We start from the raw sequence: 41,836 nt of genomic DNA, 5'->3' as shown, positions 1-41,836 counted from the left end.
CGCAGCCAATGGCATCGCCATTGGCAAGCGATGCAACGCCGCGATGGCGCCCGTGCTACTCGCTGAGCGTCACCTCATTTACCAAGCGGCCCACTAGGCACGAGGCTGGGTCTCCCCGAGGTGGCTGGCTGGCGATAGCTTCGAGCTGAGCGCCGATAAGCGAGCGCGCATGTACATGAGTCGGCGCTTGGCGGCGACGGGCTGTGCCCCCCGCTTCACGCTCCCGCAGCTCAGCGGTGCACCGTTGGGACGCTTGTGGTCGGGTACGCTTGCCCTGAATCGGGTGGACCTCCCGCCTGGTGCGCCGCCCGTGCGCTACAGCGCCACCCGCGGTGCCCGCTTCGTGGAGTGGACGTTGTAGCCCGATGAGTCGGTGATGGTGGACCTGCGCTACTTTGCGGGCATGGAGTCTACGGTCACCCTGTCGACGCTGTTCAGCCCGTGCTTCGGTACCCTACTGCTCGGGGGCTTCGCCCTCCCCCAGGTAAGGGGGCCAGGTCGCGTCGTGTCCTTGCCGACGGTCGGGTAGAGAAGGTGCTGCCCGCGGATGAGCACGCGAGCGTGCCGCCGGACCGCATCATCGCCATGCTGAGCTCCACGCGCTTCTCCATCGACAGCTACAGCAACTTCGCCGACATCTACCCGAGTCAGGCCTACGTCAAGCCCGAGGGCGGCGGTGCGATGCTCGTCAACGTGGATCAGCAAACCTCGGCCCGTGCGGGGCTCGCGCGTCTTCGCAGTTCGTTTTCTGTGGCCGTTCTAGGCATCAGCGGCCGCCGGTTCGCACCTTTGGCGCGCCTTAGGTGGCGAATTCTTGCAGTTGATCGCCTGAGTGGGCTGTCGGTGAATTGGCGCTTCGCGCTGGGTCGCGAATCGAGCGTGAGCCACGTGCCCGCCTGTTGTGGGCCTACAGTTCCGGCGTTTGCACGGTGCCTGCTTCGCAGCTAGCTTGCTCGCCGAGTCGGGCGTTGAGATTGCGACACAGCTGAGCGGCTTGGGCGCGATCGCCGCCGGCCTCCAGCAGTCGCGCCAGATGGCGAGTCGCCTCCGGGTCTAGGGGGTACTTCTCCAGCACGCGCCGATACCAAAGCTCCGCTTCCTCCCGGTGACCGAGCGAATCCTGTAGCTTACCGACGGCAACCCCTACTGCGCCTTGCCACGGTCCGACGCGTTGGGGTGCTTCGGCATAGTCACGCTCCATGGCCTCGAAGGCCTCCCCGAAGGTGACTGCCGCGGCCGCCGGTTCGCCGCGGATCAGAGAGACCTCCCCAAGGTTGATCATGCTCTCCCAGGCGTTGGGGTCCTGCGTGATCGCCCGACGGTAGGTGGCGGCCGCACCGTCTAGGTCGCCCTGAATGGCGTAGGTCAGGCCGAGGGCCTTCAGCACATCGGCATCGTTGGGGCTCAGGCGTGCGGCTCGTTCGGCCATCGCGGTTGCGCGGCGCAGGGTCTCCTGCGCTCGAGGCGTCTCGTGTAGCCCACGCGCTAGAGCTTCCTGCAGGGTGGATGCCTGCGCATCGGGAGAGCGCGAGGTAGCTGGCCAACGGATGACGCGTTGCACGAGGGCATTGGCCAATCCCGCATGGGCCGGGCCGTAGGTGGCATCGGCCGCCAGCGCACGTTCGTAGAGCACGATGGCCGCTTCGTTGTCCGCACGGGTGAAGCGCATGTAGCGATCGTCCGCGCGTGCGGTCAAAAGCGAGGTTTGGGATGGTGAGATTGGCGTCGGCCGGCGTCCGTGCTCGCGCCACGCCTGGCCGCCGGCGATCACCAGTAGCGCCAGGCCGAGTCCAGCGATCACCGTGGCCAAGCGCCGGGCGCTTGGCCACGCCGTCCTGTAGGGGTTCGTGCTGGCAGGGGATGTGACCGGCGCGATCAGGCGGTAGCCACGTTTAGGTAGCGTATCGATGAATTTGGGGGCCTTGGCAGAGTCGCCCAGGGCCCGACGCAGCTTGGAGACGGTCCGTGCCACCGTGTCCTCGCCGACCACCGCCTGGCCCCAGAGGTCCTGCTCGATCTGCGTACGCGACACTACCTCGCCCGCCTGCTCGACGAGCAGTAGCAACAGTTCCATGACGCGAGGTTCCAGGGTGATAGGGGCGTCGCTACCGTCGCGACGCAGTTGGCCCAGGGTTGGCTCGACCTGCCAGTGGCCGAGGCGAAAGGGCACTCGGGCTGAGCGCTGCATCCTAGTGAACCCCCCCGGTCAGGTTTTCGGGAGGAAAAAAGGCGCCGTAGAACATGGTCTTGGCCAGGCCTTCGGGGAGAATCAGCCGCCTGTTCAACGCACCTGGAGGCCTCTGCATGCACTCTTCTATCGCTCGCGTCTCGTCCCTACTCATTGCCAGCATGTCCCTCCTGGGTGGGTTCTGTTGGGGGCAGAAGGCTGAGGAGGACGCCACCTGGCAACGGCGCCTCGACGCGCAGTCCCTGCGCGAGGACTTCGAGCGGTTGTATCACGGCTTGCGTGGCGCCCATGCGGACCTGTACGTGCATCGGACAAAGGCCGAGTACGATGCGCGCTACGCGCAGATTCGCGACAGCCTTACCGAGCCCAAAACCCTGTTCGATGCCCAAGTGTTGTTCCAGCAGTTCGCTGCCTATGGCAACGTGGCGCACGCGCGCATCGAGTTTCCGAGCGAAGCCTACCAGGCATTCCTCGACAAGGGCGGTCGTCAGTTTCCTCTCTACCTGCGGATCCACGAGGGACGGGCCTACGTGGGTGAGAATCTCTCTGGCGTCGAAGGTATTCGCCTCGGTGATGAGGTGATGGCCCTGAACGGGGCGCCGATTGCGCGCTGGCTGCAGCGCACGGCGACGCACGTCTCAGCAGACACTCCGTACATCGCTCACTCGTTCCTCGAGTTCACCTTTGCGCGCTACCTGTGGTTGGAGCTCGGCCAACAGCAGCAGTTCTTCCTCACCCTGCGCGCAAAGCCAGGTGAGTCCTACACGGTACGGGTGCCGGCGCGCACGCGGGAGGCTATGCGCCAGGCGAGCCGCGAGCAGCCCGAGCGTTTCGCCCTGCAGAGCAACGAGCGCACGGCGCGCATGCTCGGCGACGGCGTGGCCTATCTGCGCCCGGGCCCCTTCTACAACGCGGAGAATCCGAACGCGATGTGGGACAACGGCGCCTACCTGGCGTTCATCGACGGTGCCTTCGAGCAATTCCTCGCTGCTGACGCTGAGCGCCTCATCATCGACCTGCGCGACAACCCCGGCGGCGATAGCTCTTTCAGCGATCCCATGCTCGCCTGGATTGCCGATCGCCCCTTTCGCTTCTGCTCGGCGTTTCTGATTCGCTCGAGTGACGAAGCTGCGGCGTCCAACCAGGCTCGCCTCGATGCCAGCCCGGATGCCACCGCCGGCGTCTCCGCTAGGTTTGCCCGGGACTACGCCAAGACGCCGCGCGGTGAGCGCTTCGCCTTTGAGATTCCTTGGGCGAATCCGCGCGAGGGCGCGCGTTTCGAGGGTGAGGTTGTGGTGCTGATCAACCGCCATTCCTACTCCAACGCGGTCAATGTGGCGGCGACGGTGCAGGACTATGGCTTTGCCGTGATCGCCGGTGAGAAGACCTCCGACATGGCGACCACCTACGGGGCGATGGAGCAGTTCACTCTGCCGCATACGGGACTGACCGTGGGCTTTCCTAAGGCCCACATCATTCGCCCGTCGGGAGACACCCGTGTCGACGGTGTCACGCCGGACTGGGAGATTCCTACGCCCATCGCGCCCACGGCCAGCGACGTCGTGCTGGAGCAGCTGCTCTCGAGGATGCGGCGCTAGTCGCTCAGCGTCTCGCGGCCTCGATTATCATTGGGGGATGAACGCATCCACTCCAATCGAGTTCGCGCCCATCGGCGTCATTCACTCTCCATTCCGCGAGAGGTTCGGGGTGCCGCGTCAGGCCGGGCTCGCCCCGGCCGCCCACGCGCGCTTGGAGCTGCATCCACCGTACGATGAGGAGGCGACGGTGGCCGGGCTCGAGGCCTTCTCCCACCTCTGGCTGATCTTCCACTTTCACCAGAGCGCGGACCGGGGCTGGCGCCCGACCGTACGCCCGCCGCGCCTAGGAGGGAACGAGCGGGTTGGGGTGTTCGCCAGTCGCTCGCCGCTGCGACCGAACGCGGTGGGCCTGTCCGCCGTAGCGTTGCTCGGCATCGAACGCGAAGGCGGGCGCCTAGGTCTACGTATCGGTGGTATCGATCTCGTCGACGGCACGCCAGTGTTCGATATCAAGCCCTACCTGACCTATGCGGACAGCTTGCCCCAGGCCTTTTCGGGCTTCGCCGACGAGGCGCCGTCGGCCAAGTTCACGATACGCTTTCGCGAGGAGGCGAAGGCGGCCCTCGCCGCTCGGCGCGAATCCTTCCCTCAGCTGCAGCAGTTGATCGAGCAGGTCTTGCAGGCGGATCCTCGACCGGCCTATCGCGGGGCCGCGCCGCAGGCGCGCCGCTACGGCATGCGCCTGCTGGACTTCGATCTGCATTGGCGGGTCGAAGGGGAGGTCGTGGTGGTGGATGCGCTGGTGGAGGGAGATACTGCGCAGTCATCATAATCTATCGTTGCCTGGAGAATATGTAAGGCTAAGGTAAGTGTTGGTAGAGTGCGAGACCTACGGCTGGAGACCGCACCATGCACATTTTGATCGGACTGCTCAGTAGCCTTGTGACCATTCTCTGGTTGCTCGACCGCCTAGGGATCGATCTCGGTGGACTGAACCCCTGGGCTTGGCGCCGCCGCCGCAACTGGTGCAAGAAGTACACGGCCAGCCCCGTGTTCGCGATCGACAGTCCGATGCAAACCACCGCACTTACTCGTGGTCGCCACTGCGAAGACCGACGGCGAAGTGAGCGCGGAGGAGAAGCGGGCGATTCAGGCGATTCAGGCGATGTTCGAGTCCACCTTCCAACTCTCGCCGAAGGACGCGTCGGGCGTGTTTCTGGCCAGTACGCACCTGCTTGGCACTGGTGAGCAAGTGCGCGCGCAGCTCAAACGGGTGGTCGAACCCAGCCGCGAGAAGTTCACCGAGGAGCAGGCGCGCTCGGCCGTGGAGTTGCTTGAGCAGATCGCGGCCCTGGGTGGCGATGCGAGCGAGCTGCAGCGCGAGTTCGTCGGCGAAGCGGCAGCGCTGCTGGTGCAGGAGGCCCAGGCGCCCGGCGCATGGCAGTGAGGTGCGTCTAGGGGGCGAATCGCTACGGGTAGCGATGGCGCAGTCTGGTCCGCGCTGCGGCCCCGCTTCCTGCGTTAGCGCAGCGAAGGGCGCAACTTCGGCTATCCTTCCCCGCGTAGCGTTGTTCTGCAGCCTTTCGCTGGCAGGAGCAGCTGGCGGCTGGCCCCCCGAAGGCGCCTTCGTCCCGGCGTGCGCTAAAGCCAGGCCCGGAACGGCCGACTGAGATGCTTACCATGCGAATTCAACACCTTATGGGCAGCGCCAGCGTGCTGGCTATGTTCGCGATCACGGCGGCTTGCAGCCCGGGCGCGGACCACGCGCCGGCGCCCAGCGCTGCCGAGGGAGCCGATGCTATGACGGGCGAAGTCGCCGACAACCCCTTCTACACCCCCAGTCCGCTCTACCTGCTGTACCCGCCGTTCGATGCGATTCGTAACGAGCACTACATGCCGGCCTTCAAGCGCGGCATGGCGGAGCACCTGGAGGAGATCGCCGCCATTACCTCCCAGGAGGCGCCGGCCACCTTCGACAATACGATCGTGCCCCTAGAGCGTGCCGGGCAATTGCTCGATCGCGTGAGTACCGTGTTCTTCTCCCTCAATTCCGCGCACACCAATGACGGCATGCGGGAGATCGAAGAGCAGGTGGCGCCGCTGTTGTCCGAGCATTCGGATGAGATTCTCCTGAACGGCGAGCTCTTCGACCGCGTGCGCGCGGTGTACGCGCAGCGCGAGGCTGAGGATCTACCGCCCGAGGCGTTGCGCCTGGTGGAGGAAAGCTACCGCGACTTCGTGCGCGCGGGCGCGCCCCTCGACGACGGGCAGAAGGCGCGTCTACGCGAGATCAACACGCAGATCGCCGAGACCCAGACGGCCTTCCGCCAGAATGTCATGGAGGAGGTGAACGCGCTAGCCTTGGTGGTCGACAGTGCCGACGAACTCGCTGGCCTCACGGATGCCCAGGTGCAAGCGGCGGCCGGTGACGCGGCCAAGCGCGGCCTCGAGGGCAAGTACGTCATCCCGCTGCTGAATACGACGCAGCAGCCCACGGTGGCAGAACTTGACAATCGAGATCTGCGCGAGCGCATGACCAAGATTTCCATGTCGCGCGGCCATCGCGGAACTGAGTTTGACAACACCGAAGAGTTGGCCAAGGTGGCGCGACTTCGCGCCGAGCGCGCCCAGCTCCTTGGCTACGACTCGCACGCGGCCTACGTGCTCGATGATCAGACCGCCAAGACCGTCGAAGCCGTCAATCAGCGCCTCGCCCAGCTCATCGCGCCGGCCGTGGTGAACGCGCGTGCTGAGGCCGCGGACCTGCAGGCCATGATCGACGCGCAGGGCGGTGACTTCGAACTGTCCGCGTGGGACTGGGATTACTACGCTGATAAGGTGCGCGCCGAGCGCTACGCCTTCGACGCCTCCCAGCTGCGTCCCTACTTGGAGCTCGACAGCGTGCTTCGAAACGGCGTGTTCTTCGCCGCGGAGAAAGTCTTCGGCCTCACCTTCGAAGAGCGCACAGATCTTCCCGTCTACCACGAGACCGTACGCGTCTTCGAGGTGTTCGAAGAGGACGGTAACACCCTCGGCCTGTTCATCTTCGATCCCTACGCCCGCGCCAGCAAGCGCGGCGGCGCGTGGATGAACGCCTACGTTTCTCAAAGTCACATGCTCGGTACGCTCGCCGTCGTCGCCAATCACCTGAACGTGACGCGTCCGCCCGAGGATCAGCCGACGCTGCTCACCTTCGATGAGGTTGTCACCGCGTTCCACGAGTTCGGTCACGCCCTGCACGGCCTTTTCTCGAGCGTGACCTTCCCGAGCTTCTCCGGCACCGCCGTGCCGCGGGACTTCGTGGAGTACCCCTCACAGGTGAACGAGATGTGGGCCACCTGGCCCGAGGTGCTGAGCAATTACGCACGCCACTACGAGACCGGGGAGCCGATGCCCACCGAACTGCTGGATAAGGTGCTTGCGGCGTCGACCTTCAACCAAGGCTACGCGACCACCGAGTATCTGGCCGCCTCGCTCATCGATCAGGCCCTGCACCAACTCACCCCAGAGCAGGTACCCGCACCGCAAGACCTGATGGCTTTCGAAGCCAAGGCCCTGACGGATGCTGGCGCGGACTTCGAGCCCGTGCCCCCGCGGTATCGTTACCCGTACTTCTCCCACATCATCGGCGGGTACTCCGCTGGCTACTACTCCTACATTTGGGCCGAGGTGCTCGATGCGGACACGGTGGAGTGGTTCAAGGAGAACGGCGGCATGAACCGTGAGAACGGTGATCTTTTCCGCAAGGCGGTGCTCTCGCGCGGTGGGTCTAGGGAAGCGATGGCCCTGTTCCGCGATTTCCGCGGCCGCGATCCCGACACACAGCCGCTGCTCGAGCGCCGGGGCCTAGCCAGCAGCGGTCACTGATGACTTAAGTTGACCCGAGCGCCGCCTAGCGAGCTCGGGTGGTAAGGTAACGGAACTACTCCTCAAGGATGAGAGCTATGAGTACTCTGGGCAAGGCGATGATCTCCCAGCGCCGTGCGAACCTTGGTGCGCTCGCCCTCGGCGGCGCACTCGCCGTCGGGGTCGCGCCCGCCAACGCGATGGCGCTGGACGAGGTCGTGAGCCTGTCAGCTCGGGTCATCGGCATCGACTCGCGCACGGTGGCGTGCCGCAACGTGGATACGAGGCAAACGGTGAGCGGCTCCCTGCCCGACGTGGCCCTGGACGAGTCCTTCGACTGCGCGACGCTCGGCCTGGCCTTTGAGGCGGGGAACTTGGTTTTCCTTCAGGCAGAGGGCGTAGACTTCGGCAGCGATGCGCTGAATGGCGAAGCGACGGGCTTGCAAGACGGTGCCTTCGTCACGTGCACGAATCTCGCGACGGCGGCGGAGGCGACCGTGCGGGTCATCGACGGCGTCTGGGACTGTCAGAATGCAGGGCTCCCCCTGGAGCCGACCGATCCCGTGCTGGTGCGCATCCAGGGGCTCGTGGCGCAGGTCGATGATCCGCCGCCCGTGGATTCACTCACGCTTACCGTAGCGGGCATGGACACGCGTACGGTGGTGTGCCGCAACAACACGGACCCGCAGGTGATTACCGGGTCGTTGCCGGACGTCGTGATCGGCGAGACCCTAGACTGCCTGGCCCTTGGGCTCACCGTGAGCTCAGGCGATGAGGTGGCGATGCAGAGCAATGGCCGCAACTTCGGCGTCAACCTACGCGGTGACTTCACCGGCGTTGCTACGGGCATCGCGATCAGGTGTGAGAATCGAACTACGGCGGCTTCGATTTCCTTCGCTCTGCCCGCCGGCGCGACGAGCTTCGACTGTGTTGCCGAGGGTCTCGTGATCGACAACGCCGGCGACGTCACGGTGACCCTGCGGGGCAACGCGCCCTGAGGTATCCCGGGGTCCGCTCGGCGACGTGCGGACCCGCGGGCACGGCGAGGGCGCAGCCGTGCCACCCTGCTCGAGTGAGCCCTTTGGGCGGATCTCGCCGGGCCCAGCCGCGCCTGTGCCCGGGCGGCGCGCAGCCTAGGCCCTTCAGCGCTCGAGCCCCGCGTTCGGTGCTAGTCTCCCTGGCATGGTGCGTTAGGAACAGGCATGAATCCCGCGGCAGCTACGTCGATCACCCCCGAACTCCTCGCCAAAGCCCTCTCCTTGGGCCGCGCCGCCGCGCGCGACGGTCGCCCCGCCAGCTACATCCCCGAGCTAGCGTGCGCGGACCCTGCCGCAGTCGGCATCGCCACCTGTGATGCGAACGGCGAGGTGCTCACCGCCGGCGATGCGCACGTATCGTTTACGCTGCAGAGCGTGTCGAAGGTCTTCGCGTTGGCGTGCGTTCTACGTTCCCACGACGCGGAGCTTTGGCAGCACGTCTCGATGGAACCCAGCGGCGATGCCTTCCATTCCATTGTGCGCTTGGAGGAGGAGCATGGTCGCCCTCGCAACCCGCTCATCAACGCGGGCGCCATCGTGGTCAGCGATCGCCTGCACGGCGAGGATCCCCAGGGCCGTATCGCTGGCTTTCGCCAGTTCCTGTGCGCCGCCTCTGGCCAAGCGTGTACCGAGGAGCGTTTCGCCCTGAACGAACGCGTGTATCGCTCTGAGTGCCGCACGGGGTTCCGCAACCGAGCGTTGGCGAACTACATGCGCCACTTCGCGGTCGTCTCCGACCCGGAGACGGCCATCGACACCTACTTTCGCCAATGCTCCCTAGAGGTCACGGCCGCAGAGCTCGCGAGGGTGGGTTTATTGTTTGCGGCGGGTGGCACTGACCCGGCCACGGGGCGTCGACTGTTGGCTTGCTCGGCGAGCCGTAAGGTGGTGGCGCTGATGGCCACCTGCGGGCTCTACGATGAGGTCGGTCGCTTCGCCGTTGAGGTGGGATTGCCGGCCAAGAGCGGGGTGAGTGGGGCGATCCTCGCCATCGTGCCGGGGCGCTACAGCATCGCCTGTTACGGCCCGGCCCTGGGCGAGCGCGGGAACAGTCTGGCAGGCATGGCGATGTTAAAGGCCTTGTCAGGCGATTTGGGTCTGTCGGTGTTTGGAGAGTGACCGAATCGATCCGCACTACCTCGCGCCTTAGGGATGCGCTGGTTGGTTCGGTGCAGCCAGGCCCAGCGCGATCTGATTTGCCAAAGGGCTTCGGTGGAAGGGCGCAACGCCAGGCCGGGGAGGCCGAGTGAATCGGCTGCTCGCACTCGTGCGTGCCGGGCTCGACTACCTCTCGGGCCGCGCTGGGCGGCTTCGCGAGTACCGGGCGAATTGGGCAAGACCTCGCACGGAGCGCTACCGTGACTTCGAGGCCATCGCGGCCTACCATCGCCTTACGGTCGACGCGTCGGCAGGCGTGGACGACAAGACCTGGCACGACCTCGACATGGACGCGCTCTTCTCTCGGATGGAGAACAGCGTGACCCCGATCGGTCGCCAGTACCTCTACAAGCGACTTCGTACGACGAGCATCGACGTGGACACGTTGGACCATCAGCATCGCGCCGCGCTGGCCCTGCTTGATGATGAGGGCCTGCGCGAGGACGTGCAGTACCATCTCCTAGCCCTGACGCGCCCAACTGCCGACTCGGTAACGACGCTACTGTTCGATCGCCAGCCCACCCCGTCGGTAGCAAGGCCGCTCGTCTTTACGCTGTCTGCACTCTCGCTCGCTACCCTGGCGCTGACGGTCGCGCAGCCGGCGCTGTTCCCCCTGCTCCTAACGCTGCTGACCCTCAACTTCCTGATCACCGAGAAGTACTCCCACGGCCTTTACGCCTATTCGCAGGGACTTTCCAACCTAGTTACTCTGTTGAGTGTGGGTTTGCGCATAGGGTGCATCCGCCAGGCCGATGAGCTCGCGCCAGCGCAAGCCCTGCGCTCGCAGCGCGCGACGATCCGAAGGCTGCGCGGTAAGTTCCGCCTCCTGGCCTTCGTGCGGGCGGGTACCAACAGTCTCGTCAACACCCTGTCGTTCTACCTGAACCTGCTGTGCCTGCTCGATCTCGTGGTGTTCTTAGGATCGATCCGCAACCTAACTCGACACCGAGACGCGCTCGTCGTGGTGTTCGAGCATGTGGCCTCACTCGATGCCGCGCTTTCGGTCGCCTCCTACCTGCAGAGCGTCGGCACCTACTGCCGCCCTCAGTTCACCACCGACGCGACGCTCGAGTTGCAGGATGCCCACCACCCGCTGATCGACGATCCGAAGGTGAACAGCCTTCGCCTGCACCGCGAGTCCATGCTGATCACGGGCACGAACATGGCGGGCAAGACGACCTTCATCAAAACCGTCGGCCTCAACGTGCTCTTGGGTCAGACGATCGGGATTTGCCACGCGAGCGCGGCCCGCTTCGAGCGCCATTCCGTGCACGCATCCATCCGCCGCCAGGACTCGCTCGCCCAGGGCAAGAGCTACTACCGGGCCGAGATCGAAGAGATACTCGCGTTCCTCACGCGGCCTGACTCGCGGCCACGGCCGCTGTTGCTCATCGACGAGATCTTTCGGGGCACCAATACGATCGAGCGAATCGCCGCCTCCGCCACCGTGCTCAATGCCCTCGTCGCAACGAACACGGTGCTCGTGACGTCTCACGACGTAGAGCTGCAGTCGCTGCTGAGGGACTACCGCTTGTGCCACTTTCGCGAGAATCCCGATCTGGAGCAGATGTTCGACTATCAGCTGCGAGAAGGGCCTTGCGATACGCGCAACGCCATCAAGCTGCTGGGGTTGCTAGGCTACCCTGCCGAGATCGTGGATTCGGCCGACGCGCTTGCGCGTGATCTGGATGCGCGCAAGCTCGGTGGGGGCGAGTGAATGCTCGTGGCGTTTGCTTGGGGGCAGGGCCCAGGGAGAGCGACTAGTGAGAGGACTGAGCGTTTGGTACCTGCTGGCCGTTGCTTCGGCCGCCTCGGCTAGCGAGGTGTCCTGTTTGCGCGGGGTCTATCAGGCCAATGAGGCGCGCACGGCAGCCTATCTGGGTGGGCTGGTGCAGGGAGGTGTGTATCTGCCCGGCGTTTATGAACAGCTGCGGAGCACGTGGCAGCAGTACGGCCTTACCATCCACTGGTGGCGGTGCGATCGTCTTGCCTTCGGCTTCTCGAAGGTGCCTATGCCGGAGGGCGCCAAGGCCTCGGAGCTATCCTACAACCTCGTTGCGCCTGTTGCCCATGATGCTGAGGTCTACAGCTATCGGCTAGAGGAGGTCGGTGAGGTGCAGGCGATCCACTTCGAGGGAGAGTGCTACTACGTGCCGATGCAGGCCGGCGTTCGAGAGTACTTTTGCCCGCTCGACGCGCTGCCCGACACGTGGTCGGTCGAGATAGACGATGAAGACTAGTCGGTGTGCTAGGTACATGTCGCTTAGGCAGCTGGTGACCGTTGCCTTCGTCTCAGCCCTGCTGCTCGCGGCGAACGTCCGTGCTGCAGACGTTTATCCCGAGCAGGCCGCTGAGCGTACTGCGCAGGCGGAAGCGGCGATGATCCGGCGTCTGTCCCGCACGCACTTGAAGCAGCGCTGGCGACCGGATCGACCCAAACGGCCCAGCACCTTGAGACGCGTGCGCGAGGAGAACATCAGCGACCAGGAGGTGCGCGAAATCAGGGCGGTGATGCTGCAGTACTATCCGGGCACCATCGTGAACATCGGCGCCGTGACCGAGGGCTGCCACTGCGCGGACGGCCCCGCCTGCAACAATCAGGTGTGGGTGGTGGCGGACCGTGATCAGGTGTCGAACGGCCTGCGTCTGTCACGCATTGGGGGCGCGTGGATGATCGGTCCTGTGCAGGAGTGGTGGTTGGAGTACGAGGCGTACCAGCGGCGTCTTCTCGAGGCGCGCAAGATCCCTGACCGTGAGGAGCGCGGGCGACGCTACCAAGCGCTGACGGAAGAGCAGACGCAGCTGCTCATGTGGGCGCCCCAGTGCGATGACCCGCGCCAGGCGCAACGTGACTCTTGGCGTTACTGAGCCTTGACGAGCGCGTGCTGGGTGCGTGGCATCGGAAGCGCCGTCTACGCCGGTGAACGGTTCGGATCGCATACGCCCTTGCGCGGGGAGACCCGGCGACCCGGCAATCCATCGACACGGCGGCTACACGCGACCCTTTCGCTAGGCAACGCGTCCTAGTCTTTTCACCCCATCCCCACAACCCCAACGATTGACCTCAGAGCGCTCTAGCGCTGGAGGCCAGTCCCCATCGAGCGCACAATAGCGCCCACGATCTCAACCTAACGGGTGCCGCGTGCCGTACTGGCTGCAACGATTCCTTGCCTTCGGATTGATCTTCGGCATCATCGCCGGCGCCGTCGTCGGGGCCGGGGCGATGCGTGCCATGCGACCCGAGGTGGAGCAGAAGCCTCGTGAGGAGGCCGCGCCCCTCGTCAACATCCTCGATCTGCGGCCAACCTCTGCAGCCTTCGGCGTCGTCAGTCAGGGCGTAGCCCAGCCCGTCACCGAGACGCGCCTCAGCGCAGAGGTGGCCGGAACGGTAGTGGGCGTGGCGGACAGCTTCGTCGCCGGTGCCGCTTTCCGCGCCGGTGAGACGCTCATGCGTATCGATCCCACCAACTACGAGGTGGCAGTGGCTCGGACCGCAGCGGCGGTAAGCCAGCGCCAGGTCGAGTACGACGCGGCCAAGAAGCTGCGCGAGCAGGGCTATCGGGCGGAAGCGGAGCTGCTCTCGGCGAAGGCAGCCCTCGAATCGGCCAAGGCTGACCTGGTGCGCGCGGAACGCGACCTGGAGCGCACGTCCGTCCGGGTGCCCTACGACGGCATCGTGCGTGAGCGAACGGCGCAGCTCGGTGACTACGTGGCGCCGGGGTCAGCGCTCGGCACTACCTTCGCCACTGATCGCTTCGAGGTGCGCCTGCCCTTGCCCGATCGGGAGCTAGCTTTCGTGGAGCTGCCGCGCGTCGCCGGTGACACTCCGCCGCCTGGCGCCACCCTGACTGGGCAGTATCGCGGTCAGGCGGCCTCCTGGAGCGCGCGCGTGGTGCGCACGGAGGGCGTGGTGGACGAACGCACGCGCATGGTGTTCGCGGTGGCAGAGGTTACCGATCCCTACCTGCGTGATGCGGATACGGGCGCGGCGACCCCTCTGCCGGCGGGCACCTTCGTCGAGGCGGCCGTCGAAGGCATCGTGGTCGACGGCGTGGTCAAGATCCCGCGCACGCTGATCCGCGGTAACGACCAGGTGATCTTCGTTGATGCGGACAACAAGCTGCGCCTGCGCAACCTAGAGATCCTGCGTACGGACAGCGAGTATGCGTACGTACTCGCCGATCAGTTGCAGGAGAATCGCGTGCTGCTGACCACCCTGGAAGCGCCGTTGAACGGCATGCTGGTGCGCCCGAACGAGGACGTGCCTCCCGCGCCGGACGAAAACGCGTTCACGGGGCAGCCGGCGGCTCGCGTCATTGACGGAGATCGCTGATGGCGAGTAATGATCCCCAACGCGGCCTGATCGCTTGGTTTGCGAACAACCCTGTCGCAGCCAACCTGCTGATGGCGATCATCCTGTTCTCGGGAATCCTGGTCGCCCAATCGATCCGTAAGCAGACCACGCCGGAGTTCGAACTCGACCTACTCACGGTGACTGTGCCATACCCGGGGGCGGCGCCGCAGGAAGTGGAGGAGGGCATCCTCACCCGCATTGAAGATGCGCTCGCCAACCTGCCCGGCATCGACAACGTGGAGAGTACGGCGCGCGAAGGCTCCGGCGTCGTGCAGATTCAGCTGGAGCCCGACGCGGATCTGGATTCGGTACAGAATCAGGTCAAGACCCGAGTCGACGCCATTCCGACCTTGCCGGAGCTGGCGGAGAAGCCGGTCATCGAGCGCGTGGAAGTGCCCGTGCCGGTGATCTTCATCTCCATCTACGGCGATATGGACGACTACGCGCGCAAGGAGATCGCCGCCGACGTGCGGGACGGCCTGCTGGCCCTGCCGGGAATCAACGACGTGCAGCTGCTCGGCGACCGCGACTACGAGATCAGCATCGAAGTCTCACGCGCCACCCTCGAGCGCTACCAGCTGACGATGACGGAGATCGCGGCGGCCGTACGGGCGAATGCCAGTGATATCCCTGGCGGCACCATCGAGACGGACCGCGGCGACATCCTCTTGCGCACGCAAGGGCAGGTCTACACGGGCCAGGAGTTCGCGCAGATTGCTGTGCGTACCTACGAGGACGGCTCGCGCCTTCTGCTCTCAGACATCGCCACCATCGACGACGGCTTCGTCGAGGGCGATGACTTCGGCCTCTTCAATCGCGAAGCGGTGGCGACCATGCGCGTGCTGGCGGGCGGCCAGCAGAACGAGTTGCGCACGGCCGCGGTGGTCAAGGAGTTCGTGACCGAGTTCACCAAGACCTTGCCGGATACGGTGAAGGTCACCACCTGGGTCGATCGCGCCAACTACCTCCAGCAGCGCTTGGACATGATGCTGAAGAACATGTGGCAGGGGGCAGCGCTCGTCTTCATCGTGCTCAGCCTGTTTCTGCGCCTGAAGTTTGCCATGTGGGTGATCATCGGCATCCCGGTGACCTTCCTTGGCGCCTTGGCCTTTATGCCGTACAACCCTTGGCCCGTTACTATCAACGTCATTAGCCTGTTCGGATTCATTCTCGTGCTCGGGATCGTGGTGGATGACGCGATCATCATCGGGGAGAGCATCTACACAAAGACGCGGGCGGATGGACACACGGTCGACAACGTCGTCGCCGGCGCAAATCGCGTGGCCGTTGCGGCCACCTTCGGCGTGCTAACCACCATCGCGGCCTTCGCGCCCATGCTGTTCGTGGGCGGGCTGGCCGGCTCATTCCTCGAAGCGGTAGCGGTGGTGGTGACCCTGTGCCTGCTGTTCTCCCTTGTCGAGTCGAAGCTGATCCTACCGGCCCACCTCGCGCACACCAAGATCGAGCCGATCGATGAGGATGTAATCTTCGCGCCCTTCAGCACCTCACGGAATCCGCTGAAGTGGATCAGCAAGGCCTTTCAGCGCATGCAGCGCTATACCCAGCACGGTCTGCATTGGGTGATAGACAGGGTTTACGACCCCCTGCTGCGGCGGGCGATCAAGGCCCGTGGCGTCACCTTCTCCATCTTCATCGCTATGATCATTCTCGCCAGCGGCCTGTTCGCCGGGGGCTTCCTGCGCTTTGTCATCTTCCCGGAGCTCCCCGGCGACTACCTCTTCGCCAGCGTGAGCATGCAGACGGGCACGCCGAGCCAGGACCGCAACGCAGCTCTCATGCACCTGCAGAAATCGGCCTATCAGGTGCGGGACAGCTACCTCAGCGACACGCCGGGCGGAAAGGACCCGCTGCAGCACGTGGCGACCTTCACGGAGACGTCCACGCGGGGCAGCGTGATCGTGGAGATGCCGCCCGTTGAGACGCAGACCATGAACGGCGACGAGCTCGCTGCGCGCTGGCGCGAGGAGGCGGGCGACATCCCCGGCGTGCGCTCCCTGCAGTTCACGAACGGCAACGTCATCGGTGGCGGTCCGCCCCTCAGCTTCAAACTCGCCGGGGATAACATCGACTTGATCGAGGCCGCCGCCGCGGAGCTTACGGACGCCCTGCGCAACTACGCTGGCGTCTTCGACATCCGCAACTCCGCGAGCGCCGCCGGCAACGAGATGGAGCTGGCCGTGAAGCCAGGCGCAGAGGCCCTTGGCATCACGCTCAATGTGCTCGGCACGCAGGTGCGCCAGGCCTTCTACGGCGAGGAAGTGCAGCGCATCCAGCGCGGCAAGGACGAGCTCAAGGTGATGCTGCGCTACCCGCAGGCGGATCGTCGGTCCATCGACGATCTCGAGTCGATGCTGGTGGCGACGCCGACCGGTGATCGCGTGCCCTTTCCCGAAGTTGCCGAAGTGCGCTACGGCAACGCTTACGCGTCGATCACGCGCCAGGACGGCCGCCGAACGGTCACCGTGTCGGCGGATATCGATACGGTGGTGGCGCAACCGAGGCAGGTGATCGAAGACGTTGGCAAGAACGTGATTCCTGATATCCTTGCGCGCTATCCGGGCGTCGAGTACGCGCTCGAGGGTGCCAGCCTCGAGGAGCAGGAGTTTCTCGGCAACCTGATCTACGCGTCCATCGCCGCGATGTTCCTGATATACGCGCTCATCGCCATCCCGCTCAAGTCCTACGTGCAGCCGTTCATCATCATGGCTGTGATCCCCTTCGGCTTTATCGGCGCCATCATAGGCCATCTTGTCCTGGGGATGGAGATCAGCATGTTCTCCCTATTCGGACTGATCGCCTTGGCCGGTGTGGTGGTCAACGATAGCCTGATCATGATCGACTTCGTGAACAAGGCGCGAGCGGAAGGCGTGCCTCTGTACGACGCCGTGGTCGATTCCGGAAAGGCGCGCTTCCGCGCCATCATTCTCACCTCGATCACCACCGCTATCGGTTTGGTGCCGATCATGCTGGAGACCAACGCCCAGGCCCAGTTCGTGATCCCGATGGCGGTGAGCATGAGCTTTGGGATTCTCTTTGCCACTATGATCACGCTCATTCTGGTGCCCACCCTGTACCTGCTGCAGGAGGACTTCCTGCGTACGACAGGGAACACCTGGCGGTGGTTGATCGGGCGCTCGCCGCGGCACCAGTCTGCCTAGTGGGCCGCTTGGTAAATAAGGCAGCGCTCATTCTGCGTAGGGGCAGCGTCAGCAAGGCGCGTCGCGCAGCCAATGGCCATCGCCATTGACAAGCGATGCAACGCCGCGGACGCTGCCCCTGGGCGGACCCGAAGGGCGAGGAGCACGGGCGCCATCGCGGTGTTGGTCAAATGCAGCCATAGCTCGGCTATGGCTGCACTCGACCGCCTGCCCTGGCGCCCGTGCTACTCGCTGAGCGTCACCTTGTTTACCAAGCGGCCCACTCGTGCCGCCCTCCCCAGGATCACGGTCATCCGCACGATGGTGAGCGCGGATCGTCCCACTGCGTGTCTTGGTGGAGATGGTGGGTCCTCACGCGCCGCAGATCCACCGCTCGACCGGCCTCATCGACCGTGCCTGCGCCCTCGGGAGCGAGGCGCATGGCGCTAGCATCAAAGGGCGCGCCGTGCAGGGCGAGATGGGTTTGCGCGGATTCTAGCGTGCGTTGATGAGTGGGCTTGGTAGACGCGCCTTGGCCCGTCCTCTATGGACGGCTGCGAAGGCGCAGGCTCCGTGCGCCGCCGATCATCAGGGTCACAGCGGTTCGAGCCACGCCGGTCCTCCGGTGAACCCCTTAGAGCAGCGCGTTAACACCCTGTGATGTGCGTTTACGACGAAGGGGCACGCGTCCCAAGTTCTAACAGCCAAGCGTGAAGCCTCCCTGCTCAACCTGAAGAATGCGCTCTGGGCAGCGGTGCGCACCTGCAATCCAAGTCGATACTTGAGGCCAATACGATGGATAGCAGGTTATGCAATGCAGCGCTCGGTGGGGTGTCGACGCCTCGTCGCGCCGGCGATAGTGCTCGGTGCAGGGATTATCAGCAGCGCTCCCGGTTGGAGCCAGTCGGCGCTCGATGAGTGGATCACTCAGGGCAAGACCTCCCTGGTGCTGAACCATCGCTTCGAGTTTGTCGACGACCAGGCCAATGATCTCGACAGCGCCAGTGCCTCCACCCTGCGAGCCTTCCTTGGCTACGCCACCGCAGAGCGTGCTGGCTTTTCCGTTCACGTGGGCCTCGAGGGCGTGCTGCACGTTGGGCTCAACGATTTCAACGTGCCGGGGGAGGCATCGGAAGGCTTCGACGTGGTGGCCGACCCGCAGGGTATTGAGTTCGACGAAGCCTATCTCTCTTACAAGGGGTTACCCGATACCTCCTTGAAGGTCGGTCGCCAGTACGTGAGCTTCCGCACGGCGCCGTCGCATCGATTCGTGGGCACCGTGCCCTGGCGTCAGAACTGGCAGTCGATGGACGCCGTTCGCCTCGTAAACAGATCCGTTGCCGACCTCACCCTGGACTATGTGTACGTGCATAACGTCAACCGCATCTTCGGCGAGAACAACGACAACGAGGCACTGGCGAACTCGCCCATGAACAGCCACCTGCTGAACGTCAAGTACGGCGGTCTTCGCGTCGGCGAGATCGAGGGCTTCTACTACCGCCTCGACTACGACAACGATACGCTGCCCGCCCCCTTCACGGATCGCGCCACGCTGGGGCTGAAGTTCCAAGGCGACGCGCAGCTGTCAGAGCGCCTCAAGTTCCTCTACCTGGCGGAGATCTCGCAGCAGTCCGCCATCGGGGACAACCCATCCGCCTTCGATTCTGCCGACCAGTACCGGGTCGAAGCGGGCCTGAATTTCGGCTTCGGCCTTACCGCAAAGGTGGCCTACGAGGTGTTGGAAAGCAGCAACGGTGCGTCCTTCTCCACGCCGTTGGCCACCGTGCATGCCTTCCAGGGCTGGGCAGATCGCCTCATAGGTTTCCCAGGTGGGGGGGTGGAAGATCTGTACGTAGTGGGGATGTCGACCCTACCGGGTAGCATCAAGATGATGACGACCTTCCACAACTACCAGTCCGCCGCCGACGGCATCGAGTACGGCTCGGAGTTCAACATCCAGTTCACCAAAAAGATCCGACGCTTTACGCTGCAGCTAAAGCACGCCAGCTACTTCGGTGACGAGGAACCCTCGGCAGGCGCGTTGGCCTTCGACAAGACCATCACTTGGTTCACCACGCGCTGGGCCCTGTAGCCCGTCTGGTCATGGGGCTCGACTTGGTGTCGTGAGCGCCGCGTAGCACCCTCGCTGGCACTGGCGTCACCGCCCTGCCTTAGTCCATGCTCAGCGCAAATGCACAAGGAGTAGTGTGATGCGCCCCATACCCTCGATCGCGAAGGCCTGCTGGTTGCTTGCCCTGACCCATATCGGTCTGAGCGCCACGGCGACGCCTGCCTACGCGCCGCTGCCCCGCGCCCTGGATCATGAGCAGCGCTTGCAAGATACGCTCGATGTGGCGCGTAGCGCCTTCGAGGCGGATCCGAGCGAGCTCAATACGATCTGGCTGGGACGGCGCCTCGCGTACCTCAAGCGCTATGCGGATGCGATCGAGATCTTCACCGGTGGTCTGGCACGGTACCCCGAGTCTTACCGTCTGCTGCGCCACCGCGGCCATCGTTACATCAGTACTCGCCAGTTCAGCCTCGCCCTCGCCGATTTCCAGGCCGCCTACGCCTTGATGCCAAAGGGGGTGACCGAGATCGAGCCCGACGGCATCCCCAACCGCCTAGATACGCCTCTCTCCAACACGCAGTTCAACATCCTCTATCACTGGGGCCTGGTGCACTACCTTCTCGGCGATTTCGCCTCCGCCGCCGAGCGCTATCGTGAATGCTTGGACTACTCGGCGAATGACGATCTGCAGGTGGCCACGCGCGACTGGCTGTGGATGTCCTTGCGCCGCCTCGGCAGCGAGGGTGCGCGCGAGGCGGCGGCTGCCGTGCTGGTGCCCGTCAACGCCGAGATGAAGGTCGTCGAGAACGATGCCTATCTGAAGCGTTTGCTGCTTTACAAGGATGAGCTCACGGTGGACGCGCTGCTGCGCTTGGATGCGGAGGACGCCAGCTTGGCGCTTGCGACCCAAGGCTACGGCGTGGCGAACTGGTACTACCTGAACGGTCGCTGGGCGCAGGCGCGCTCCATGCTGGAGCGCGTGCTCGATAGCGGCAACTGGCCTGCCTTTGGCTACATGGCGGCGGAGGCGGATCGGGCCCGCGGGGTGCCGGATCTAGCGGCAGCTGGCGCCGTCCTCGACACCCTGCACACGGCCGCTGCCAACGCGGATTGGGTGCGCTACTTCGACCTCTACCATCCTACGGCACGCTTTCTCGGCACCGATGCCACAGAGGATTGGGACATCCCCACCTTCCAGGCCTACGCGAGTGCGACCGATGGTTGGACCTACACTCTGCGTGACCGGGTCCTCTACCGACCGGCTGAAGACGTGGTCATGTTCCACGAACTGCTCGACAACGCGAAATACGGGACGAGTCGGGGCTCAGGGGCTTTGGTGTGGGAAGGAGGGCGTTTGCTGGTCGCCCAGTATCACCTGACCTTTCCGATTCCGAACGATCTAGCGGAAGCCTTCACCCAGCGCATTCAGGCGCACGAGGCGGCGCCTCCATCGCAGCCCTAGATCTCGTACTCTCGCCGAAGCGCTACTGCGCGAGGAACAGGAAGTCTCGACCGGAACCGGCCGCGCCGAAGTTGCGCGTGGCGCAGAAGTAGACGTCGAGCAGACCGTCGCCATCGAAGTCCGCGGCCTCCAGGTGCACCATGTTGCCGACCACCGTACCGATGAGCGTGTCGGTCTGCTCCGAGAACACGCCCGTCCCATCGTTGGCGAAGGCGCGGACGGTGCCTACGCTGGTGGCGCCGAGGTTTTCGGCCGTGAGAATGTCTAGATCTCCATCGCGATCGAGGTCGATCGTCAGCACACCGTAGGTGTTGGACAGGGTCGCTTGCGGCCAGCGTGCGGCTGTCTCGTCGGTGAAGATGCCGTTGCCGTCGTTGATGAGCAGCGAGTCGGCCAAGGGGCGGTTCGAATCGCCGATCGTGGCGTTGGCGATTAGCGCGTCCAGGTCGCCATCCCCATCGACATCCGCTAGCTGGATATCGAAGGTGGAGTCGATGATCGTCGGCAGGTTGGTATCCGTCACATCGGTGAACACGCCGAGGCCGTTGTTCAGCCAGAGGCGGTTTTGCAGCCCCTGGCCCTCGCTAGCGCTGCCGCGGTAAGCCAAGAAGATATCGTCGAAGCCGTCGCCGTTGACGTCGCCCACGCCCGAGTCTTCGGTGATCTCCGGATCGTTGCCCGGCAGGTTGCCGGCGGGGGCCTCGTTGAAGTTGCCTATGCCGTCGTTGAGCAGCAGGTCGCTCCGGCCGAAGTTGGAGAAGAAAAGGTCAAGATCATTGTCCGTATCAACGTCACGCGCGACGACGAAGGCGGACAGGCCAGCCACGGGGAGCCCTTGGGGCGCTAGCTCGAAGTTCGGGCCGGAGCCAGTGTTCAAGTAGTACTCGTGCATGTCGCCGGGGTCGCTATTGACGTTGGCCACCACGATGTCGAGGTCGCCGTCCATGTCGAAGTCGCCGACTGCCACGTGCTCGGAGATGCCAAGGTTCGGCGGCAGGCTGTCGGGATCGGTGAAGCTGCCAGTGCCGTCGTTGACGAAAAGGCGGTTGCGGGCGCCGTTGAGGGAGAAGGCGGCGAGGAATAGATCGAGATCGCCATCACCTTCCGCATCGAAGGCGCGGGCGTCGAAGCAGTCGTTGTTGCGCGCGTCGGGCAGCTGACCGGTGGCGTCGATGAAGAACGCCGACGGCGCGGGGTCAGTGACCTCCGGTGGCGGGTCGGGCGTGGGCTCGGGCGGAGGAGGTGGGGCAGGCGCCAAGGTGTCGCCGCAGCCGCCGCAGCCGTTGAGGATGAGCAGCGCGAGCAGAAAGATTGGCTTTTTCACCGAGGATCCCCCTAAGAAGCAGTGTTATTCGTTGTATTCACGCAACCTGCATCGGATTGTTCGCCAAGCGAGGGCTCGATAGCAACACGTAGGCGAGTCAAATACCCGTGAACGGGAGGGAGATGTATCGATCGCCGAGGAGCTGTTGTAGGTTAGCCACAACGCAGGGCGCGAATCTCCTAGGTCCGGTCCGCGCCCTGGGGGCGGCTCTCGTAAACTACCGCCACCACTGGCCGGATATCTGTGAGAAGGTCTCGAGACGGTGGCTCTCGTCCCGTCAGAGCTAGTGCCTAAATCGCCCCCAACGGAGCTGCTATGCAATCGCTCATGCCCTACCTTCAGGTCGCCCACACGGGCGAGGCCATCGCCTGGTACGTGAACGTATTCGGCGCAACGGAGATCCGTTCGCGCCTGGTCGCGCCGGACGGCACGTGCATGAACGCCGAGCTCGACATCCACGGTGCGCGCGTGATGCTAGCCGATGAGATGCCGGGCGTGGGCTCAGGAAGTCCAGCACGCTTGGGAGCGACCAGCGTCGTCCTCAACCTCCACGTCGCCGACGCGGACGCGGTGTTCGCAAGGGCGATCGCCAACGGGGCGGAGGAGGTTTTTCCATTGGCGGATCAGTTCTACGGCGATCGGGCGGGCCGCGTTCGCGACCCATTCGGCCACCACTGGATCATCGCGACCCGCCTGCGAGAGGTGTCCGACGAGGAGATGGTGGCTGCCTTCAACGCCCTGTTCGGCAACTAGTGCGTGCAGCGCCCTCGGCTTGATCGATCTTGTACCCTGAGCCCGAACACCAGCGCCAGGGAGCAGGATGCACCTATCTAGAAGTACTTCACGCTCTTGTACCCGCGTGCGCTGGCCGCTTGAGATTGTCATCGCCTTGGCAGCGGCGTGGTCGCTCCCACGCGCCGACGCCGCGGCGCCGGGCCAGCTAACGCTCGATCAGCTCTTCACCCTCCCTAAGCTGGCAGGTACCGCTCCCGCTCAGCTCACCTGGTCTCCCGATGGTGCGCACCTAGCGTTCCTCTGGAGCGACGCCGGCGCCGCCGTGCGCGAACTGTGGTTGGTGTCGGCCACCGGTGAGGGGCTGCGCCGCGTGAATGCCCCGACGGATGCAGCACCGGGTGTCTCGCAGGTCCTGTGGTCTAAGGGCGGTCAGCACCTGATTACCCTGCGGGGGGACGGCCTTTGGCAGACGAGGTTGCCTGGGGAGGAGCACGAGTTGCTCGCTACGCTGGCGGGCGATGCCTCAGCGCTCGCCCTGTCCCCGGACGGTACGCGACTCACCTGGCTTCAGGACGGCGATCTTTGGCAGTACGACTTTCGAGCGCAAGTCAGCGACGTATTGACCACCCTGGGGCTGCCGTCCCTGTCCTCACTGCCCGCCGGCCGCTACCGTCGGCCGGAGCGCGAGATCGGTCCTGGCATCTGGTCGGGGCCTACCTACGCCTGGTCGCCGGACGGTCGCCACATCGCGTTGCACGTGGTCGATCGACGCGGCATGCGCCAGGTGCCCTTTCCGAACTATCTGGCGGCGGAGACCGACCCGAACTTCGTGCGCCGCGGATACCCCGGCGACCCGAATGAGTCGCGAACTCTCGCATTGCTCGATGTGATGACCGGCGAGATGCACTGGCCGTCCCTGCCGGCGTCCACAGCGAATCAGATCATTGACTTCAGCTGGTCCCCGCAGGGCGTGCTATTGATCGATGTGGCGTCGGATACAGCCGTCGATCGTTGGCTCTACACGCTGATCCCGGGGGAAGATACCCCGCAGGCGCGTTGGCACGGCCACCGGCCAAGTCGCATCTACACCGCCTTCGCGTCCGCGTGGGACCCAAGCGGCGAGCGGCTCATTTTCCTGAGCGATACGGAAGATCGCTACGGCCTCTATGCCCTCGACCCAGGGCAGGCCCCGCCGCCTTTCACCCGTCTCACGAACCCTGCTTACGACGTGCTGAGTGCGCCTACCGTCGTGCCAGCGCGGGGCCTAGTCTACTTCACCGGCAACGGGGCAGGCCCTTACGATCAGCACGTGTACCGCCTCTCGTTGGCGAGCGGTGAGACCGAGCAAGTGACCCGCGTGCCCGGTCGCCACGTCCCTTTCCCATCGCCCGATGGACAGTGGCTCGCCACTCTGCACAGCGCGGATGATCAACCCACGGAGCTGTTCATCTCGCGCAGCGACGGCAGCGAACGCCAACGGGTGACCCGCTCACCCCCGCGCGAGTTCCTCGACATCGCCTGGGGCACTCCCCGCTACGTGAGCTTTGCGAGTCGCATCGATGATCAGGTCCTGCACGCTCGTCTGCTCTTGCCACCGAACTTCGACGCCTCGCGCCGCTACCCCGTGCTCTTCGGCCCGGTCTACTCGAACACGGTGCGCAACCGCTGGAGCGGTACCTACGGCCTAGTGCAGCACCTGCTCGCCCAGCGAGGCTACGTGGTGGTGCAGGTGGACGTACGCGGCAGCACGGGCTACGGCCGCGATTTCCGTGAGGCCTTCCTCACCGATTTCGCCGGCAATGACATCGAAGATCTAGCCAGCGCTGCGGACTATCTCAAGTCCCTACCTTACGTAGATGATAGGCGATTGGGTATCTGGGGTAGCAGCTACGGAGGCACGCTCGCCGTGTACTCACTGCTCACCAAACCGGGCCTGTTCTGCGCAGGCGTTGCGGCAGCGGCGGCCGTCGATCCCTACTTCTTCGGCACCGACGATGTGGCGATCGTGCGCCAACCGGCTACCCATCCAGAGATCTTCGCGCGTCAGGCGAGACATCACGCGGCTAAGCTCGAGGATCACCTGCTGCTCATCCACGGTATGCAGGACCAGGTCGTGCCCTTCAAGACTATCGCCGTGCTGGCAGACGAGCTGATCAGGGCAGGCAAGGATTTCGCCTTCGCCTTCGCCCCCGGCGCCACCCACGGATGGAGCCGTGAAGGGCCCTACGCCCGCTATCTGTTCGGCAAGTTGGTGGCCCATTTTGATCGCTACCTCAAGGACGAGGCCGCGTGCTCGAACGGCGCCTAGGCCTGCTCGGTTTGACGGCTACGGGCATCTGCGCGATGCTCGGCGCCTCGATCAATGTGGTGCCCTTCATGGTGCATCGTAGCGTGCCGGGCATCGGACCTTACGTCCTTCCTGCCTTCATGCTGGCGGCCGCGCCCGCCCTTGTCGCAGCCCTGGCATACGGCGCCCTCGCCTCGGCCATGCCGCGCGCAGGTGGCAGCTACCTTTACGCCAGCCGCGGCCTCAATCCGTATCTCGGCTTCATCGCCAGCTTCTCCCAGTGGTTTGGCCTTTCGATCGTGATTGGCGTAATCGCCTACGTCATCGTGCCGTTCCTGCGTGATATCGCCGTGGCCAGTGGCGCTGGCGCGCTTGCCGCAGCGCTCGAGGTCGGGCCGGTCCGGGTGGGGTTGGCGTTGGTGTTGATCTGGGGATTCGTGACGATCAACGTGCTCGGCCTGCGCGCTTACTCGCGCACGCTGATTGGCATGATGGGCCTGATGTTTGTCCTCGGGGCGATCGTGATCGTGGCCGGAGTGAGCTTCGACCACGGGGATTTTGCTGCCGCAGTGCTGGCGCAGGAAGCGCGCACCGTAGGTGGCGCACCGTCTGCCGATTGGCGATGGCCCGTGTTTCTGTCCGCCGCGGCGCTGATGTTCTCGAGCTTCATCGGCTTCGATGCCATCGCCCAGGCGGGAGGGGAAGCTCGTGCGCCAGCGCGCACCCTGCCCCTCGCCATCCTGCTGACGATCACCGTCGTGGGGGCCTTCTACTTTGCATTCACCGCGGCCGTGTACCACGCAGTGCCCTGGTGGTTCGTGGCTGAGGAGGCTGCGACCAAGGACATCTCCGCGCCAGGGTTGCTCGCCTACCTGCTGCCCGCAGGCCTCGGCGTGGCGATTCTCACCGGTGCCGCGGTGGCCTTGATCAACGACTTGCCCGCCATGTTGCTGTCCGTTTCCAGGTTGGTGTTCGCTTGGGCAGAGGATGGGATCTTCCCGCGCGCCGTCGCCCGCGTGCACGATCGCCTGCATACCCCGCATCGGGCCCTCGTCGTCAGCGGGTTGATGGCGAGCATCGGTGCGCTCGGCAGCCATTTTGCGGGGGACTTCTTTCTCGGCATCGACATCATGGTCACTGCGATGTTGGTGAACTTCCTGCTCATGTGTGTGACGCTGCTCACCCTGCCGCACGTCAATCCCTCCCTGGCAGCCGAAGTGGTGGCGTTGCCGAATCGCACCGTGCAACGGATCGTCGGCGTCGCCGGCGTCGCGCTCCTAGGCGCATTTCTCGTCATTCACATCGCCAAGGACCTCACCGCTGACGCGGAAGCGTGGTACTTCCGCTCCACCTGGGTGTGGCTGTTGGTGATGGGGTTAGGTACCGCTAGCTACGCCTTGGCGCGGCAGCGCTGCGTGCGCCGGGGTGAACCTTGGCAGGCCCGGTTTACCGAGTTGCCGCAGGGGTAGAAAGGAACTGCAATGACAGGACTCGTCGAGACGATTCAGCTGGCGCCCGGATTGAGGATTGCCCGGGTGCTGAACGGCCTGTGGCAGATTGCTGACAGCGAGCGGGCGGTCGCGCTTGATGCGGTCGCAACGGCACAGGCGATGGCGCCGTACGTGGAGGCTGGCTTCACAACCTTCGACATGGCGGATCACTACGGCTCCGCTGAGGTGATCGCCGGCACCTTCCGCCGCCAGCATGCCCGTGGCGGCGAGGCGCAGCTGCTCACCAAATGGGTTCCCGCCCCCGGGCCGGTGTCGCGGAATGCCGTGCGCGAGGCGGTAGATCGCGCATTGCAGCGTATGCAAGGCGAGCGCGTGGATCTGCTGCAGTTTCACGCCTGGCACTACCCAGATCCGTCGTGGCTCGACGCGCTCTTCTTCCTGGACGAGCTGCGCGCAGAGGGTCTGATCCGCCACCTTGGGGTGACCAACTTCGATACGGCCCATCTGCGCATCGCCCTGAGCAGTGGCATCCCCATCGTGAGCAACCAGCTCAGCTACTCCTTGCTAGATCGTCGGGCTGGCGGTTCCATGACCGCCTTGTGTGAGGAGTTCGGGGTCAAGCTGTTGGCCTACGGCACGCTCGCCGGAGGCCTGCTCAGCGAAGCGTGGGTTGACGCTCCGGAGCCACAATCGCTAAGCACTTGGTCGCAGATGAAGTACAAACGCTTCATCGATGCGGTGGGCGGCTGGGCGCCATTTCAGCGCGTGCTGAGCGCCGTGGCGCAGGTCGCCCGCCGACATGGTGTGAGCATGCCCGTGGTGGCGAGTCGCTACATGCTTGACCAACCCGCTGTGGGCGGTGTGATCATGGGCGCGCGCTTGAATGGTAAGAGCCACGTGGAGGAGAACTTAGCCATTTTCCGCTGCAGTCTCGATGCCCAAGACCACGCCGTGATGGACAGCGTGCTGGCGACCCTAGACCCCGTGCCTGGGGACTGTGGCGATGAGTACCGTAAGGCTCCTTATCTTACCGCTGCGGGTGACCTGAGCGATCATTTCAACACCATCCCGCCGTCGATTGCTCCCAGGCGCGGCGAGGATGGTCGCGTGAGGGTCTTCAGCGGTACCCCGTGGGAGCCCCTGGCCGGCTACTGCCGTGCCGTGCGGGAGGGCGCTCAGATTAGCGTCTCGGGCACCACAGCGACGCACGGCGAGCGCCTCATTGGCGGCGGTGATCCGGCGGCTCAGACGCACTTTGTCATCGACAAGATCGAGGCAGCGATCAGCGCCCTAGGGGGACGCCTGGAGGACGTCGTGCGCACGCGGGTGTTCGTCAACGATATCGCCGACTGGGAGCCCGTAGCGCGTGCCCACGGCCTGCGCTTCGGAAGTATCTGCCCAGCCAACACCTTGGTGGAGGCACGCTTGGTGGGGATCGGTTACAAGGTCGAGATAGAGGCGGATGCGTGGGTGAGGCGCTAGGGAGAACCCTGGGGCTCGGCCGCTTGCCGCTGCCGCCCCCGTCGCAGTTTGGCTCGCGCCGCACGACGCCCTCAGAGGGTTCGAGTGTGAACGGTGTCATAGCTACGCCCTCCGGTCGCTGAAGTTCCCGCGTCAATTGACGATAAGCACGAGAAGGGGGCGAGCGGCGACAGCGTCGGCTCATCCGAACACGCCCTCCCACCACTTACGCGGGAGCGGCGACGCACACCGCGTGCGCGGGAGGAAGATCGCGAGGCCTGGGCAGTCATGGCAACGGTTAATCGGACGTCCGACAAACGTCAACTGAGTGGCCAACGGGTGATCGCTAAATGCGAGGTCATCGCCGACACGGCGAACCCTTACGCTTGGCATCCCGTCAAGTGCGGCTACATCGTCCTAAACGTTCGCGGTGGCTGCCTCTACCTTGGCGAGTGCTTGGATGAGAAGGACTTGGCAAACCTGTTCCCTGACGATGGTCGCGGCACGTTCATCAGGCTGACGCTATCCTCGGCCAGTGGGCCGGATGTGGAGCTGGAGTACGTGAAAGTCGCCTTCCAGCGAATCCGCAAGTACGCGGATCGCGAGGGCATCGTTTTCACGTTTCTCGATGTTTCGGAACGACAGCTGGATGTGCTGCTAAGCGCGATCGCCACCTTGCCGGCGATCGGTCACCGGGAGGAGGCCAGCGTGCCGTTCGACAAGGTGATCAGCTTGAATAAGACGGACCGCCTGACACTGTTGTGACAGTCCGAGCGGCGTTGTCCTCCGACGCCGCGACCGAGAGGGGCGGATGCGTGCCTGACGCTGTGCCCCTATCGCACGGCAGGTGCGTCACACGCGGGTCGGCCTAAGAATTCCATAGGCTTGAGTTGTCGTTGAACGAAGACGCGAATTGCACTACGCTGTCTTCGTAAAGCGACATCGGGGTCCTACCTTAGCTTGCTCCGCGTCGCTCACTCAGGGAGAGGATCGCCAGCACGCTCAAGGGGGGCGACATGCGCAGGGAAGCGCCACGGGGAAGGTACGTCCAACTCCTGGCTATCGCATTGGTAAGTGTCATGGTCCAGCCGCTGCCCGCAGCGGACGTGGATGGGGTCAAGTTTCTCGGCGATGAAACCGATCGCAACGTCGGCATCTTCGTCGGCGGTGACGGCGACTTCAACGCCGACGGCGTAGACGACCTGGTCATCGCCGCGTGGAAGACGGAGGCTCGCTCGGACGGTCGTGTCTACGTCGTCTACGGCGGTCAGCCCATCGACCCCGATTTCCGCTTGGGGGACCTGCTGGGCGGGGACGGCACTCTCGGCATCGCGCTCCACCCCGATGATGAACGCACCCGCGACCGCTTCGGCCGTTCGGCTGACTTCATCGGTGACGTCAACGGCGACGGGGTAGACGATCTCATCGTCGGCTCCATCTACTCAGGTCGCACGGAGATCAACGACCTCCCCTACGACGCGGGCGAGGCCTACGTGATCTACGGTCGCCCTGGCGGCCTACCCAATAACTTCAGCGTCGGCGCCCTGCTCGCGCAGAACGGCGGCGATGGCAGCCAGGGTTTCGTCATCCGCGGATTCCGGCGACAGGATGAGCTGGGTCGGTCGGTAAGCCGGGCGGGCGATCTCAATGGGGATGGCCTGGCGGATCTCGTCGTGGGTGCCCTGGTCGACACCTACATTTACGACGACCCGACGCCTGGCGACGGTCCGGGTGAGGCCTACGTGATCTTCGGCCGACCTGATGGCGGTTTCCCTGCCGAGATCGAAGTCGAGGCCTTGGTGAACGAGGGCGACGGCAGCGAGGGCTTCGTCGTGCGCGGGGTGAAGAACCTCGATCGCATGGGGGTGGTGGCCGAAGCGGGCGACGTAGACGGCGACGGCATCGACGACCTGGTGCTTGGCGCGCTTTCCGGCGGGCGAGGGGTGTCCGGCGAGGTGTACGTGATTTACGGCCGCAGCGATCCGTTCCCCAGCATCTTGGAGCTGGCATCGCTTCTGCCTAGCAACGGCGGCAATGGTAGCCAAGGCTTCGTGGTGGTCGGGGCAACGCCCGGCGATCGCCTCGGCCTGGTCCATGGGGCTGGGGACATCAACGGCGATGGCTTCGATGACGTGCTGATGGGCGCTTACCGAGCGGAACCCTTCGGCCTGATCGAGTCGGGTGCGGTGTATGCTATCTTCGGCACGCCGCGCACGGTGCGTGGCCCCGCCTTCGATCTGCGTTCCCTGTTCCCAGCCAATGGCGGTGACGGCAGTCGCGGGTTCATCGTGCCGGGTAGCGACGCGGGTGACCGCTTGGCCTCCGTGAGCACGGCGGGCAACGTCAACGGAGATGCCTTCGATGACATCATCGTTGGGTCCTTTCGTGGTGAGGAAGGGGGAGGCGGCAACAACACCTCCGATGTCGGTGAAGCCTACCTGATCCTAGGGCGGGCCATCTTCCCGCCCGTGTTCGTGCTCGACACGCTGCGACCGGAGTTCGCTGCCGACGGCAGCTCCGGGGCTGTGATTACCGGCGAGGATGCCGGTGGGCGCCAGGGCCGTGCCCTCAGCACCGCGGGTGACATCGACGGCGACGGCTACGATGACGTCGTGACCGGCGCCTGGCAGGCCGACGGTGAGGGCAACGGTCGCGACTCTGACGATGCCGGTGAGGCCTACCTTACCTACGGTCGGCCGGGCCTTCAGCCCTCCACGCTCAAGGTGGCGGTGTACGACAACCCGTTTCCAAATCCAGTGGTTGGCGCTTGCGCTGGCTCGGCCGTGGAGTTGTTCGACGACACCAACTTTGCCGATTCCCTAGGCACATTGCCGGTGGCCGTCTACGAATCCCTGCCTGAGGACCAAAACAATCGCATCAGCGCGATCGCCGTGCCTGCGGGCCTGCGGGTGCTGCTGTTCCGCGGCAACGACGTCTCCTTGGGAGCAGATCTCATCGTCACCGAGGACACGGTACTCGCCGGCGGCGACGACAACGCCATCAGCGCGCTGGTGGTGGAGTGCATCGACCCCCTGGGCGCACCCGAGCTCCTCAATCCCGGCGATCAACGAAACGGGGTGGGCGATCGCGTCAGTGTAGCCATCGCTGTTGCCAACACGGAGCAGGGGCCGTTCACGTTCACCGCAACAGGCCTGCCGCCGATTACGGGTATCAACCCTGTGACCGGGGTGATCGGCGGGCGCGTCTCCACGCCTGGGGTGTATCCAGTCACCGTGATGGCCAGTAATCGTTACGGAGGTATGGGCGAGGTGTCCTTCACTTGGGCAGTGGCCGACCTTGCCGACAACGTGCCACCGACGCTCATGGATCCGGGGCCGCAGACGGACTTCGTGGATGCGGAGGTCGCATTGCAATTGCAGGGCGAGGATGTCGATGGCGATGCCCTGACCTACGCGGCAGCACCCCTACCCGATGGACTGACTCTCGATCCCGCGACCGGGCTGATCTCCGGCAGGCCCACGCCCGAGCAAACACTGACGGTCAGCGCCACCGCGACGGACCCAGGCGGTGCCAGCGCTGCAGTCACCTTTTCCTGGGACGTGGCACTCGAACCCAACGTCCCACCGATGCTGGAACAGCCCCCCGACCAGCGCACGGTGGTGGACGAGCCGACCTCGCTGCAGCTCATCGCAAGTGACGGCAACGGCGACGAGCTGACCTTCGCTGCTGCCGGGCTGCCCGACGGCCTCACCATCGATCCGGCCACGGGACTGATCAGCGGCACGCCCATCACCGTTGGTGAGTTCACCGTGACCGCGTCGGTGGTCGATACGCGAGATGGCAGGGATGAGGTGACCTTCCCCTGGCGTGTGCTGGACGATGAGGTGCTGATCGAGACGAGCTTCGACCAGGACAGTGACGGCTTTACCTACATCGACGATGCCTTCCGCGGCACCGACGAGCCGATCTACGCGGACGGTAGCTACGGCAACGACAAGGGGTTCGAGGGCGGTGGCCTCGAGGTCTTGACAGGTGGCGTCGACGACGACGACATCACCGGTATGTCCGGCGCTTGGACCCGTGCCTTCACCCTGGTGGAGCCAGCCCTGGTCTCCCTCACGCTGCGCTACGAGCTCGACCACGCGGCCTCGCATGAGTCCGATGAGGTGGTGCAGGCCTTGGCATCGATCGACGGGGTGCTTCTCGGCACCGGGGGCAGCGATGCGATAGCGGAGCTCGTGGGCGTCAACGGCAGCCCCGACGACGGCGTCGTCAGCACGGGTTGGCAGGTCTTTAGCGCCACGGTGTCGCTGCCTGCTGGCGAGCACGTGCTAACGCTTGGTAGTTTCCACAGCAAGAAGACCGTGGACGACGAGGTCTCCCGCGTTCGCTACGATGACGTGAGCCTGACCATCGTGCCGGTGATCGTCGATGCGCGTTTCGACGACGACAGTGACGGGTTTGCCTACGCCGACGATGCCTTCCGTAACACCAGCGCCCCCGCCTATGCGAATGGTGCTTACGAGAGTGGCGGCGGCTTTGAGGGTGGCGGCCTGTCGGTGACCACCGGCGGTATCGACGATGACGACATCAGCGGCATGTCCGGTGCATGGTCGCGAAGCTTCAGTCTTTCCGAGGCATCGACCGTGACCCTGTCCCTGCGCTACGAGCTGGTGCTGAGCGGGCAGCACGAGAGCGACGAGTTCGCCCAGGTGCTCGCCTCCATCGATGGCGCTTTGATCGGGCGCGATGGCGGCGAGGTGATCGATGAGTTGGCGGGACCGGACGATGACGACAGTCCCAATCTCAGTACGGGCTGGCAGACCTTCAGCGCCACAGTGTCCCTCGCGGCGGGCGAGCACACCCTTGCCGTCGGCGGTTTCCACAACGAGAAGACCTTCGCCGACGAGGACGCAATAGTCCGCATCGATGAGGTGTTGATCGCCCTCGAGTAAGGCACAGATGGCCACGCCGCCTCGTCAGTGGCCCTCTCACCTCAGCATCCGCGCGAGAACAACCACGTGCCAGGGGCGCCGTTAGTTGCCCAGACGGGGGTTTCATCCGCTGAAGCGGGTTTCGGGAGGGCCGCCTTCGCAGCGGTATACGGTGAGCATCTCGAGGCGTCGCCAGGTGCTCGCTCAGCGGGCTAGGCGCGCAACGCGGGCGATGGCTTTCGATGCCGTGAGGGCTAGCACCGCCATGGCGGCAAAGCGAAGGACTAGTTCGCTGCCGTGAGCGCCAGCTGGTTGCGCCGCCTCGCCGCCGACTGGTGCCTAGGGAAGGTAAGCTCTCGCCCGTGCGCTGCTCCTCGCTTGTGGGCTGCGAAGTGTGCGCAGCGATAGTAGCTCCAAGTCTGCCCGGTAGCGCCGTCTCAGCCGCCGTAGTCACGGGCCCTTCCGGCTCGCCGCAATGCAGCGACCGTCTTGCCATCGCAGTCCTCCAAGTTGGGAGCCTGCACTGAGCCGTCTAGGCCGACGGTAACCAAGACGGGGTTGGAGGTCAGAGACTTGTACAAGGTGGCGCCATCTTCGATGCGGGCGCTCACGTAGAAGACAAGCTGGTCCCAGGGCAGCACCTGCGTTGGATCGTCAACGGAACACACGATGACGTCCGGTGGATCGCCGAACACTCCGCCCAGCGCAGACGTGCCGACGCCGGCCAGTAGTGCGATGGCCGCAGTCGCGATAGCGGACGTCGATGTACGGTAGCGCATGGGAACCTCCTGAACCGTGTGAGCCTCAAGGATAGTTCACTTCCTAAAGCAACAGGGTTCCCCTTTCGAGGGGCGAACGCCTGGTGTGCCTTCTCGTGCGACAATCGTTCGCGCCGGCGAGCCGGGGGAGCCATGAGCAAGCAGATCACACGCAGAGACTTCTTAAACGGTACGCAAGTCGCCTTGGGGGCGAGCCTGCTCACGCCGTGGAGCGAGGTGTTCGGTGCGGCAGCGTCGACGGCTGCGTATCCGCCCGCGCGAACAGGTCTGCGCGGCACCCACGACGGTGCCTGGGAGACGATGCACGCACGCGTTGCGGGCAAGCGTTGGCCCGCTGAGGCGCCGAGTGAGCATTACGATCTCGTGATCGTCGGTGCCGGTATCAGCGGGCTGTCGGCCGCCTACTTCTACCGCCAAGCGCAGCCCCAGGCACGCATCCTGCTGCTGGATAACCACGATGATTTCGGCGGCCACGCCAAGCGCAACGAGTTTCGCATTCAGGGCCGCACGCGCATTGGCTACGGCGGTACGGAGGCCATCGATACGCCCTCGTCCTACACGGCGATCGCGCGCCAGCTGCTCGAGGACATAGGCATTGATCTGCAGCGCTTCTACAAGTACTTCCATCAGGATCTGTACGCGTCGATGGGGCTGGGCCACTCGATCATGTTCGATGCGGCCACCTATGGCGAGCGTAAGCTAGTCACGGGCTACGGTTCGCGATCATGGGAGGCCTTCGCTGGCGATACGCCGATGAGCGCGCAGGCGCGCGCCGACCTGGTACGCATCTTTACGGAGAAGCGGGACTACCTACCTGGGCTCTCCTACCAGCAGAAGTACGCCCTGCTCGCGAAAACCAGCTACCTCGATTTCCTGCGCGATTACGCCAAGGTGGATGCGCAGGTTCTCGGCATCTACCGACAGTGGTTCCGCAGCTTCTACGGATTGGGATCGAAGGACGTGCCAGCGCTCCTAGTCAGCGAGTACGGCGACGGCGGTGGACTGCCAGGCCTCGCGCACACGATGCCACGCGTGGGGCACCGCGGAGACGAGCCGTACATCTTCCACTTCCCCGATGGCAACGCTTCGGTGGCGAGGTTGTTGGTGCGTGCGCTGCTGCCTGAGGTCGTGCCCGGGGTTACGATGGAAGACGTCGTGACCGCCGTGGTGGACTACGAGGCTTTGGACCGTGCCGATGCGGATCTGCGTCTGCGCCTGGAGAGCACGGTGATTAACGCTCGGCACACGGCCGATGAGAAGTGCGTGGACGTCACTTACGTCCGCCACGGTAAGTCGCGCACCGTTCGCGCCGGCAAGTGCATCATGGCCTGCTACAACGCCGCTATTCCCTATCTCTGCCCGGAGCTGCCGAAGGCTCAGAAGGAAGGGCTGGCTTACAACGTCAAGGTGCCTCTTACCTACACGAAGGTACTTATCAGCAACTGGAAATCCTTCGTTGAGCAGGGCATCTCCTACGTCTACTTCACCAACGATTTCTATAAGCAGATCGAGCTAGACTATCCCGTCAGCATGGGTGACTACGCCTTCGATAAGCGGCCCGATCAACCGATGATCGTCCACCTCTGCAATGTGCCCTATTTCGATGACATCGACGGGCCCGAGCAGTGGCGCGCCGGGCGCCGGCAGCTGCTGGCCACGTCCTTCGATACCTTCGAGTACCACGTGCGCGATCAAATGGACGCGGCGCTCAGGGCAGGTGGTTTCGACGCCGAGCGCGATATCGAGGCGATCACAGTCAATCGCTGGCCTCACGGCTACGCCTACAACCCGATCTACCTGTGGGAGCCCGAGTGGTCGGACCCGGCTTCCACACCGTGGGCGATCGGGCGCAGGCCATTTGGGCGCATCGCCATCGCCAACTCAGATGCGGGGGCGAGTTCCGATACGAACACGGCGATCACCGAGGCCCATCGGGCGGTGGGCGAGTTGCTGGTCTGAGCTGTCCTTCGATCACCTTGCAGAAGCGCTCGGCAGTCGCAGCCTGATTCAGGTAGCGATCGGCGCACATTGCGGTTAGCCGCAGAAGGAGTCGTCCCCTCGCGGTCACCGGAAACGCCTCCTTTGCTTGCGGCTGCGACGAGTTGCGGACGTGGCATCGGGTGCAATGGCATGGGCACAAGCCCGATGGGCGACTTGCGCTTGAGGCTTCTACGTATAGCGAGGCGAGGAAGCGGTTCCTACCATCAGCGCTACAACGCAAACGATAAGCCGTCGCCTGGCCGACGGCGACCCAAGGCACCGCTATGTCAACGCTCATCGCCGAAGGAAGCGACGCCCCGGGGAAGCGCCCCGTCGGGATCGTCACCAAAGCCCCCCTCTCCGCCGTAAGTGGCTTCCTACTGCGCCCCCAAGGTGCTCCCCCTGCGGTAGAACAGTTGGATGTCGAGGCCATTATCGAAGAGATCAAGCGACGCGGGGCCGTGATGCTGCAGGGCTTCTCCCTCGACGTGCCGGCCTTCGAGCGCCTGTCCGATCGATTCCGCTGCGAGTTTGCAGATAACCTCGGCAGCGGTTCCCTACGCGAGACCGTCAACGGGGCGACCGACGGGACCATCCAGAACGTGGCCTACCGCTACGGTGAGGGGCGCCAGCGCACCTTCCCACTGCCGCTGCACGCGGATCGGGCCTACGTGAAATCCTCGCCTCACGCAATGTTCTTCTTTTGCCAACGCCCAGCCGCTAGCGGCGGTCAGACGACGATCGCGGACGGTCTGAGCGTATACAAGGGCTTAAGCGACCGAACCCGTGCATTGTTTGACACCACGCGCGTGAAGTACATCCGTCACTACGGCGCTCACGAGTGGCCCTTGCTCTACCGTACCCAGGATCTCGACCAGGTACGCGAGTACTGCGCGCGAAACGACATGACCCTGCGGGCGACTGCCGATGGCTCGATCCGCACTGAGTTCGTCACGAGCGCGGTGCCGCTCACTCGCTGGCAACGTCAGCCTGCGTTCTGCAACAGCGTGCAGATCGGCTACTGGCAGGAGCACGCGCTGAGGCGAAAGATCAACTACGTGCGCTTCGAAGACGATCGTGAGATCCCCGCATCTGTGATGGCGGAGGTGGATGAGGTGAGCGCCGCCCTCACGGTCGAGGTGCCCTGGGAGAGCGGCGATCTGGTGATCGTGGACAACACGCGTATGTTGCATGGCCGTCGCCGCTTCGATGACGAGCAGCGCGCCGTAATGGTGCGCATGGCATCTCGGGTGCACTGGTGACTACGTCCAGCCATTCGGCTCAATCAAGTGCCTAAGTCAAGGAGCTCCCACCGTGTCGTCTCCGAACGCCGCTGAGTCCCGGCCCGCCTTCCGTTCCCCGACCGCCGCGGATATCCCCGGCTTGCTGCCGAGTGCCACCGAAGCACCACCGTCGGCGCCGACTGTTCAACCCGACTACACGGCGGCGCGTTCGATGTTGGACTTCATCGACCGAATGAGCGAGCGCCTGCGCCCGGGTGCTCAACGCTTCATTCGACACTTGGTACCGCAGATCCGAGAGACGTATCGGGCCATGCACCTCGCTCTGGATCGCACCAGCGCCGATCTCGATGAGGTGCGGTGCGCCCTCGACATGTTGTCAGCGCGAGCCGCCCCAGCGAGAGTGGCGGGCGATGGTGCGGTGGTCCTGCGCAGCGAACCTGCGGCGCCGGGTGAAGCGCTGGATGATGATCTGGTGGAAGCTGCATACGCCGGTATCCTCACCCTTGCAGAGCGCCTGGGGAGCATGGGCTCTGAACGGCTTGCCGAAGCCATCGAGACCATCGAGCTCGGATTCCTCGCCCTCGAGGCTGCCTACCGAGAGCAGACCCAGCAGCTAGCACAAGCACGAGAGCGTCTCGCGCAGGGCTGGGCGAAACGCACCGCAGCGCTGCCCACACCAGACGATCCACCCCCACCACCGACGCCTGGGGAGCTGGATCAGTTCGGTCTCACGGCGCAGCAGGTCAGGTTCTTTGAGGACAATGGCTGCGTTGGCCCGATCACCCTGTGTTCACCAGCGGAGGCGGCTCGTATCCGTCGCTGGATCGATCGCACTGGGTTCTTGCATACGGCCTCACCCATCTACGCTTCGGGATCACCTCGTGGCGGCGCGGAGGCGCGCGATTGGCACCTGGTTTACCCGGAGGTGCACGCGCTCTGCACCCATCCGTCGATGGTCGCGGTGATGCGAGCGTTGCTGGGCCCGGACCTCTTGCTGTGGCGTTCCCAGTTCATGCGCAAGGAGGCAGGAGCGAGCGCCCTTGCGTGGCACCAAGACGGCTCCTTCCCCGGTGGCAAGATGATCCCCGCCCTAGATCCCGCGAAGACCGTGTCTGCCTGGCTCGCTATCGATTCGGCGCAGGTGGACAACGGCTGTGTCTGGGTGGTGCCCGGCTCGCACAAGGGAGAGCTCGAGTACGAGCGACGCGAGGCGAGGCCAAGGACTGTTCCATCGAGGGTTCGAGGTGCAGTACGCCATCGCCCAGGAACAGGCCGTGCCGATGGTGCTGGAGCCGGGTCAGTTCATGGTCTTCGACTGTCAGACGCTGCACGGCTCTAGTCACAATCCTTCGCCGTGGCGACGCCTCGGGCTGGCCGCGCGCTACACGAGCACGGAGGTGCGGGTGTACGAGGGGCAGGATGTGGATGGGCAGGGCTACGCGCTTGACCGCTTTGGGTGCGTGCTCGTGAGCGGCGAGGACCGCTACCGGCACAACGTGATGGCGCACGCTCCGAAGGCATAGGCCGAGCCCAGCACGGTTCGCTTCGAAGGGGCGCTGACTCGAAAATCATGGGCCAACTTCTAGCGCGCTTATGGTAAAAGTCCGGCATGGACCCGGTTTCGAACGAATCGCGCACCCTCGCTTTGACCCCCAAGTGCTCGCCACCAGGGCGCACTGCTGGCCGCTCAGTAGCGCTTTGCGTATCGCTCGGGTCCATGTTCTTGTTCCTGTGGGCCCCTCCGGCGCCGGCTCAGCCGGGCGTCACCGAACTCGTAGACCAGGCTCAGGCTGCGATTAGCGTGGGCGACACGGAGCGCGCGCTGGCGCTATCGAACCAGGCCGTAGCCCTAGCCGTACAAGCCGGTGACCCAACGCTACAGGGCAATGCCCTACGAAGGCGCGCCGAGGTGCTCAGGCGATTCAATCGCTACGATGAAGCCGAGGCGGCTTTCACCCAGGCACTCAGTCACCTTGCACCTCTGGAGGCCTCCGTAGCGCTTGGCTACACGCAGCATGGGATAGCGCAAGTACATCGCTACCGCGGCGAGTACGCGATCGCGCTCTCCCGACTGCGCGAGGCGCAAGAGACCTTTGGGCAGCTGGAGTACGATCCCGGGCTCATCGACGTATTCAACTCTTTGGGTGTGGTCTACGATCACTTGGGCGAGCTCGATCGCTCCCTCGAGTGGCACAGCCGTTCGTTGACGCTATCGCGAAAGACCGGAAACGAGACCGGCATTGCCGATGGGCTTTACGCCATCGGTCACGTGCACCGTCAGCTGAAGGAGTTCACGCAGGCCCTGGCGTACTTCCAAGACGCGCTCAGGTTGGATGTGGCGACGGGCGATGCGCAGAACATCGCGCGCAGTCACATGCAGGTGGGAACGACCTACGGCGCCCTCGGCAACTACGAGACGGCTCGGGCCCACGTGGAAGATGCACGGGATATGTTCGCTCGTATCGGCAGCCCGCGAGACGTGGATTGGGCCCTGGGCGCCTTGGCCCACTTCGATGTCAAGCAGGGGAACTTCGATGCCGCCATGCCTGTCTTGGAGCGCGTGCTGGAGCAGGCGACGGCCCGCGGCTGGTCGGTTCTCAGCGTGCGTGCGCTCCTCGACATGGCAAGACTCGAGAGCGCGGGTCAGCGCCATGGGGAAGCGGTCCGCTACGCCCAGGAAGCGTTGGCCACAGCGAAGGCCCACGACACGAAGCGCCAGGTGCTGATGGTTTACGAGGAGCTCTCGCGCCTCTACGAGGCGGCGGGCCAACCGGCGGCAGCGCTCGCCGCACTGCGTAGCTACATGCGGACTAAAGAGGCGTTGTTCGACCGCAGGCGCACGTCGGTCATCGCGGTGATGCAGAGCGAGGCGGAGTTCGAGCGCCAGTCGATCGCCCTGGAGCTCTCGGAGAAGGAGCAGGCGCTGACCGATCTTGCCCTGCAGCGCGAGACAACCCTGCGCAGCGTGGGGCTTGCAGCCCTGCTTGGGTGCTTCCTACTGTGTTTCCTTGTCTATGGACGCATCGTTGCGAAAGGGCAGAACCGCCGACTAGCGCTAGAGGTGGAAGAGAAGACCCGCAAGGTGCGCGAGAGTCACGACGAACTGGAACGCGCGTACGCAGCAGTCAATCATGCGAGCCTTACGGATCCGTTGACAGGCCTGTCCAATCGCCGATTCCTGGAGCACCATCTGGCGACCGACACGGCGCTTGCTGCGAGCGGCCGGGACAATCCATCAGCGCGGCCCAATGAGAACGACCTTATCTTCTTTCTCATCGATCTCGATCACTTCAAGGCGATCAACGATCGGGAGGGGCACGACGCAGGCGATGCGGTGCTGGTCGAGGTCAGCCGTCTGCTGGAGCGGGAGTTCAGAACCAGCGACTACGTGGTGCGTTGGGGGGGAGAGGAGTTTTTGGTGGTCGTTCGCTTCGTTGGGCGTTGGGAAGCGCCGGTGATTGCGGAGCGCGTGCGCGCCGCGATCGCCCGCTGCGAGATTCCCGCCGCTGGGGGACGAACCTTGCACTGCACCTGCTCCATCGGCTTCGCCGCTTACCCTCTGCTACCGAGTCAGCCCACGGCCGTGAGCTGGCAGGAGGTGGTGACACTCGCCGATAGCGCGCTCTACCAGGTGAAGCGGACCCACCGCGACGGCTGGGCTGGCTACACCCTGGCCACGCCCCGACTCGCCCTTACGAAGCCGATCGCACAATGGGTGGAGCCGGCGTTGCGAAGCGGGGCGCTGCAGACCATCAGCTCCACCGGTGGCGGTGTCGAATAAGTTGACACGGGGGATCCGAAAGCCGCTGTCTGCTGCGGTGCGGACCAGCTGCGTCGCGTATAAGTCGCTGATAACGTAGAATTCATGAATTGGGGCACGCATTTTGCAAAAGTGAGTTGTGCTCCCCGATCACAACAAAGACACAAGGACGTCTCCTATGCGCATGATGCTCTGCGCCGCCGCCCTCAGCGCGGCTGGCTTGCTCGCAGCCGGAAGTGCCTCCGCAACGATCTTCAACTACGACAACGACGGCGGTACGTTTGGTAACGGCGGTTCTTTCAGCAATATCAGCTCCAGCTACAACGACGCTTCCGAGCGCCTGACGTGGGTGGTGGATGATGCAACGCGCGGCGGCGCCAGCATGGACGGCGCGTGGCTCGTCCTCAGCGACGGCCCGAACCCCAAGCGGGCCGACGTCAACGAGCTGGCTATCTTCTACATGGACTTCGTGAACGATCGCATGGCCGTCTACGCCTACAATGGTCTGAACGACTCAGACAGCTGGCGCAACCCAGCGGTGTTCCTCGGCGACTACTCGGGCGGCATCATCAACACTGGGACCAGCAAGGGCTTCTCCATCAATGCCGGCCCGATCAACAGCTTCCCAGTGCCCAACGACGGTGACGGCTGGGAGGGCGCTCGCTTCGGTGCGAACATCGGCATTTGGTTCCACCCAGTGTTCGGCCTTAACGCCGGCTACAACGGCGATGGTAGCCTCAACGAGTGGAGCTTCAGCGCCCAGACCTGGCTGGATATCAACGGTGGTCACACCACTGTTGATGAGCCCTCTATGCTCGTGCTGATGGGCGCCGGCTTCCTAATGTTAGGCTTCGCGCGCCGCCGCCGCTCTTAAGCAGTTACAACGATCGTAGGGCCGCCTCACTCGGCGGCCGAGGGCTGCGCATCGGGTGGTGCGCAAGCCCTTTGCCGTTGTGGCCTCGCCCTTCTAGTGGAGTGTAACAGCTAGATTCGGAGTACAATTCCAGCTATGAGTACTCCTATCCATTTGACCGACGAAGAGCGGGCCGAACTGAGACGTCAGGCGAGTCAACAGAGCGGCCCTGCAGCGCTGGCGAGAAGAGCGCGG

The 41,836-nt window shown here is 64.5% G+C and carries 31 protein-coding genes; 28 read left to right on the top strand and 3 right to left on the bottom strand.

Going from position 1 to position 41,836, the window contains the following annotated elements; all coding sequences use genetic code 11:
• Positions 1–175 precede the first annotated feature (175 nt).
• The 3 genes from AAGA68_23995 to AAGA68_23985 are packed head-to-tail and all read left to right on the top strand — an operon-like array spanning position 176 to position 948.
• Complete coding sequence (locus AAGA68_23995; GenBank protein MEM9388137.1) at positions 176–361, top strand: hypothetical protein; 186 nt, start codon at positions 176–178, stop codon at positions 359–361.
• A 15-nt stretch (positions 362–376) separates the two neighbouring features.
• Positions 377–529, top strand: a complete 153-nt coding sequence (locus AAGA68_23990; GenBank protein MEM9388136.1) for a hypothetical protein — start codon at positions 377–379, stop codon at positions 527–529.
• 5 nt (positions 530–534) lie between these two features.
• A complete protein-coding gene (locus AAGA68_23985) occupies positions 535–948 on the top strand; it encodes a hypothetical protein (protein ID MEM9388135.1) in 414 nt (137 codons plus the stop codon).
• Here AAGA68_23985 and AAGA68_23980 read toward each other — a convergent pair.
• A complete protein-coding gene (locus AAGA68_23980; protein MEM9388134.1) occupies positions 908–2,188 on the bottom strand; it encodes a winged helix-turn-helix domain-containing protein in 1,281 nt (426 codons plus the stop codon). The genes AAGA68_23985 and AAGA68_23980 overlap by 41 nt on opposite strands.
• A 116-nt stretch (positions 2,189–2,304) precedes the next feature.
• On the opposite strand from AAGA68_23980, the gene AAGA68_23975 reads away from it, so the two are divergent.
• The 13 genes from AAGA68_23975 (at position 2,305) to AAGA68_23915 (ending at position 20,812) form a co-directional block, all read left to right on the top strand.
• Positions 2,305–3,786 carry a S41 family peptidase gene (locus AAGA68_23975; protein ID MEM9388133.1) on the top strand — a complete coding sequence of 494 codons (1,482 nt, stop codon included), beginning with the start codon at positions 2,305–2,307 and terminating at the stop codon, positions 3,784–3,786.
• A gap of 37 nt (positions 3,787–3,823) precedes the next feature.
• Positions 3,824–4,558: a tRNA (N6-threonylcarbamoyladenosine(37)-N6)-methyltransferase TrmO gene (gene tsaA, locus AAGA68_23970; protein ID MEM9388132.1), complete on the top strand. Its 735-nt coding sequence runs from the start codon at positions 3,824–3,826 to the stop codon at positions 4,556–4,558.
• A gap of 261 nt (positions 4,559–4,819) precedes the next feature.
• A complete protein-coding gene (locus AAGA68_23965) occupies positions 4,820–5,173 on the top strand; it encodes a TerB family tellurite resistance protein (GenBank protein MEM9388131.1) in 354 nt (117 codons plus the stop codon).
• A 233-nt stretch (positions 5,174–5,406) separates the two neighbouring features.
• Positions 5,407–7,593, top strand: a complete 2,187-nt coding sequence (locus tag AAGA68_23960; protein ID MEM9388130.1) for a M3 family metallopeptidase — start codon at positions 5,407–5,409, stop codon at positions 7,591–7,593.
• Between the two features lie 77 nt (positions 7,594–7,670).
• Positions 7,671–8,570, top strand: a complete 900-nt coding sequence (locus AAGA68_23955) for a hypothetical protein (GenBank protein ID MEM9388129.1) — start codon at positions 7,671–7,673, stop codon at positions 8,568–8,570.
• Positions 8,571–8,774: 204 nt separating this feature from the next.
• The gene (glsA, locus tag AAGA68_23950) at positions 8,775–9,728 is read left to right on the top strand and encodes a glutaminase A (protein MEM9388128.1); all 954 of its coding nucleotides are present in this window, start codon (positions 8,775–8,777) and stop codon (positions 9,726–9,728) included.
• 127 nt (positions 9,729–9,855) lie between these two features.
• On the top strand, positions 9,856–11,484 hold the full coding sequence (locus AAGA68_23945; protein ID MEM9388127.1) for a hypothetical protein: 1,629 nt from the start codon (positions 9,856–9,858) through the stop codon (positions 11,482–11,484).
• A 46-nt stretch (positions 11,485–11,530) separates the two neighbouring features.
• On the top strand, positions 11,531–12,007 hold the full coding sequence (locus tag AAGA68_23940; protein ID MEM9388126.1) for a hypothetical protein: 477 nt from the start codon (positions 11,531–11,533) through the stop codon (positions 12,005–12,007).
• Positions 11,997–12,635, top strand: coding sequence for a hypothetical protein (locus AAGA68_23935; protein MEM9388125.1), 639 nt, complete (start codon positions 11,997–11,999; stop codon positions 12,633–12,635). The genes AAGA68_23940 and AAGA68_23935 overlap by 11 nt, the downstream gene beginning before the upstream one ends.
• 274 nt (positions 12,636–12,909) lie before the next feature.
• Positions 12,910–14,100 (top strand): efflux RND transporter periplasmic adaptor subunit, encoded by a 1,191-nt coding sequence (locus tag AAGA68_23930; GenBank protein MEM9388124.1) that lies wholly within the window; start codon positions 12,910–12,912, stop codon positions 14,098–14,100.
• Positions 14,100–17,300: an efflux RND transporter permease subunit gene (locus tag AAGA68_23925; GenBank protein MEM9388123.1), complete on the top strand. Its 3,201-nt coding sequence runs from the start codon at positions 14,100–14,102 to the stop codon at positions 17,298–17,300. The genes AAGA68_23930 and AAGA68_23925 overlap by 1 nt, the downstream gene beginning before the upstream one ends.
• Positions 17,301–18,093: 793 nt before the next feature.
• Positions 18,094–19,371: an alginate export family protein gene (locus tag AAGA68_23920; protein MEM9388122.1), complete on the top strand. Its 1,278-nt coding sequence runs from the start codon at positions 18,094–18,096 to the stop codon at positions 19,369–19,371.
• Positions 19,372–19,489: 118 nt separating this feature from the next.
• A complete protein-coding gene (locus AAGA68_23915) occupies positions 19,490–20,812 on the top strand; it encodes a nuclear transport factor 2 family protein (GenBank protein ID MEM9388121.1) in 1,323 nt (440 codons plus the stop codon).
• Between the two features lie 22 nt (positions 20,813–20,834).
• Here AAGA68_23915 and AAGA68_23910 read toward each other — a convergent pair whose 3' ends face one another.
• A complete protein-coding gene (locus AAGA68_23910; protein MEM9388120.1) occupies positions 20,835–22,136 on the bottom strand; it encodes a VCBS repeat-containing protein in 1,302 nt (433 codons plus the stop codon).
• Positions 22,137–22,451: 315 nt separating this feature from the next.
• Between AAGA68_23910 and AAGA68_23905 the strand changes: the two genes are divergently transcribed.
• From AAGA68_23905 to AAGA68_23880, 6 genes are all read left to right on the top strand, one after another.
• Positions 22,452–22,889, top strand: coding sequence for a VOC family protein (locus tag AAGA68_23905; protein ID MEM9388119.1), 438 nt, complete (start codon positions 22,452–22,454; stop codon positions 22,887–22,889).
• Positions 22,890–22,956: 67 nt separating this feature from the next.
• Complete coding sequence (locus AAGA68_23900) at positions 22,957–25,179, top strand: prolyl oligopeptidase family serine peptidase (protein ID MEM9388118.1); 2,223 nt, start codon at positions 22,957–22,959, stop codon at positions 25,177–25,179.
• Entirely contained in the window at positions 25,161–26,627 is a 1,467-nt protein-coding gene (locus AAGA68_23895; protein MEM9388117.1) for an APC family permease, read from the top strand. The genes AAGA68_23900 and AAGA68_23895 overlap by 19 nt, the downstream gene beginning before the upstream one ends.
• A gap of 12 nt (positions 26,628–26,639) precedes the next feature.
• The gene (locus AAGA68_23890) at positions 26,640–28,091 is read left to right on the top strand and encodes an aldo/keto reductase (GenBank protein MEM9388116.1); all 1,452 of its coding nucleotides are present in this window, start codon (positions 26,640–26,642) and stop codon (positions 28,089–28,091) included.
• Positions 28,092–28,409: 318 nt separating this feature from the next.
• Positions 28,410–28,835 (top strand): hypothetical protein, encoded by a 426-nt coding sequence (locus tag AAGA68_23885; protein MEM9388115.1) that lies wholly within the window; start codon positions 28,410–28,412, stop codon positions 28,833–28,835.
• Between the two features lie 314 nt (positions 28,836–29,149).
• Complete coding sequence (locus AAGA68_23880) at positions 29,150–32,986, top strand: putative Ig domain-containing protein (protein ID MEM9388114.1); 3,837 nt, start codon at positions 29,150–29,152, stop codon at positions 32,984–32,986.
• Positions 32,987–33,402: 416 nt separating this feature from the next.
• On the opposite strand, the gene AAGA68_23875 is transcribed toward AAGA68_23880, so the two are convergent.
• The gene (locus AAGA68_23875) at positions 33,403–33,744 is read right to left on the bottom strand and encodes a hypothetical protein (protein MEM9388113.1); all 342 of its coding nucleotides are present in this window, start codon (positions 33,742–33,744) and stop codon (positions 33,403–33,405) included.
• 132 nt (positions 33,745–33,876) lie between these two features.
• Here AAGA68_23875 and AAGA68_23870 point away from each other — a divergent pair, with 132 nt between their 5' ends.
• The 6 genes from AAGA68_23870 (at position 33,877) to AAGA68_23845 (ending at position 41,602) form a co-directional block, all read left to right on the top strand.
• Positions 33,877–35,703 carry an NAD(P)-binding protein gene (locus tag AAGA68_23870; GenBank protein ID MEM9388112.1) on the top strand — a complete coding sequence of 609 codons (1,827 nt, stop codon included), beginning with the start codon at positions 33,877–33,879 and terminating at the stop codon, positions 35,701–35,703.
• Positions 35,704–36,008: 305 nt separating this feature from the next.
• Positions 36,009–36,986, top strand: a complete 978-nt coding sequence (locus tag AAGA68_23865) for a TauD/TfdA family dioxygenase (protein ID MEM9388111.1) — start codon at positions 36,009–36,011, stop codon at positions 36,984–36,986.
• A 52-nt stretch (positions 36,987–37,038) separates the two neighbouring features.
• The gene (locus AAGA68_23860; protein MEM9388110.1) at positions 37,039–38,307 is read left to right on the top strand and encodes a phytanoyl-CoA dioxygenase family protein; all 1,269 of its coding nucleotides are present in this window, start codon (positions 37,039–37,041) and stop codon (positions 38,305–38,307) included.
• The gene (locus AAGA68_23855; protein ID MEM9388109.1) at positions 38,273–38,491 is read left to right on the top strand and encodes a hypothetical protein; all 219 of its coding nucleotides are present in this window, start codon (positions 38,273–38,275) and stop codon (positions 38,489–38,491) included. Before AAGA68_23860 ends, AAGA68_23855 begins: the two co-directional genes overlap by 35 nt.
• A 194-nt stretch (positions 38,492–38,685) precedes the next feature.
• Positions 38,686–40,749, top strand: a complete 2,064-nt coding sequence (locus AAGA68_23850; protein MEM9388108.1) for a diguanylate cyclase — start codon at positions 38,686–38,688, stop codon at positions 40,747–40,749.
• Between the two features lie 157 nt (positions 40,750–40,906).
• Complete coding sequence (locus tag AAGA68_23845; GenBank protein MEM9388107.1) at positions 40,907–41,602, top strand: PEP-CTERM sorting domain-containing protein; 696 nt, start codon at positions 40,907–40,909, stop codon at positions 41,600–41,602.
• Positions 41,603–41,836 lie beyond the last annotated feature (234 nt).

The sequence above is a fragment of the Pseudomonadota bacterium genome (assembly GCA_039193195.1).
GTDB lineage: Bacteria > Pseudomonadota > Gammaproteobacteria > Steroidobacterales > JBCBZW01 > JBCBZW01.
The sequence above is the reverse complement of the archived record's forward strand: the minus strand, read 5'-3'. Positions and strand labels throughout refer to the sequence as shown.

Bases quoted from the DNA above. Each gene is read 5' to 3' on its own strand.
- AAGA68_23995 (MEM9388137.1), top strand. From the start codon at position 176: ATGAGTCGGCGCTTGGCGGCGACGGGCTGTGCCCCCCGCTTCACGCTC.
- AAGA68_23990 (MEM9388136.1), top strand. From the start codon at position 377: ATGGTGGACCTGCGCTACTTTGCGGGCATGGAGTCTACGGTCACCCTG.
- AAGA68_23980 (MEM9388134.1), bottom strand. From the start codon at position 2,188: ATGCAGCGCTCAGCCCGAGTGCCCTTTCGCCTCGGCCACTGGCAGGTC.
- AAGA68_23975 (MEM9388133.1), top strand. From the start codon at position 2,305: ATGCACTCTTCTATCGCTCGCGTCTCGTCCCTACTCATTGCCAGCATG.
- tsaA (MEM9388132.1), top strand. From the start codon at position 3,824: ATGAACGCATCCACTCCAATCGAGTTCGCGCCCATCGGCGTCATTCAC.
- AAGA68_23960 (MEM9388130.1), top strand. From the start codon at position 5,407: ATGCGAATTCAACACCTTATGGGCAGCGCCAGCGTGCTGGCTATGTTC.
- AAGA68_23955 (MEM9388129.1), top strand. From the start codon at position 7,671: ATGAGTACTCTGGGCAAGGCGATGATCTCCCAGCGCCGTGCGAACCTT.
- glsA (MEM9388128.1), top strand. From the start codon at position 8,775: ATGAATCCCGCGGCAGCTACGTCGATCACCCCCGAACTCCTCGCCAAA.
- AAGA68_23935 (MEM9388125.1), top strand. From the start codon at position 11,997: ATGAAGACTAGTCGGTGTGCTAGGTACATGTCGCTTAGGCAGCTGGTG.
- AAGA68_23925 (MEM9388123.1), top strand. From the start codon at position 14,100: ATGGCGAGTAATGATCCCCAACGCGGCCTGATCGCTTGGTTTGCGAAC.
- AAGA68_23920 (MEM9388122.1), top strand. From the start codon at position 18,094: ATGCAGCGCTCGGTGGGGTGTCGACGCCTCGTCGCGCCGGCGATAGTG.
- AAGA68_23915 (MEM9388121.1), top strand. From the start codon at position 19,490: ATGCGCCCCATACCCTCGATCGCGAAGGCCTGCTGGTTGCTTGCCCTG.
- AAGA68_23905 (MEM9388119.1), top strand. From the start codon at position 22,452: ATGCAATCGCTCATGCCCTACCTTCAGGTCGCCCACACGGGCGAGGCC.
- AAGA68_23900 (MEM9388118.1), top strand. From the start codon at position 22,957: ATGCACCTATCTAGAAGTACTTCACGCTCTTGTACCCGCGTGCGCTGG.
- AAGA68_23890 (MEM9388116.1), top strand. From the start codon at position 26,640: ATGACAGGACTCGTCGAGACGATTCAGCTGGCGCCCGGATTGAGGATT.
- AAGA68_23880 (MEM9388114.1), top strand. From the start codon at position 29,150: ATGGTCCAGCCGCTGCCCGCAGCGGACGTGGATGGGGTCAAGTTTCTC.
- AAGA68_23875 (MEM9388113.1), bottom strand. From the start codon at position 33,744: ATGCGCTACCGTACATCGACGTCCGCTATCGCGACTGCGGCCATCGCA.
- AAGA68_23870 (MEM9388112.1), top strand. From the start codon at position 33,877: ATGAGCAAGCAGATCACACGCAGAGACTTCTTAAACGGTACGCAAGTC.
- AAGA68_23865 (MEM9388111.1), top strand. From the start codon at position 36,009: ATGTCAACGCTCATCGCCGAAGGAAGCGACGCCCCGGGGAAGCGCCCC.
- AAGA68_23855 (MEM9388109.1), top strand. From the start codon at position 38,273: ATGGTCTTCGACTGTCAGACGCTGCACGGCTCTAGTCACAATCCTTCG.
- AAGA68_23850 (MEM9388108.1), top strand. From the start codon at position 38,686: ATGTTCTTGTTCCTGTGGGCCCCTCCGGCGCCGGCTCAGCCGGGCGTC.
- AAGA68_23845 (MEM9388107.1), top strand. From the start codon at position 40,907: ATGCGCATGATGCTCTGCGCCGCCGCCCTCAGCGCGGCTGGCTTGCTC.